Genomic DNA, 56,976 nt, shown 5'->3' on the forward strand with positions numbered 1-56,976 from the left:
CAGCGCTTCATCCCGGCCGACGTCGCCCAAGTCTTTCCTGTCGCCCGTGGTGTGTTCCGTCTGTTCAACGCGCCGGCCAACTACAACGAAACCGTCAACACCCTGGGCCAGGCGTACTACAGCAAAGCCGAGCCCCGCAAGATGGGCAAAGGCTGGGACATAGAAGCCCAGGCCAACCCACTGGCCCTGTGCTTGTTCCCCGAAGCCCTCGTCGAACTGAAGGCGGGCTGAGCCATGCGCTACTGCACCCGCGCCGACCTCGGCAACGCCATCCCACTGATCACGCTCACCCAACTCTCCAACGACGACCCAGCCGCCACACAACCCGACGAAACCGTTCTCGACAACAGCGTCCGCCAGGCCGAAGAACTGGTCGATGGCTACCTACGCGGCCGCTACCAACTGCCGCTCGACCCGGTGCCCACCGTACTGCGTGACGCCGTGGTCTACCTCGCGCGGCACTGGCTCTACCAGCGCCGCCCTGAAGGCGCGTTGCCGGACGCCGTCATCAGCGGCCGCAAAGACACCCTCAAACTGCTCGAAAACATCCGCGACGGCGTCATCACCCTGGGCCTGCCCACCGGCCAAACGCTGCCAGAACCCGGCGAGATCCGCGTCCGCGCACGTCCTCAACAATTCAGCGCACAAACGTGGCAGGGCTATCAATGAACCCGCCAGCCAACACCCAAACCGAACACCTGATGGACGCCATGCTCGCGCGCCTGCAAGCCGACTTCGGCGACCAACTCATGGTCGAGCGCTTTCCAGAGAACCCACAGCAATACCGCCTCAACCACCCACGTGGCGCTGTTCTGCTGGCCTACGGCAAATCAACCTTCGGCCACACCCAAAGCACCGACGCCACCGTGCAAGCCCGTCACCTGGTCCTGCGCCTCACACTCATCTTTCGCCAGCTCAACGGCCAAGACGGCGTCATCAGCCACCTGGACCGTCTGCGCGCTTGCCTCATCGGCTGGTACCCACCCAACACAGACCAGGCCTGTCACCCCGTTTCAGAACAATTCATCGGCCACGCCAACGGCCTCTGGCAATACGCCCAGGACTACGCCACCCGCGCCACACAACTACAAACCATGCCCGACCAGCACGGCCCCGTGCTCAAACGCGCCGACTTCAAGGAACACCCATGAACCTCACGCCATACCGCTACGACGGCCCGCTCAGCGCCGTCACCTTATACGTAGGGGCAGACCGCCAATCGCTGGGCGTACTGCTTCACCCCGGCGCGACCGTTCAGATGCCCGCCGATCACGAATACACCCTTGTGTTACTTGCCCTCAAACACCTGCACCCGGTGCCCACCCACACCAAACCCTCCGGCAAAAAGCCCGAGCCCAAAAACGCCATCAAGGAATAATCGCCCATGCCCGCCAACTACCTGCACGGCATCGAAACCACCGAAATCGAACGCGGCCCACGGCCCATCCGCGTCGTCAAATCCGCCGTCATCGCCCTGATCGGCACCGCGCCCACCGGGCCCATCAACGAACTGACCTTGTGCCTCAACGACACCCACGCCGCCCAGTTCGGCCCACACACCGCCGGCTACAGCATCCCCGAAGCCCTGGAAGGCATCTACGACTTCGGCGCCGGCACCGTCCTCGTCGTCAACGTCCTCGACCCGGCCATCCACAAAACCACCATCACCGGTCAGCTTCACCAGTTCGCCGGCGAAACCCCACTGCAACTCAAACACAGCGGGCTACAACACCTGCAACTCATGACCCTGGAAGGCACAGACGTCTACCTTGAAGGCACCGATTACACCGTCAACAGGCTCACCGGCCAAGTCACCCGACTGCCCGCCGGCAGTATTCCCGCCAACGCCCAAATCAAGGCCGACTACACCTACACCGACCCAAAAACAGTCACCGCCGCGGACATCATCGGCAGCGTCAGCGCCACCGGCCGGCGCACCGGTTTAAAAGCCTTTCAAGACAGCTACAACCTGCTGGGCTTCTTCCCCAAAATCTTCATCGCCCCGGGCTTCAGCTCCCTGAACGAAGTCACCGCCGGCCTCACCATCGCCGCAGGCAAAGTCGCAGGCGTCACCTACGTCGATGCCCCCATCGGCACCACCGTGCAACAAGTGCTCACCGGTCGCGGGCCCGCCGGCGACATCAACTTCAACACCAGCAGCGATCGGGTGCGCCTGTGCTATCCACACGTGCGTGTCTACGACGCCGTCAACGGCCAGCGCCTGCAACCACTGTCCATCCGCGCCGCCGGCCTGCGTGCCAAAGTCGACAGCGACCACGGCTACTGGTGGAGCAGCTCCAACCAGCCACTGCTGGGCGTCATTGGCCTGGAACGCCCACTCACAGCCCGCATCGACGACACCAGCAGCGAAGTCAACCTGCTCAACGAAAACGGCATCACCACCGTCTTCAACTCCTTCGGCACCGGCCTGCGTTTATGGGGCAACCGCACCGCGGCCTGGCCCAGCGTCACCCACATGCGCAACTTCGAAAACGTGCGCCGCACCAAAGACGTCATCGACGAATCCATCCGCTACAGCGCACTGCAATTCGTCGACCAACCCATCACCACCGCACTCATCACCAGCATCACCGAAAGCGTCAACGGCTTCCTGCGCAAACTCATTGGCGACGGCGCCTTACTCGGCGGCGAATGCTGGTACGACCCGGCCCGTAATCCGCAGACAGAACTGGAACAAGGCCACGCACTGTTCAACTACAAACTCACCGTGCCGCTACCACTGGAGCGCGGCACCTTCGAAACCGAAATCACCGGCGACTACCTCGCCAACCTGGGGACCGTATAAATGGCAGGCTTTAGCGCACACCGCATCACCAACGCCAACCTCTACCTGGACGGCGCCAGCTTCTTCGGCAAATGCGAAGAAATCGACCTGGGCACCCTCAAAACCGTGATGAGCGACTTCCAGGGCCTGGGCATGGTCGGCCTCATCGAACTGCCAGATGGCATCGACAAACTGGAAGGCAAAATCACCTGGAACAGCCTCTACGTAGAGGCCGCCCGCAAACTCGTGACCCCGTTCAAGACCGTACAACTGCAGTGCCGGTCCAACGTGCAAGTGTTCAATAACGGCGGGCTGGTCAACGAGATTCCGCTGGTCACGACCATGACCATCACCGGGAAGGAATACCAGTTGGGCACGCATAAACCGCGGGACCCGACCAAGTACGAGACGCCGTTCTCGGCGACCTATGTGCGGCAGATGATTAATGGCGAAGAGGTGGTGTTGCTGGATTATTTGGCGAATATTTTTCGGGTGGGTGGGGAGGATCAGTTGTCTAGGTACAACAGAAACCTCGGAATATCGTGATAGCCAACAAGAAAATCCCTTGCGACGGTTGCCTGCCGTTTTAAGAGACTTTCGTCTTAAAAGAAGCTCAATTCTCCACTTTCAGATTGCACTCATCACACGTCAGCAAAAATCACTTCCCATGCCAGCACTCAGCGAGCTAGCCTAGCTGAGTGCTGGCAATCGGCCAGCGATTTTCCAAGTGAAGGTATCTCTACAATGGACCTGAGAGTTTCCGAAGTACGAGCGCAGGGTGATGAAAAAAAAGAAGTTGTCGTCATTAGGGCTCTGAAAGACTGCAACCTAAAAGGCAATATAATTTTTGATGAAACATTCAAAAGTGACGGTAGCACCAGCAATGTACATCGCCATGTTTTCGTCTTCCCAAATTGGAAGGTAGAAAAGGGCGACCATATTTTTCTCCGTACCAGATCAGGAGAAAACCGGAAGGGGGAGACAGACAAAGGAAACGTGGCGCACTACTTCCACTGGGGCTTGAACAGTCCAGTTTGGAACGAACAGGGTGACAAAGTACATTTAATCAAGGTCGAAAGCGCTACAGTATTTGAAGTTCCTAGCGTGGTATAGAGACTCGTATCAACCTTGGGAAACCTCGAACCTCTCGGGGCTTCCTCTGAGCATGCGGTTAAACTCACACTGACACTGCGATTAACAGGCTAAACATCAGTCGCCGTGTGCTAGCTTTCACAAACTACGTTGGTAAACCATGCTAAAGCGCGAACAATTAATAAAAGATATAACCATTCACCTCACCCACTTAAGCTCGTGCGTGGAAGTATTAGGGTCGGTGCATTTTCTTGATTTAAATATTGCAGCTGAGCATTTCTTTGAAAAGCTTCTCAACCAGGTATACAGCTATAATCTTATAAACCTGAATCACAGTAAGCTGAATGCCGCCGCGATCGATCTCGCCGACCACTCAATTGGCTTAGCCGTTCAAGTAACTTCAGATCGCCGAGCAGATAAAATCCAAAAGACCTTGGACAACTTTTCCAAGCATGGACTTGGCACAAAGTATAAAACCTTAAAGGTTTTGATAATTGGAAGACGTACAGGCCATTACAGTACCGTAAAGGTTCCAAACGGAGTGATTTTCAGTGGCCGCGATGACGTCATTGATAATAAATCGTTGATTCAAGCCATCTCAAAAAAAACGACACCGGAGCTTCAAACTATTCTTGAGCTCATTGAGCGTGAGTTTAGCTACGGCCACCCTGGTGTATCCGTGCTACATAAAAGCGACTCAGATGCGCTTAACGATATGCGAGCCTACATGGATCGACCTGCCTTGCAGGATCGTTGGTCCACCGAAAACAATTATCAAGATTTCGGAAAATCCATTACTGGCCTTATTGAATTATTCAAGGCCGGACGATGGCAGGGGCAGCTAGTTACAAAGCCCCAATCAAAGTACCAAGACACTACACTTGTCGAGCAATTGGATACCATTTACAACCAATTACGCATACTCCGACAACTTTTTCAAACTCACGTCAAAAGCGGTGAAATTAACCTGAAAGACAATACTTGCATTTTTCAATTGCCGCAAACCGAAGCTGTGTTCGACAAGCTTCGCAACGCAATAAATGCAGGCTTTAATAAAATCACACAACCTTACAACCTTGCACCGCTCAGAAATATCAGCTAATCAGTAAGATTGCTCCTGCATTCTGATGCTGCTAATTTTTTATAAACCAAGCCAAATCCAATCATGATCGAAATCAACTCAAAAAAAGTATTGAATGAATGGTATGAGCGGACCTCCGTTGTAGCAGTCGGGCACTACCGAGCAGCCCTTAGGTATTCCAGACTACATTTTTGGATAGCCATGCCGACCGTCGCACTCTCCGCGGTAGTAGGCACCGCAGTTTTTGCCACGCTTCAGCAGCAATCATGTTTCTGGTTGCAGCTCGGGGTCGGTGCGATGAGCGTACTAGCAGCGATCCTCACCGCCTTGCAGTCGACACTGCGCTATCAGGAGCTTGCTGAAAAGCACCGGAGCGCGGGAGCAAAATACAATGCGCTTGGAAGAGAACTTGAACTCATGCGCACGTACCCAGAAATCAGCGCCGAAAAGATCGAGGATCTCAGGATCCGCATCGACTCGCTGGCATTTGAGTCTCCGCATATCCCTCAATCTGTCCATGAGCATATGCAGTCTGAAAAAGTTAACCAGTGGGGCTAGCCTGGATGGTGTTCAAAGGTTTGAAATCGCCTTTTTACGCGTCACCACCGCGCCTAATGAAAAATATGGTCAAGCTGAGAAAAAATGGCGCTACTGTTGGCGTTATGTAAATGTTCGAGTATCCTAAGCCCATTCAACGATTTACCAGCTCTACTGCTTGCAGGTGGGCAACTCGTAGACCTCTCAGGTGGTCTGCTTGTTTTCATCCTGATCTTCTCTGTTTTGGAGATCGAACTCTCGATTCAAGGTTCTTCCAAGAAAAGGAGCAAAAAATGAAGACAAAAGTAAGCCTGAAATGCAAGTGCAATGGCGTCAAGTCTCTGGGGGTTAATGACAACAGACCACTGAGAGAGGATCGAGTGTTTCACTGAATAGCAGATCGGTAAAAGCAGACTTCCCCCGCCAATTCCAAAAAAAGCACCCTGATCGGGTGCTTTTTTTTGGCTTGAATTCACGCATAGAGCCCATTTAGGTCATGCTCCTCCAGACGGTAAGTCGCTAGGGCGTTCGCCAAAAAAATGATCTGAAGCTACAACCCGCGACACCATTGCCTACAGTAACAACTGAATTTCCCGGCATCGAATCCCGTAGCCCACGGGTATCTTGTCTCCCGTCACCGCTTGCAGTGACCGGGCGGAACAGCCCGCAGCACCGCCCAAGTGCCTCTTTGACAAGACAGGTCGCTCCAACCTGAGTTTCGATGGTGACTGTACCCCGAGCCCCTAGGGCACTCCGGCATTGCAAATCACCCGGTCTCTCTCCGGTGTGCAGTCGCCATTTTTTAGAAAATAGGCCCCGTTATGGTGGCTGTGCGAGGGCCGTAAGATTCGACTCTTGAGGGATGAACCTCGCACAGCCGCCTCCCTTTTGATATGAAAGGGAGTCGTGTCTTTCTAACGCAGTAAATCACGTCCTGCGCAGCCGCCCGCGAGGATGAAAGCCCAATTCGCGCCCCAAAAGTTCGATTCAAAAACCTACTCTGGCGCATCAAAAATCACCATTGATGATCGTCATACAGACGCTCGCCCGACATGATTTCTATGCGTAGAGAGACGTCTCACCCCGACATACGCCTACCCACATACATGCGGTAATTTCATCAAAAACAGGATGATGGATTTACGGCTTTCGCTGTGCGTAAACACAACGCCGCATGCGCGTTTAAATTACACCAACTGTTACGCCATAAAGGCTACAACACCTTGCGTCGTTACCTACGCGTACGCCAGAATCCGCCGGCTTACAAGGCTATGGAATGGGCTATATCGTTTCCCTGTCACTGAAAAACAGTGATCGGGTTTGGTAGCCCGTCTCTAAGCTTTAAGGCGACGCCATATTGAGTCTCTTTTTTCGTGGCTCAGTTTTTTATGGCGGTCATGCGTGGGGCTCCTTAGGGAGCGCCGGGTTTCCTGCTTAGACCGGTCTACCAACCCGCGTATGGCCGCCACCCTCGTTTGGTAGCGAGAGTGATGGCTCCTATTTTTGCTAAGCAGGAGTTATCTATGTTCAAAGTTACACCTAATCCTCCGGACGCAGATCCGATCCCCTACGACGCTTCGCTTGAAGCTCAAAACATAAAAACGGCGAAAGACCGTGCCATCGACTTCTACCTCAACCCAGGGTTGAAGACCTCCACGCCATCGCGCAAGCCCGGCCGCATCTTTCTCATCGACCCCACGGTGGATGATGAAACGTTGCTCGTCGAGGCGTGCGAATCCCTGTCGTCGGCCAGCGACATGGCCCGCGATATCGCCAGCTCAGTGGATGAAACTCAGCGCAAAGCAATGGTGATCCTTCAACAGGTGATCATGCTCAGTGAGCTAGTGATCAATCGTGTGCTCGATAACCACCGCATAGCGCGGTAGTGGCCAGGCACCCGTGAGGGGCTTGCCCCCTCACGGGTCAGTAGACGTCATTGGTCACGCTCATGACGTTTCTAGCCGTCTATAAAAATTCCTCAAGCGACTCTTATCCGGAGTTCCAGCTGATGTCCAAGACAGTCATTCCACCGGTCGAAGATCCGGTATCGCCCTACGAATTTCCCGATTCAAGAAAACTCCACGACGCGGCCGAACGCGCCCTCGACTACTACCTCACACCCGCAGCCCAAATCATGGCCACGCCCTATACCCCCAACACCATGTTCATGGTCAACCCAAAAACCAACACTGAATCCTTACTGGCCAACGCCTGCGAATCCCTGGCATCTGCCACGGTCATGCTCGGTGATTTTGCCGGGGTGCTGGAAGGCCCCAACCGCAAGACCCTGTTGGGCATTGCGCAAGTCGTGATGTTGGGGGAATTGGCGGTGAATCAGGCGTTGGACCGGGTCGCCCCGAAGGAATAACAGAAAGTTCTGAAGTACAGTGACCACGGAAGGTAAGGCAGTCAGCCATTATGACTGACTGCCTCTTTTTCATTCAGAAAGCGCTTTGGGGACCGCGTTCCAGAGCTTCAGAGCCTCAATGGTAGCGACATAGCCGTAAGCGTTGTCGAGGCGCACGAATCCCTCCTCACGGAGCCACTTTAGTGTATTGCTAAGAAGCTGTTCTTCTTGTGACTGACGATAATGGGTCTGTGCATAGATCCCTTCGCCCTCACTCACATCTTCGCCTTCGGGTAGGTTGTACGTCTTTGCCGTGATAGCCACGGGTGAAGGACATGCAGCTACCAGATCAGTGAGAATCCTAAGAACCATCAAATTAAACTGATCTCTGTTATCGGTACTCATCCAGCCTTCTCCTTTAGGGCTTCAGACCCGTGCTTGGGTCGGATCGATCATAAGGCAATTTCGCCACTCAATGCCGCCTCCTTAAATCCGATTAAAAGCCAGTCACTCAGCGTTGCCCCAACATCAGGGCTTCACTGATTGAGCAACGGATTAACCTGGAGCAATGATGATGGCCGACGCACTGACCTTCACCCTCAAATTCCCCTTCACCAGCGCCAACGGCGAGCAGCTTTCAACGCTGCCCATCAAGCGCCTCAAGCGCAAAGACATCAGCGCCGCGCAAGCGGTGACCAAAGACGAAGGCGCCATGGAAGACCTGCTGGTCGCCAAGCTGCTGGGCATCACCCTCGAAGACCTCGGCGAATTCGACATTGCCGACTCAACCCTCGCCACCGAGGTGTTGCGGGAAATGGCAGCCGGCCGAGTCCTTGCTCCAGTCCTGGGACGAAGCATTGCTGCTGGTGCTGAGGTTGCAGCCGTCTGAAATCGAACGGCTCGACATGGTCGATTACTGGCGCTGGGTAGACGTCTGCCAGCGGGAGATTAACCGCCGGCTCGAACTCGCCGAGCAATCAAGCCACTGACCACCGTCACCAAGCCGACCACCAGCCCGGCCAACAGTGCGCCACCCGCAGCGATGGGGGTGACCACCAAGGCCAGCAACGGCAGCCCCAAACAGAACACCACGATCACCGCCCACCCAGACAGATGCATCAGGCACAGCCAGGCAAGCCAGATCACACCGGCGCCAATGGCCAGTGCATAGAGGGTTTGGGCGGTGCGCAACGTGGTTTTTTCAAACATTCCCAAAGCGTAGCAATGATGGCGAACGAAGTCCTCGTCGGTTTAAAAATTGGTGCTGTGGTCTCCGGCAGCCTCAACGCAGCGTTTAGCTCCGCCAAAACCACCGTGCGGCAATTGAGCCATGCCGTTGATGGGCTCGTGGTCAAACAACAGCAGATCGGTCACGAACTGTCGGCATCCCTGGCCCGGGGCGGCACGGGCATCGCAGGGCTGCGCCGCCAATACGATGCCGTTGGCCAAACCATCGACCAGCTCCACGCCAAGCAAGAACGCCTCACCGCCAGCATGGCCCGCGGTGAAGCCCTCAGAACCCGGCGCGGTGAATTGCGCGGCCAGGCCATGGAGGTCGTCGGCACCGGTGCAGCGTTAGGTGCACCGGTCATTCAATCGATGAAAGCCGCCATCAACTTTCAAGACCAGACCCGTGACATCGCCATCACTGGCGGCTTCGACCTCGCGCAAGAACAACGCTTGAGCATCGCCATGCGCGGTGCAGCACTCAGATGGAACCAGACCCAGACCGAAGTCGCCAAGGGCACCGCCGTGTTGATCGCAGGCGGTATCAGCCACCTGAAAGAGCTGGCCGCCTATGCGCCCGTCATGGCCAAAACCGCAACGGCCACCCGCGCCAGCATGGACCACCTCGGCGCGGTGGCCATCGCCCTGAATGACAACCTCAACATCGGCGCCAGCGGCTTTGAACGCTCGATGAACATGCTGGCCTTCGCCGGCAAAAGCGGCCAGTTCGAACTCGCCGACATGGCCAAATGGCTGCCGCAACTCACGCCACAGTTTGCCGCCTTGGGCATCACTGGCGAACGCGCCGTGGCAGAAATCGGCGCTTCACTGCAGATCGCCCGTCGGGGTGCCGGCAGCAATGACGAGGCCGCCAACAACTTCAAAAACTTCCTGTCCAAGCTCACCGCACCGGACACGCTCAAGGCGTTCGAAAAGGCCGGCATCGACCTCAAGGGCAGTCTGCAAAATCTGGTTGGCGAAGGGCTGTCGCCGGCCCAGGCCATGATCAACATCCTCACCCAACACCTGGGCCAAAAAGCCCCGGCCGCCGCAGCGCAGTACGGCAAAGCGCTGCACATCAAGGATCAGCACGAACGGCAAATCGCACTGGCCCGCCTGGATCAGGCCTACAAACTCGGCGAGTTGTTTGCCGACCAGCAAGTGTTGTCATTCATCCGGCCGGCGCTGGCCAACCAAAAAGACTTGGGCGGCATCCAGCAAGGCAGCAAAGGCGCCGCCGACCAGGGCGTGCTCGATGAGGATTGGACCAAGCGCATGGGCAGCGCCAACGAGCAGCTTAAGGAACTGCGCATCAACCTCACCGACATCGGTATTTCTGTCGGCAATGCCTTATTGCCCGCGATCCTGGAAGTCAGCCGTGCCGTGGTGCCACTCATGCGCTCGTTCTCCACGTGGGCCGGTGAAAACCCGGCGCTCATCAAAGGCGTGGTCGGGTTGGTCGGTGGCTTGCTGCTCGGCAAACTGGCCTTCATCGGTGTGGCCTATGGCGTGAACCTGGTCATGGCACCGATAGCGGCGCTGACCACCACCATCACCACGTTGTCTGCCAAATTCACCTTGCTGCGTGGCGCCTGGCAGATGGGCAAGTTCACGCCCTTGATCACGGCGTTAAAACGAGTAGGCATGGGCCTGTTCACGGTCGCGAAATACAGCGGGTTGTTCTTGCGTGGGATGCTGATCGCGCTGGCCAGCCCGCTCAAATTGGTCGCCCAGGGCGGGTGGTTGCTAGGCAAGGTTTTGGGTGGCACGTTGCTGTTCGGGCTCAAGCTCGCCGGCCAAGCCATCCTCTGGCTGGGCCGCGCTTTACTGATGAATCCGATCGGCTTGCTCATCACCGGCATCGCGCTCGCGGCCTATCTGATCTATCGCCACTGGCAGCCGATCAAAACGTTCTTCAGCGGTTTGTGGTCGGAGGTCACCGCTGGCTTCAACGGTGGCTTGTCCGGCATTCTCGCGGTATTCGTCAACTTCTCTCCGCTGGGCTGGATCTATCGCGCCTTCGCCGGCGTCATGAGCTATTTCGGTGTCGAGCTGCCCGGCAAGTTCACCGAGTTCGGCAGCCTGCTGATCACGGGTCTGGTCAATGGCATCAGCAACAAAGCCAGCGCGCTGAAAGAAAGCGTGGTCGGCATCGGTTCCGCCGTCAAAGGCTGGTTCACCGAAACCCTCGGCATCGAATCGCCCAGCCGTGTGTTCATCGGCTACGGCGCCAACATCAGCCAGGGCGCGGCCTTGGGCATCAGCGCCCAGGCGGGTTTAGTACGCCAGGCAGCTCTCGGCATGGCTGCGCAAAGCCGTGTCGACATGGCGCCACCCAATCCCATGCAGGTATCTAAAGCCAGCAGCATGGCTACCGGGGCAATGTCCGCCGGCGCAGCCCAAATGACCTTCCATTTCTCGCCACACATCAACGTGCCCGCAGGCGCCGGTACCGATGCAATCCAGCAAGGCCTGCAAGCCAGTTTCACCGAGTGGATGCGCATGATGGAACGCTACCTTCACGACACGCGTCGTCGTAGCTACGGGCCCCAAGAACAAGGGGGCTTCTGATGTTTGCCATCCTGGGGGACATCGAGTTCACCGTCGCCGGCGGTATCAGCACTATGGAGCAAAGCGGGTCCGCGGACTGGGCCGAGCACCGGCGCATTCAGGGCAAACCCTTGCTCGAATGGATCGGCGAAGGGCTCGACGAATGCAGCCTCACCCTGGAACTGCACCCGGCTCTGGGTGACCCCGAGCAACGCTTACGGGCACTGCGTCAGGTCAAAAGTCAGCACCAACCGCTGGCGTTCGTAATGGGCAGCGGCGAGTACCTAGGCCCCTACGTCATCACACACCTGAGCAACGCCGTTCGCCGTGCCACAGCCGTCGGCCAGTTGCTGGCCGCCACGGTAAACATCAGCTTGCGTGAATACACCGGGCCATTCATTCGCAAGATCCATCACCCCGGGTTGCTCGATCCAACAGCCACCGACAACGCCACCGGTTTCGGTTCACCGGGGGTGATGTCCCGTCAGTCGCCGTCACCTAGCACCGCACAACGTGTCATCAGCCAAGCTCGGTCCGCCGGCAACGTCTTGCGTGCCGGGCAAAACCTTTACCAGGCCGCCAAAAGCGGCAACCCCTCAATCATCCTTGGCCACGTCCCGCAGTTGTTGGGCGTCACGGCGCGCGCCATCGAGCCCCTGCAAGGCTTCGTCAACGCGGCAGGCCTGTTGCGCAGCGGTGCCGACCTGTCCCGGCTAGGTGAAGACGTGCTGGGCAGCGTAATGGGCGCACGTGCCAGCCTCAACCCGGTAGACCTGGCCAACATCGTCGATCGCCTCGGCGCCTCACACCACGCGCTCGACAAGGCCGTCACCGTACTCGACAGCGCCAACACCCGCCTGGCCGGGCTGGCGGCCGATATCCTGACCCGGAGCATCTGATGTTCATTCCACACCTCACCACCGAAGGCGAGCGCTGGGACCAATTGGCCTGGCGTTACTACGGCGATGCCCATCGCTACTGGCCCATCGCCGAAGCCAACCCCAACGTGCCGCTGACCGCCACGCTACCCGCTGGGGTGACCTTGGCCATTCCGCTGCTCGAAGCCTTGCCCAACGCACAGGATCTACCACCATGGATGCGCTAAGCCCGCAACAAATCCCGCAAGCCCGTTTTGTGCTGACCTACCAACAGCACAACATCACACGCGACGTCAGCGAGCACTTACTGTCTTTGACCTACACCGATCACCTGACCGGCCAGGCCGACAGTCTGGAAGTCGAACTCGAAGACACCCAAGGCAAATGGCGCGACGCCTGGTACCCAGGCCACGGCGACACCCTGACCTTGGCCATCGGCTGGGAAGGCACCCCCGTGCGCACCCTCGGCCGGCTGGAAATCGACGAAGTCGAACTCAACGGCCCACCCTCGACCATCACCATCCACGCCCTGGCCACCGGCATCACCGGCCCACTGCGCACCCTCGAACACCGTGCTTATGAAAACCTCACGCTAGCCGCCATCGCCCAACAAATCGCCAAACGCCAAGGCCTGACCCTGGTCGGCCACATCGAACCCATCCCGCTCGACCGCCTGACCCAACAAGACACCGACCTGACCTTCCTGCGCAACCTCGCAGCCACCTACGACTACGCCTTCAAAATCACCGGCCACCAACTGGTCTTCCACGCCATCAGCCAACTGGCCAACGCCGCCCCAGTCGCCACCCATCACCTGCCAGACCTGGCCAACATCCACCTGCGCGACCAGATCAAAACCCTCCCCAAAATCATCGAGCTCAAACACAAAGACCCCGCCAAAAAACAACTCATCACCTACACCCTCATCAACAACCAAACCGTCGCCGCCCCCAGCAGCGCCACCCAAACCACCACCAGCGCCGACACCCACAAAAGCCGCCAACGCAGCACCACCACCGCACAATCCCAAGCCCAAGCCACCGCCCAACTCGCCAAAGCCAACCGCCAACGCACCACCGGCCAATGGACCACCAAAGGCCAACCCAACCTCATCAGCGGCAACGTCATCACACTCCACACCACCGGTAAACTCAACGGCCGCTACCTCATCACCTCATCCCAACACCGCATGACCCGCGACGGCGGCTACACCACCGAACAAAAAGTCAGCCGAATCCCCACCCCATAACCCCAACACCACAAAACCCTGTGGGAGCGGGCTTGCCCGCGAAGAGGCCCGCCAATCCACCCTCAATCCACCAGACCCAACCGAGCCCCCATGACCCTCCACCTCGAATACGGCGAAGTCACAGCCCTGGACCACAAAACCTGCCGCCTACGCGTGCGCCTAGACGACCGCGACGGCCTCCAGACCTACTGGCTCAACATCCCCCAACGCAACACCCAAGGCACCCAACGCCGCCCCCTCATGCCCGAACTCGGCGAACAAGTCGCAGTGCTACTCGACGCAGACGGCGTGGGCGGCGTTTACCTGGGCGGGATCTATTCAACAGCCGAGCCACCACCGGTGGTGGATGAGGACACGAACTATGTGCGGTATAGCGACGGGACAGTCACGACCTATGACAGGGCGGCTGGGGTGATGACGGTGCAGTGTGTGGGGTCGTTGGTTCTAAAGTGTGGACGGGATATCACGATTGAAACGAGTGAGCCGGTGGTAGTAAAAGCGCTTTCGGCAACGTTGGATATCCCGCAAGTCACGCTCAATGGTGACCTGCAGGTGGAGGGCGATATTCACGTTGCCGGCAGGATCATGGACGTAGGAGGAAATTCGAACCACCACAGCCATTGACTATTTTTTCGATGCGTCTCTGCGTTCAATAGCAGCTATCGCACCTGCCGGTAACGATGAATACATATGCTCGATTGCTGCTGGCTGAGCGATTTGATTCTCGACGATGAGGTTAATCAAACCGAAAAGCGGTGCAACCATCTCGGGCTTATCATCAATATTCAGCTCGCCGGGATGCACGGCGTTGTTAGCAATTATGCGGATAGCGTCAAGTGCCTGCTGAATCTGAGCAGGCATCCCTTTACTGACAAGAAGTCCAATCAGTTCGTTGATATTGCCCTTTTTTCCGACTAGTTCTTCACAAAGCTTTTGAAGGCTCAGTCGCAGGAGGGCGGCCGCAGACCTATGTGATAGTGAGAAGACTTGGCGTGCCTCCTCATAATCACCTTTGACTTCATCGGGCATCATTTCATGAGCCGCGGGAGCTTCGAGTATTTGGGCCGGGTAGACAATCTTCCCTTTGGTCGCTTTGGCAAGTACAGCGAATACATCTCCTTCCAGCTTACCCGGAGAGACCCAAAGGCTTACGTCGTTGCAGGAATGACAGACGGCCATTGAAATCATTGTGTAAGCGTAGTTTGGAGACCGAAGAGATTGCCACTCCATCCCAGCAAACGCCCCACAATGCGGGCAGTTAAAACTTGCGGCGTTGTAGGTTGGTGGCACTGTCTGACTCATGGATCATCCTGATTTTGGTTGCTGACAAAGTAGGGCCCAATTATTCCAAGGCACATTCGACGCATAATGTATGGAAACCTGGAGGCCTGTCATCACCATCTGCAATCAAAGGTCGCGGCGTTTGTTTTCTGGGGTGAGCGCTCGGATGGTTTCTAGCTCCGTCTCTTCGGTGATGCAATGACGAACAGCCATGTTCAACAGGGTAAAAAGCGCTAAAGCCACCTCTGGAGTATCATTGAGATTTAGTGTTCCAGGGTGTACAGACTCATTGCCGAAGATTCGAATCGTATCAAATGCCTTCAACACGCGTGGGGGCAGTCCTATTTCTACAAGCTCACCAATCTGTTTGTGGATATCGCCTTTTTTACCTAGCAGCTGCTGACAGAGCTTTTGTACGCAGAGCCGCAACAGTGCAGCGGATGCTCGCGGAGAGTGGTTGAAAACCTGTCTTGCTTCTTCAAAATCTATTTTGACATCATCAGGCATATCCTCTTCTGCCTGAGGTGCAATGCATTTATGAGGAAAAATGAGCGTCTGACTACCGCCCAAAAGCCCCACCATGGGCAATCCCGGGGTTGGCATACCGTCATCGCCATCGTCGTCAATCCACACGCTGGGTTTTCGACAGGCCGCGCACGTTGAAAAAGTTATTGAAGCGTATTCATCGCTGTTTAGTAGCAGGTCATTCCATTTCATAGCAGCGAAAGCACCACATCTTGGGCAATTGAAACTCTCTGCGCGAAAGCTTGGCACAACATTAGCTTTGGTCATTTTCCAAACTCGACTCCCAACGTTTCCAACAATCTAACCCGCCTTACCCTCTAAACTCGATTAAAAGCTTCAAAAGAAAATCGACCTCACCATGGGCCCATGACAACGCCCATTCCCCACACCAGCATCACCGCCACCCACTGGCAACCCAAACTCGGAACCACCGCAGAGGTGGTAGAAGACCTGCGCGACATCGACCAATCCCTGCGCATCATCCTCACCACCCCCAAAGGCAGCGACCCACACCGGCCAGAGTTCGGCTGCGACCTGCACCTGTACATCGACTGGCCCACCAACCGCGTCACCCCACACCTGGTGCGCGAGGCCATCGAAGCCATTCGCCGCTGGGAACCTCGCGTCTCCGTAGCCCAGGTCAGCACCCAGATCAACGCACAACAAATCATCGTGCGCGTGCAATGGCGCGTAGCCGGCCAACATCCCCAGCTCACCGAGGTCCCCTATGCGCGAGCTGCCTAAACCTGAATTCATCAAAATTGATCCCGCCAGACTAGAAGCCGAACTGATCACCCGCTACGAACAGCAATCCGGCAAGACCCTGTACCCGGCCCAAATCGAACGGCTCTACATCGACCAGATCGCCTATGCCGTGTCCCGACTGCAGATGAGCATCCAGCACGCCGGCGAACAGCTGCTGGTGCGCTTCGCCCGCGGCCCCATCCTCGACTACCTAGGCGAACTGGTCGCCACACCGCGACTATTGGCCAAAGCCGCCCGTTGCACCTTGCGCTTCATCCTGCCGACAAAACCAACCCAACCGATCCTGATCCCGATCGGCACACGGGTCAGCACCCAGGACGCCAAGCTCACCTTCATCAGCGACCGTGACGTGACCATGGCCGCCGACCAATCGCAAGTGACCGTCACCGCAACCTGTACGACCGTCGGCGAACAAGGCAACGGCTGGACCCCCGGCCAGATCAACGTACTCAGCCACCCCCTAGCAGCCCTGACCGTCAGCAACACCACGACCACAGCCGACGGCGCCGAGGACGAAAACGACGACCGCTACCGCGAACGAATCATCCTGGCCCCGGAAGCCTTCAGCAACGCCGGCAGCCGCGCCGCCTACCGTTACCACGCATTGGCCGTACACCAATCCATCATCGACGTCGCCGTACACGGCCCCGACGAAGGCCAACCAGACGGCCATGTCGCGCTATACCCGCTGACTATCGACGGCTTACCGACACCGCAACTACTGCGAGACATAGAGCACCAACTCAGCGGCGAAAAACTGCGCCCACTCTGCGACACCGTCAAAGCCATAGCCCCGGTCGAAGTCAGCTATCAAATCGATGCAAACCTCACCTTTTACGCAACCGCCGACCGCAGCGCCGCCATGACAGCAGCCCAAGCCGCTGCCCACACCCACGTGCAAGCGTGCAGCGCCGAACTCGGCCGCGACCTGGTGCCCGAACAACTCACAGCCACACTGCAAGTCCCCGGCGTTTACCGTGCCGACCTGAAAATGCCGCAGAACATCCGCGAGCTCAAAAGCAACGAGTGGGCCCACTGCACCTCAATCAAACTGACCGATGCCGGGGTCGCCCATGGCTGACCAACCACTAGCCCCAGCACTGGCGGGCGACGAACGTTTCACACTGCTGTGTGAACTGCTGGACCAATCATTGGCCGAGCTCGACCGCAACGTCATGCTGGTCTACCTGATCGATCTGGTGAAACCGCATGTGCTCCCACACCTGGCCGACCAGTTTTCACTGCTCGATGAAGCCGCCTGGCAATTGGCCGAGTCCGAACAAGCCAAACGCAACCTCATAAAAAACGCCATCGAACTCCACCGTTTCAAAGGCACCCCATGGGCGATTCGGGAGGTCTTTCGCTTGCTGGGCTTCGGTGAAATCACCCTCCAGGAGGGCCCACAAACCCAACCCGACATCGACCCCGGCACTAAGCCCATCTGGCCGCTGTACCGCGTCATCCTCAAACGCCTCATCACCAACGACCAAGCGGTGCTCCTGCGCCGCGTCCTACTCTCCGTCGCCCCGGCACGCTGCCGACTGGTCTCACTCGACTACCAGTCAGTCGCCATCCGCTACAACGCAGTCGCCCGCTACGACGGCCAATACAACCATGGAAGCAGCTAATGGCCGACTTACCCGAAGCAAACCAATGGACGCCCGGCGTCTACCAAATCGAAACGTCAGACCCCGTCGTAGGCGGCCCTGAAGGCGTCACCAACTTACCGATCAAACAACTCACCAACCGCACGCTATGGCTCAAAAAGAAGATCGAAGCACTTCGACTCATCGCAGACAAAGTCGTAGATGCCACTGAAAAACTACCCGGCATAACCCGCATCGCAACCCAACTCGCCGTCAAAACAGGCACCGAAAACAACACCATCGTCACCCCTCAAACCCTCGCCAGCCTTTACCCATTCCGCGGCCGTAACGTCTATTCCAAACCCGGCGTTTACACCTGGGACGTACCGACAGGGGTAACCAAAGCGTGGGTCGTCGTCACAGGAGGCGGCGGCGGTGGCGCACGAGCCACAACCTTACCCGGCCCCTCAGGCGGATCCGGCGGCGGCATAGCAAGAAAACTCGTCGACTTGAGCGGCATCACCTCAGTGATCATTACCGTAGGTGCAGGGGGCAAAGGCGCAGTCCTGAATGACTCCGTTGGTGAAGACGGTGGTACGTCCTCTTTTGGAACCAACCTGCGTGCAGATGGTGGCGAGGGCGGCCTGATCAATGGCAATGCACCTCAAGGTGGCGTAGGCGTTGGGGGAGACGAAAACGAAAGCATAGGCGGCGGCGAGCACCCGCTTGGCAACAGCAGTCAAGACGGCTTTTGGGGTGGTGCAGGCGGGGGTGGTGAGTCGGGTTCATCCTGGAACGACGATCTCAAACCCCATACACCAGGACATGGCGGCGGAGGCCGTGGAGGCAGCAAGGCCCCCGATGGCGCGGACGGCCGGGTAACCGTCCAATGGTGATGCGCCTACATAAACGAGACACACTCGAACTAAACGAATCTCCAGCCCCAAAGGGCCTAAACATGCAAAACATCCGCTGTGGCCAATGCCACCGCAAACTCGCAACTGCACGAGCCTTCACCGAACTTCAAATCAAGTGCCCGCGCTGCGGGACACTCAACCACCTGAAGGCCCCGAGCCTCCTATCCGAATGCCCAGAGCATCTGCCCCCAAGAGCGCAGACGTGCCCCAGCCCACCATTGGAAGCCTGTTCGCAGGCATAGGAGGTTTTGATGTCGGATTCGAAAACGCAGGCTACCGCACCGCCTGGCAAGTGGAACTCAATCCCACAAACCGGGCTGTCCTTACCGACCGATTTCCACACGCCACCCAACACGAAGACGTACGCCACTGCGGCGCCCACAACCTCAGCCCCGTCGACGTCATCACCGCCGGCTTTCCCTGCCAAGACATCAGCAACGCCGGCAGCAGACCCGGCAACCAACACACCCGAGGCCTACGCGGCGAACGCAGCGGCCTGTTTTGGGAAGTCATACGCATCCTCCAAGAGACACAACCTCGCTGGGTGGTGCTTGAGAATGTCGTTAACCTGCTCGCAATCAACGATAGCCACGACTTTGAAACAGTCATCCGGGCCCTTGCGGACAGCGGGTATGTGGGATTCTGGCGAGTGCTTAATGCTCAATATTTCGGAGTCCCCCAGCAACGTCGCCGAATATTCCTGGTCGCAGGTCATCGACGAATGCCCCCCATGGAGCTGCTGGCTGACGCTGCGCCAGTGGAAGCAATACCTCCAGCGTCTAGCAAGATCCAATGGCCACGCCCAGCGGATGCATGGGCTGCCAATACTCTATTGGCAAACAAAGCCGGCTCCCAAATCGCTATGGGCTGTACCACTTTCATCGCTCAACCGAACGGATGGCATCAGATGGCTGGGCGGCAGCGAGCGTCTGAAAATGATGGGCTTTGCCTCGGACTGGATGCGGCCAACCTTGCAGAAGCTTTCGCTGCCGGAAACGCCGTCGTACCGCAAATCGCACAATGGATCGCCGAAAAACTTATAAAGGCGACCTAAAACCACCAGCGGGAACCCAGTTCCCGCTACCATCCCTGCAATTCCTTTGCACCCCACGCAAAAGCTTCACACCCCCTTTACCTCACACTAACGCCCAAGTTTTAAGCGCGCGGCAACAGTCGGCAACTAACTACATAAACTACCGTCCCCCCTGATCTCCCTGCTGGATCCCCCTGCCTGAAACGGCTACCGTTCCCCCATCCAGAACAGGGAACCCTCGCGCCATGTCCATCGCCGACAACCTCCTCGCTTTCACCTTCGCTGCCACGCTGTTGACCCTGACACCCGGCCTCGACACCGCGCTGATCCTGCGCACCGCCACCGTCGAAGGCAAACAGCAGGCCTTGCGTGCTGCGCTGGGCATCAACGCCGGTTGCCTGTTATGGGGTGCAGCGGTGGCATTCGGGCTCGGGGCGTTGATTGCGGTGTCGGAGCTGGCCTACAACCTGCTGAAGTACTGCGGTGCGTCGTATCTGGCGTGGCTCGGGTTGAACATGCTGCTGCGCCCTCGCCGCTCGCTGGCGCCCGCCGAAACAAATGGCAAGCCGGGGGGCAACTGGTTCTTGAAGGGCATGCTGGGCAACGTGCTCAATCCCAAGGTGGGGATTTTCTACGTGTCGTTCCTGCCCCAGTTCATTCCGCAAGGGCAGCCACTGGTACCGTGGACGTTCGGGCTGGTGAGCATTCATGTGGTGCTGGGATTGATCTGGTCGCTGGTGCTGATCGGCGCGACGCAGCCGCTGTCGGGATTTCTGCGCCGGGAGAAGGTGATTCGCTGGATGGATCGAACCACCGGGGTGATTTTCGTGCTGTTTGCCGCGCGGCTGGCCTTCAGCAAGCGTTGAGCCGCGCAACGCCTTCTATCGACACGTGAAGTTTCATCGATTCAAGCGCTTGCCCTATACATATGGATATCCGTATATTCAGAACCCCATATGTATCAAGGGCACGTTCATGCTCACCCCCGCCACCGTTTTCAAATGCCTCGCCGACGAAACCCGCACCCGGGCCACGCTGCTGATCACCCGAGAAGGCGAGTTGTGCGTCTGCGAGCTGGTCTGCGCACTCGACGACAGCCAGCCGAAGATCTCCCGTCATCTGGCACAACTGCGCACCTGCGGCCTGCTGCTGGATCGTCGTCAGGGCCAGTGGGTGTATTACCGACTGAATCCGCAGTTGCCGGAATGGGTGCGCGAGATGTTACAGACCACTCTCGCCGCCAACACCGGGTGGCTGGAAGAAAACAGCGCGCGGCTCGCCGCCATGGGCGATCGCCCGCTCAATACATCCGCCTGTTGCTGAGGACCGATCATGCGCGTTCTATTCATGTGCACCGCCAACAGCTGCCGCAGCATCCTGTCCGAAGCGATGTTCAATCACCTGGCGCCGCAAGGTTTCGAGGCGGTCAGCGCCGGCAGTTTCCCCAAGGGCCAGGTGCTGCCGCGCAGCCTGACCACGTTGCAGGAGGCCGGCATTTCCATCGCCGGGTTGAGCAGCAAGGGCAACGACGCCTTCGAAGACAATCCGCCGGACATTGTCATCACCGTGTGCGACAAGGCCGCCGGTGAAGCCTGCCCTGTGTACTTCGGCCCGGCCCTGAAAGCCCATTGGGGGCTGGAGGATCCGTCGGAAGTGCATGGCGATGAGACCGCTATCAATGCAGCCTTCAACGCCACCCTCGCCCGGATCGAAACCCGTTGTCGGGCCTTCCTCGCCCTGCCCTTCGCCGAACTCGACCGCGCGGCCCTCAAGCGCGAGCTCGACCGCATCAGCCTGCTATGACCGGAGCCGTCATGACCGACCTGCCCAATCTCGACCCATCACTGATTCAGAAAACCGCCCGTGACGACGGCCTCCACAAGCCACGTATCCTGCTGCTCTACGGCTCGACCCGTCCACGCTCTTTCAGCCGTTTGCTGGTGGAAGAAGCCGCCCGCCTGCTGGAGCACTTCGGCGCCGAGACGCGAATCTTCAACCCTTCGGGTCTGCCGCTGCCAGACGATGCTCCCGGCGATCACCCGAAAGTCCAGGAACTGCTCGAGCTGATGCAATGGTCCGAAGGCCAGGTCTGGTGTTCGCCCGAGCGTCACGGCGCGATGTCGGCGGTGTTCAAGGCGCAGATCGACTGGGTGCCGCTGGCCCTCGGCGCCGTGCGCCCGACCCAGGGCAAGACCCTGGCGGTGATGCAGGTCTGCGGCGGTTCGCAATCGTTCAACGTGGTCAATCAACTGCGGGTGCTGGGACGCTGGATGCGCATGTTCACCATCCCCAATCAGTCTTCTGTGCCCAAGGCCTATCTCGAATTCGATGAAGGCAACCGCATGAAACCTTCGGCGCTGTACGACCGGGTGGTGGATGTGATGGAAGAGTTGGTGAAGTTCACGCTGCTGTTGCGCGATCGTCCGGACCTGGTGGATCGCTACTCGGAACGCAAGGAGTCGGCGGAAGAACTGATGCAGCGGGTCAATCAGCGCTCGATCTGAAAACCCGAATAAAAACCGGCGCGATGGTTCGCGCCGGTTTTTTTTACGTCACACGCTTACTTGTTGATCGACACGATGGTCGCCTTGCTGCCCTCCATCCGGAACGAAAACTTCACCCGGTCGCCCACCGCCAACCCGGACAACTGCTCCTGAGTCGCCGCAAAGCCCATGGTCATCGGCGGCCACTGCAACGCCGCAACGGCGCCATGTGCAATGGTCACGGTGTACTTCGTGGCATCGATGGCCTTGATCGTGCCCTCGGCATTAGCGGCAGGTGCCTGTTGCGTGGCGGACTGCATCTGCATGCCCTGCATGTCGTCCATCTTCATGCCGGGCATGTCTTCTGCCTGCACAGTAAAAGCGAACGCAACCAGCGTGCCTGCAAAGGTGATCGGGATCAGTTTCATGAGGTTTTTCCTTCAGGTGGGAGGGTTTCAACGGACAAGTGACGGCGGCGCATCAATCGATACGCCGCCGGGATGACGAACAGGGACAACAGGGGCGCGGTAACCATGCCGCCGACCATGGGCGCGGCGATGCGACTCATGACTTCGCTGCCGGTGCCGCTGCCCAGCAGGATCGGCAACAGACCGGCGATGATCACGGCCACGGTCATGGCTTTGGGGCGTACACGCTGCACGGCGCCTTCGCGAATCGCCGCGACCAGCCCGCGCTCGGTGCGGTCGCCGCCGTCTTCGCGCTCGGCCCAGGCGTTTTTCAGGTAGAGCAGCATGATCACGCCGAACTCGGCAGAAACCCCGGCCAGTGCAATGAACCCGACCCCGGTGGCCACCGACAGGTTGTAGTCCAGCAGATAGAGAAACCACGCACCGCCACTCAGGGCGAACGGCAACGTGGCCATGATCAGCAGCGCTTCGTCGAAACGGGCGAAGGTCAGGTAGAGCAACACGAAGATGATCAGCAACGTGGCCGGCACCACCAGTTTCAGGCGAGCGTTTGCCCGTTCGAGAAACTCGAACTGCCCCGAGTAACTCAGGCTCATGCCGGGCTGCAATTTCACCTGCTCGCTGACCGCTCGACGCAAGTCACCCACCACCGAAGCGATGTCCCGCCCGCGCACATCGATGTACACCCAGCCGGACGGTCGGGCGTTTTCGCTCTTGAGCATCGGCGGGCCGTCCGTGACCCGGATTTTCGCCAGCATGCCGAGGGTGACCTGACTGCCCGAAGGCGTGTAGATCGGCAGTTGCTCCAGGGCACCGGGTGAATCGCGCCACTCTCGCGGGTAACGGATGTTGATCGGGAAACGTGCCAGTCCCTCAATGGTTTCCCCGACGGTTTCGCCGCCGACGGCCCCCGCGACGATGGACTGCACATCACTGATGTTCAGCCCGTAACGGCCGGCGGCGTTGCGGTCGATATCGACGTCGATGTAACGACCACCGGTAAGTCGCTCGGCCAGCACCGAACTGACGCCTGGCACGTCTTTGGCCACACGCTCGACGGCCTGGGTCACCACATCGATCTGGGCCAGATCGTTGCCGGCGACCTTCACGCCGATGGGACTTTTGATCCCCGTGGCGAGCATGTCGATGCGGTTGCGGATCGGCGGAATCCAGATGTTGGTCAGGCCCGGCACGCGAACTACGCGATCCAGTTCTTCCACGAGTTTTTCCGGGGTCATGCCCGGGCGCCATTGCTCGTGGGGCTTGAACTGGATCGTGGTTTCGAACATCTCCAACGGCGCCGGGTCGGTGGCGGTTTCGGCGCGGCCGGCCTTGCCGAACACATGTTCGACCTCGGGTACGGTCTTGATCAGGCGATCGGTCTGCTGCAGCAATTGCGCGGCTTTTTGCGCTGACAATCCCGGCAAGGCCGACGGCATGTACAGCAAATCGCCTTCGTCCAGCGGCGGCAGAAACTCGCCACCCAGGCGCGAAACAGGCCACGCCGCACTGATGAACACCAGCAGCGCCATCACCAGCGTGAACTTCGGTCGGCGCAACACTGCATCCAGCGCGGGCTGGTAGATCCGGATCAGCCAACGGTTCAGCGGATTGTGGCGTTCATCCGGAATCCGCCCGCGAATCCAGTAGCCCATCAGCACCGGCACCAGCGTCACCGACAACCCCGCGGCCGCCGCCATGGCGTAGGTCTTGGTGAACGCCAGCGGGCCGAACAGCCGTCCCTCCTGAGCCTGCAAGGTAAACACCGGGATGAACGACAGCGTGATGATCAGCAGGCAGAAAAACAGCGCCGGCCCGACCTCTGCCGCCGCATCGGTCATCACCTGCCAGTGACGTTCGCCCTTGAGTTCCTGCCCCGGATTGGCGGCGTGCCACGCTTCGATCTTCTTGTGCGCGTTCTCGATCATCACCACGGCGGCATCGACCATCGCACCAATGGCGATGGCAATCCCGCCCAGTGACATGATGTTGGCGTTCAGCCCCTGATGGCGCATGACGATGAACGCAATCAGCACACCCACCGGCAACGAAATGATCGCCACCAGCGACGAGCGCAGGTGCCAGAGAAAGATCCCGCAAACCAGCGCTACAACAATGAACTCTTCGAGCAGTTTGTGGCTGAGGTTGTCCACGGCGCGGTCGATGAGTTTGCTGCGGTCGTAGGTGGTGACGATTTCAACACCGGGCGGCAGGCTGCTTTTCATGTCTTCGAGCTTGGCCTTGACCGCCGTGATGGTCTCCCGGGCGTTCTTGCCGCTGCGCAAGACCACCACGCCACCGACGGTCTCGCCCTGGCCGTCCAGTTCGGTGATGCCCCGGCGCATGTCCGGTCCGGTCTGGACCGTCGCGACATCGCCCAGGGTTACCGGCACCCCGCCGGCACCGAGTTTGAGCGGGATCGCCCGGAAATCATCGAGGGTTTTCAGGTAGCCGGATGCGCGCACGATGAACTCGGTCTCGGCCATTTCCAGCACCGCACCGCCGGTTTCCTGATTGGCCTTGCCGATGGCTTCACGCACCTGCGCCAGGGTGATGCCGAGGCTGGCCAGTTTTACCGGATCGGGCTGCACCTGATACTGCTTGACCATGCCGCCGAGGGTGGCGACTTCGGCGACGTTGGGCAGGGTCTTGAGCTCGAACTTGAGGAACCAGTCCTGCAACGCGCGCAACTGCGCCAGATCGTGCTGGCCGCTGCGATCCACCAGCGCGTACTGATAGATCCAGCCGACCCCGGTGGCATCCGGCCCCAGCGCCGGTTTGGCACTGGCCGGCAGGCGACTCTGGATCTGGCTCAGGTACTCCAGCACCCGCGAGCGCGCCCAGTACTGATCGGTACCATCCTCGAACAGCACGTACACAAAGCTGTCACCGAAGAACGAATAGCCGCGCACGGTTTTCGCCCCCGGCACCGAGAGCATGGTGGTGGTCAGCGGATAGGTCACCTGGTTCTCGACGATCTGCGGCGCCTGCCCGGGGTACGGCGTGCGGATGATCACCTGCACATCGGACAAGTCCGGCAGTGCATCGATCGGCGTGCTCTGCACCGACCACACACCCCAACCGGTGACGAACAGCGTCGCCAGCAGCACCAGGAAGCGGTTGGCCACGGACCAGCGAATCAGCGCGGCGATCATGGCTGGCTCCCCGAGGTTTCACCCTCCGTTTCAAGTGGCGCAGCGACGATGCCCTTCAGGCTGGCCTCGGAATCGAGCAGGAACTGACCGGAAGTCACGACCTTCTGCCCTTCTTCCAGACCTTGGTGGATCACCGTTTTGCCGTCGCTTTCCTGACCAAGCCGCACCTCCACCGGGCGATAGTGACCCGCGTCCTCGGCCAGCATGACCAAGGCCCGCTTGCCCGTGCGGATCACCGCTTCGCTCGGCACCCACAGACTGTCCTGCCCGGTCGAGCGGTTCAACCGTACTTGAGCGGTCATCCCCGGACGCAAACGACCCTCGGCGTTGGCCAGTTCGACCCGCACGCGCAGGGTGCGGCTGTCGGGGTTGATGTCCGGAAGAATGGCGCTGACCTTGCCGTTGAACACGGTGCCGGGAAATGCCGGCAGACGCGCTTCGATGGATTGCCCTTCGGTGATTGAGCCGGTCTGCGACTCTGGCACCGCTACGGCGAGCCAGACACTGCCCAGCCCGTTGATCCGCGCCAGCGTCTCGCCGCTGGCCACGGTCATGCCGGTGCGCACGTTGAGCTCCTGCACCACGCCGCCCACCGGGCTGGTGACGGTGAGGTTCGGCTGAACCTTGCCGCTGCGTTCCACCTGAGCAATCAGGCTCGACGGCATGCCGGTCAGTTGCAAACGCTGACGCGCCGCTGCGATCAGGTCCCGGTCGCCGCTGCGCTTGAGGGCGAGAAACTCAGTCTGCGCCGCCGCCCAGTCCGGTACGAGAATGTCCGCCAACGGCGCCCCCGCCGCCAGCACATCCCCCGGTGCCCGGGCGTAGACCCGTTCGACAAAACCGCTGGTGCGGGTCTGGATCACCGCCACATCACGCTCGTTGAAGGCCAGCACACCGGTCACATCGAGACTGGAGGAAAAGGCCCCGCGCGCAACCGTTGCCGTGCGCAGCCCCAGATTCTGGGTCAGGCCCGGATCGATGCTCACCGTCGCATTGCCTGCGCCTTCGCTGGCGTATCGCGGCACCAGTTGCATGTCCATGAAGGGCGACTTGCCCGGCTTGTCGAACTTCTGTTGCGGGTACATCGGGTCGTACCAGTACAGGGCCTTGGGTTCGGCGCCCTGCTCCGCTGCCGCACCGGATTCGCCAGGCATGCGCTGATAAGCCACGCCGTAACCCGCAGCGACACCCACCGCAAGGGCGAGGCCGGCCAGCCAGAAGCTGTTGCGTTTTGGTAGGTTCACAGGCTGCTCTCCCCGTAAGCGAAATGCAGACGCGCAGCGGTCAGTGCGCGCTGTTCTTCCACATCGATCTGTTTGAGGCGCGCCTCGATAAGGTCACGGCGGGCGCTGACCACGGCGTTCAGATCGCCCTTGCCGGCGCGGTAGCTGGCAAGGCTCAGCTCGACCTTCTCTTTGGCCAGCGGCACCAGGCTTTGCTGGTTGCGCAGCACCGCCCGGTCGAGACGCGCATAGTCGGCCAGCTCGTTTTCCAGTTGTTCGGTGTGCTCCCGGGACAGGGCTTCGCGTTCCGCTTCGATCTGGCTGAGTTCAGCCTGGCGGGCGGCGATCTTCGGGTTCTGCCGCGACTCGGGAAACAGCGGCAGATCCCAGGAAAACTGCACGCTGACCATGTCGCCGAATTCGCGGCCACGGTGCTGGTAATCCACTTCCCAGCTCCAGTCGGACTTTTTCTCGGACACGGCTTCCTGCACTTTCGCCTGTGCTTCGCGGGCCATGGGCGCAAACGCGGCCAGTTCGGGATGGTGTTGCAGTTGATGATTGAAGGTGGAGGGCTCGACCGACCATTGCGGCAGGTTGCCTTCGGGCTTGTCGTTGGCGGCGGTGCCGATCCAGCGCTTGAGCGCCGCCCGGGCCTGGGTGCGCTCCAGCGTCAGGTTGTCCTCTTGCTCGGCCAGTCGGGCGGCTTCCTGCTTCGGCGTCACCGCATCGGCAGGTTGCGCCCGACCACCGGCAATCTGCGCCCGCACGGTATCGTTCAGCAGGCGGTTTTCCTTGTAGAAGTCCTGAAGCAGCGCCTGTTTGCGCTCCACCGAATAGCTGCCGATCCACGCCAGCGCCGTGGCCTGCCGAACTTTGAGGCGTTCGACGCGACGTTCCGCCGCCGCGCGCTCGATGCCCGCCTCGGCGACTTCGATGCGCGCCTTGCGCTTGTCGCCGTTGGGCATGTCCTGGCGCCAGCCGAGCATTTGCATGGTCATGAAGTCTTTGTCGAGGCTGTAGCGGTCCGGGCCACCCACGGGATAGTTCTGCACGCCCAGCACCAGTTTCGGATCGGGCAACTCCCCCGCCGGGATGGCGGCGCTGCTGGCGGCCTGGATTTTTGCATCTTGAGCGTTCAGCGATGGCGCATTGGTTTCCGCCAGCCGCAACGCTTCATCGAGTGTCAGCGCGGCGGCGAAACCCGGCCACGCAAGCACGCTTGCCGCAAGGCCGGCCGCGAAGGGCCAACCTGTGCACTTGAATTTCATGTTTACGATTCCTGTGATCGTCCGCTGTGCGCGGCGTAAAACACGCGCACAGCCAATCCACTCCGCCGGGGCGGAATGAGCTTCTAGGGGAGACAGGAATCAGACGCGGGGCGGTCGCCAGACCCCGGACGGGGTCGCTACGGGCAGGGAGTCACTGAAGAAAGAATGCGTCACGGGGCTGAACACGGTGACGGGCGGCTTGAGGATCGCGACTTGCAGCAGGCCGCCGGTCTTGCACTCCTGGCCCGGCTTGCAAGGCGCGCCGTGATCGCTGGGGCTTTTCATGTCCTTGCAGCAATCCATGCCCATGCCGTCCATCATCGCCATGCCCATGGCTTGCATCGGGCAGGGTTCTGTCGGCGCCTGCACACCCGCCATCCCGCTGAGGGGAAGCGCCAGGCTGATCAGGAAGACGAGACAAAACCGCAGGTAGCGTTTCATGGCCGGAAGTCTAGTTGCGAGAAACGGGATTCACAATCGGATGCCGACGATATCAGCGGATGAGCATTAAGCCAGGATTAGCAACGGAAAATCATGCAGCGCTCGAACGATCACCTAACCTCATTGATTGTGTGTTCAACCGGAATCGCCAGTCCCATGCGCAACGCATTGAAGTCATTGATGTTCGTCGCCCTGATCCTGCTCGGCCCCGGGGTGGCCATGGTGTCGGCGGCCGATCTACCGGGGGTGGCCGAAACCGGCGCGCCCCTCCCCGGCGTCACCCAGAATGATCTGCAAGCTCTACAACAACGTCTCGACGGCCTCAAGCAGCAGATCTCCTCCGCCAACAATTACAACCAGCTCGAAGGCCCCCAGGATCGGGTGCAGGCGTTCATTCTCGACATTGATCGACTGTCGGCTTCGCTGCTGCCACAACAGGCACAGCTGACCGTACAACTGGGCGTGCTGGGGGCGGCACCGACGGAAACGGTTGCCGCCGAACAGGCCGATATCGCCGCACAACGGGCGGCGCTGATCGAGCAGAAGAACAAGGTCGATACCGCGCTGAAGAATCTGGCCACGCTCAAACAGAACGCCACGGAATTGATCACCCAGATCGCCGGCATTCGCCGTACGTTGCTGGAAAGCGAACTCACCCTGCGCACCGACAGCGTGCTCAGCCCTGATTTCTGGTCGCCGATGATTGATCCCGATCCTGCCGATCGCCAACGCCTGCAGATGTTCGTCGACCAGATCAAGGAAACCGGCACCGAGGCCTGGCAACCGGGGCAACGGTTCTACACCAGCGTGCTGGTAGTGTTGTCGTTCATGGTCTGGACCCTGGGCCGAAGGCTCGCCGACCGCTGGCTGGCGTGGGTGTGCATCCATCGCATGCCCGAAGGCCGCTTGCGCCGAAGTTCACTGGCCTTCGCCTCGGCGCTGGCGACACTGGCGACCACCGCGATAGCCCTGGAACTGCTGTATTACGCCTGCACCCGGCATGTGCCGCTGCCGCCGATGCTGGCGACGTTCTCCGACGAATTCCAGAAAGTCGTGTACGCCTGCGTGATGATCACCAGTCTGAGCCGCGCGTTGCTGTCCACCGAGCACCCGTCGTGGCGGTTGCCGGCGATTGCCGAACCGGTAGCCCTCACGCTCAAGCCTTTCGCGAGGGTCCTGGCCGCGACGCTGCTGGTGCTGGTAACGGCGGTGCAGGTCGGCAATTCGTCCGGCATGAGCAGCCAGATCGTGATCACCGGCCGCGGCGTGATCGCGCTGGTGGTATTGGCCATCGTCACCGTGCTGCTGATGCGCGTCGGCAAGGTGCGCAAGGCGCTGGCGGCGGCCGGAGATGCGCAGGTGACGGGCAACACCCTGGCCGGGGTGATTTACACCGTGACCACACTGGCGATGGTCATTTCACTCGGCGCGTTGCTGACAGGCTACGTATCGCTGGCGCGGTTCATCACTTATGAACTGGTGTGGGCGTTTATCGTGCTGTCCGGTTTCTACCTGCTGATGCAATTGCTCAAGGACAGCTGCGAATACGTCTTCTCGCCCCGCCACTCCAGCGGCAAGGCCTTGAAGCAACTGCTGGGCGTCGGCGACCGGCGCCTCGAACAGGCCTCGACCCTGCTGGCCGGCGTGGGCCGGGCGGCGTTGCTGCTGCTGGCGGTGATCACCCTGTTCGTGGGCGGCATCGGCACCACGCTGGGTCAATTGGCCAACAGCATCGGCACCATTCTCGGCGGTGCCGGCCTGCGCAAGCTGAACATTGTCCCTGGTCATTTGCTCAACGCGGTGCTCGCGCTTTTGATCGGTATCTACCTGATCCGCGCCCTGCGCCGCTGGCTCGACAACGAGTTCCTGCCCAAGACCGACATGGATCCCGGCATGTGTGCGTCGCTCAGCACGCTGTTTTCCAACATCGGCTACGCGGTAGTGATTCTGCTGACGCTGTCGTCGCTGGGCGTGCAGTGGACCAACCTGGCGTGGATCGTCAGCGCGCTGTCGGTAGGCATCGGTTTCGGTCTGCAGGAGATCGTGAAGAACTTCGTTTCCGGGCTGATTCTGCTCACCGAACGCCCGGTCAAGGTCGGCGACCTGATCAGCATCAGCGGCGTCGAGGGCGACATCCGCCGGATCAACGTGCGCGCCACGGAAATCCAGCTTAGCGACCGCTCCATCGTGATCGTGCCCAACTCGCAACTGATCTCGCAGAACCTGCGCAATGTCACCCTCGGCGGCAGCGCCCAGGGCGTGGCGACGCTGGAACTGATGTTCCCGCTGGACATCGATCCCGAACAGGTCAAAGGCCTGCTGCTCGACACCTACAAAGAGCACGAAACCATCCTCGGCAAACCGGCGCCGTTCGTGCGTTTCAGCAAGCTTTCGCCCGATGGCATCACGTTGACCGTGACCGGTTATGTCGACAGCCCGAGGATTGTCGGCAAGACCAAAAGTGATCTGTTGTTCGAGATACTCAAGCGGCTGGGGGCGGCGGGGATTGAGTTGGCGAAGCCGCCGAGTACCTGATGGAAAGACGGCTCGTCGTCCCGATGGTTTTAGAAGTCAGTCACGGTTGTTCCAGCGATGCTACGGGCAAACTCGATGCCGAATACCCGAGCCGGTGTTTCAAAACCTGGCCGTCGTACCCCCGCCAACACTCGACGAGCAGCCTCCACGGCTACCAACGGTGTGTAGGTATAGCCGTTGACCGTTTCAATGACCGACCGCGCGGCACTGCCGTTGACGCCAGAGACCTCGGCCACCGCACGGGCGCGATGAGCCTCACGCTGTTCGGCGCTGGGACCGTCCGGCAACAGCGACAGATCGCCCTCGGGAAACGCGTCGCCACTGATGTGCACATACATGGCGATGTCGGGAATGCCGGTGGAGTGCCAACCGGTGACCAGGTCGCCGAACGATAGCGGTACGCAAACCACCGGTCCGTCGCCGAAATCGAATTGGCGGGGCTCTGCATCGGGCGTGGCGACCAGTTGTCCGTCGACCCTGGCCAGCAGGCCCGCGCCAATGATTTCACCGACGCTCAGAGCCGACCCGCGAGACATGGAGCCGGCCACTTGCAGGGCGATCTTCAGTGAACGCGGTTCCTGTACGCGTCGAGCGACATGCATCGCCAGGCAATCGGTCGGCACCACATCCCAGCCGACGCCAGGCAGCAACATGACACCGGCCTTCGCGGCCTCGGCGCCTAGCTGCTCGGCCCGCCGATAGACATTGATCTCTGCGGTGATATCCAGATAGTCCACCCCGGCCTTGATACACGCCTGCATGAAAATGTCCGCCGTCTGCGCGAACGGCCCTGCAAAGTTCAACAGTACTGCAATGCCCTCCAGTGACTCTGCTGCGACGGCATCCGCAGCGAACACTCGATAAGGCACGTCCAGTTGCGCGGCGAGGGATTGGAGTTTTTCCGCTGTCCGCCCGGCGATGAGGACATCGAGGCCCAACGACCGAGCGTGCTCGGCCGCCATGCGCCCGGTGTAACCCGTCGCGCCGTAGATCATTAATGTACTCATTGGGCGTGCTGCCATTTTTTGTAGACGAACTCCAGGCTGTAACCGTCCGGATCGAGGACGTTGGCCGCGTAATAATCGGGGTCGTAATGCAAGCGTGCGCCCGGCGGGCCGTTGTCGACAGCCCCCCGTTCAATGGCCACCGCGTAAGCCGCGTCTACCTCGGCCTTGCTGCTGGCGACAAAACCTACATGCACTGCCCGGCCCTCTACCACACCTGCGCGCAACCAGAAAAACATCCGGCCATGGGCACCGAAACCTTTCAGGTCGGGATGCCCCGGCGGGCCGTCCTTGCCGTCGTAATCGAGCCTCGCGGTGATGCCCAGCGGGGTCAATACGGCCGTATAGAAATCAATGGAGCGCTGGATATCGCTGACTGACAGAAAAATATGATCAAGCATGGTGCTGCCTCGCGTTCAACGATCGGTTCAGATGAAATAGCCGCCCGCGACTTCAATGGATTGGGCGTTGATCCAGCCGCTCTCTTCGCACAGCAACAAGGAAATGACACGAGCGACGTCCTGCGGCTCGCCCACCCGCCCGAGCGCCGTTTGCGAGGCAAGCAAGGCCTCGAACTCATCATTCAAACCGCCGCCCAATTCAGTGCGTATCGCGCCCGGCGAAACCGCGTTGGCCCGAATCCGACGATCCGCGAATTCCTTGGCCATGTAACGCGTCAGGACCTCAAGCCCGCCCTTGGCGGCGGCATATGGCGCCACGCCTGCGGTTGCGACACGGGTGGTCGCACTGGTCAGATTGACGATACTGGCACCCTCTTCCATTAGCGGCAGCAGGGTCTGTGTGAGAAAAAAAGGGCCCTTGAGATGGGCGTTCAATAAACCGTCGAACTGCGCCTCGGTCACCGTTTCCAGCGAATTGAACAAGCCGTGGCCGGCGTTGTTGACCAGCCCGGATAGCCTTTTCACACCCCAGGTGGCCTGTAGTGCATGCGCTACCTTCTGGCGGAAATCGTCGAACTGGCTGACGTCGGCCACGTCCAGTTGAAGCGCCACGGCGGTGCCGCCCGAAGCCTGGATACCCTGGACAACAGAGGCTGCCGCGTCGGCATTGCGTTGATATGTCAGGATGACGCCCATACCGCGCCGGGCACATTGCTCGGCCGCACTGGCGCCGATGCCACGGCTGCCGCCGGTAATAACGATAACGCTCATGCGCTACTCCAATGTCGTTTGAGGTGAGTCACCACAGTAGCTATCGGGCGGCCGGCGAGCGCAGCCGTTCCTCTTCGAATCCTGCCTGTTTCTGCTTTTTGCTTGCGTGGACGTATTCGCGTGGGGTCAGATGCTCGGCATGAACAGCCAACTGACAGAACTTCGTACCCTGGCCCGACACGCCGAAAACCGCCGCACGGAAACGGGTATTCCGCGCGTCGCCATGGTTCAGGGCGAAATCCCCGAGCATTTGCTGGCGGCGGTTTACCAACCGATGATCAACCTGATTCTGCAAGGCAGCAAAACCATGACCATCGCCGACCGTACGCTGCATTACGATCCGGCGACCTACTTTGTCATGTCCATTGACCTGCCGGCAGTCGGCCAGGTCCACCCCTCTCCTGCCGGCGAGCCTTACCTGGCGGTCAGTCTGACGCTTGATCCGGTTGTCTTGACGACGCTGCTGGCCGATCTGCCCAAACCCTTCGGCCAACATGAACAGGACACCGGTTTTTCGGTGGCGGCTGTCACCCCGTCCTTGATGGATGCCTGGGTGCGCATGCTACGCCTGATGGGAAAACCTGAAGAAATCGCGGCACTGGCACCGGTCTACGAGCGGGAGATTCTGTACCGTGTCCTGCAAGGCCCCCATGGCTGGATGCTGCGTGACATTGCCGCCCCCGACAGCGCCATGGCGCGCGTCAATCTTGCCATTGCGCACATACGACAGGACTTTGCCGAACCGATCCGGGTGGACGATCTGGCTCGGCTTGCGTCAATGAGCGTGTCAGCCTTCCACCGACACTTCAAAGCCGTTACGGCGCTGAGCCCATTGCAATATCAAAAGCGGGTTCGCCTGCTGCAAGCCCGAACGCTGATGGTGGCGAGTACCAGGAATGTCACCCAGGCAGCGTTCGAAGTCGGGTATGAAAGCGCTACACAGTTCAGTCGTGACTACACACGGGTATTCGGCTTGCCCCCCTCGCGGGACGCGGCCCGGATACTCGGGGAAACCCGAAGCGGTTGAATCTGTTCAGTGCATCGCGATGTAGTCCCTTTTGCGATCCCCTTTTGTGGGGCAGTTGAGGCCCTTCAGCCCAATGGCCCGATACCATCTATAGTCACATCGTTCACCTCATGGGGATTCGTCAGAAGTTTGCTGTTGGCCGTGTTCGATCAGAACTCCAGTTCCCCTGACAACCCAAGTGAAAATGGAGAAAGTCATGGCCTTGGTCGATCCGCGGAATAACGAATACGACGTGAACAAACTTGGCACTGCCAGCATCGTCGGGCACGTGAGCACTGACAGCGCCCGAATCTGGATTCGCGTCTATATGGCGGGAGAATGGACGCTGGTCTGGTCCGAAAAGGCGTTGGTCGGGGACCTGTTCACGCTAGATGGCAAAACCATTGAGCTGTTTCTAAAAGGTCAGGGATGCGACCCCAAAAACATACTGTCGTACAAGTTCAGTGAAGACTCGGACCTGACCAATACTTTCGACATTGCCAATCTGAAGCCGAACACCACCTACTACTATTACTTGATGAGTCAGAAGCCAACGTCCAAAAGTATGTGGCGCAGAACAGAAATCGGATATCAAAAGGTCTACTCCTTTACCACCATGGCGCAATCCATGCCCGACTTCAGCTTCGGATTCTATAGCTGCCATGACCCGTTCAACGCCAATAACAGCAATGGTGCGTGGCCCTTGTTTCTCAGCAGAGCCAACAACGCGAAAGTCAGATTCGTCATTGGCGGTGGCGATCAGGTCTATGTGGACTGCCAGGAAAACAAATACTTTCCAGACATCTGGGAATGGCTGCAGAACAACAAGGACGATCTGATCGCAGCGTTCACAAAAGATGGAAAACTGCTCACCGCGGGTCTTGATGCTTACCTTCTGAGCCTCTACCGCTGGTATTACCGTGTGTACTGGAATTTCCCTCAAATGCAGGAGATCTTTTCGAAAACGCCTCAATACATGATTTGGGATGACCATGAAATCATGGATGGCTGGGGATCGCGAACCAACAAGGAGCGTCTGGAAATTCTTTCAAGGTACTTCAAGAAAGACGACCCTGCCATTGACCAGCAACTTATAGACTCGATGTGGAATGCAGCAAGAACAGCCTATTTTGAATATGGCCACAGTCACAACCCTCCCACCAACATTGTCAGGTCGTTATTGAAAACGCCCGAAAAATGTATCTGGGACTATAACTTCATAAAGGGGACAACCCCATTCTACGTGCTCGACCTGCGCGGGCATCATGATGTTGAAAGAGCCCAGAACAGGCTGCTGGGAGATGATCAGGTTGCACGCTTTCTAGGCTGGCTGGATACGCCCCCCGTCAAAAAATCAAAAATCGTGTTTGTGGTGAGTTCCGTTCCAGTCGTTCACTGGCGATCCATCGTACTAACGGCAGGGTCCTTGATTAACAGCCTCAAGGACGACTTCATGGATGAATGGGATCATCCCTCCAACCATGTTGAAAGAAACCTTCTGCTGGAAAAAATATTCGCAGCCTTCGACGCCGAGGGCCGGACCCTGGTGTTTTTAAGCGGCGATGTGCATTGTGCTGCCGCCTTCAGGCTGCAACACAAAATCCATCGCCAGGCCAACGTTTACCAGATTACCTCGAGTGCCATTTCGCGAATGCCCGCCGGGCAGGCTGTTTCTGCCGGAATAGCCAAATCCGGTACGCTCAGTGGTAATGACAACGTTCAGTTCGAGCACCTGTTCAGCCATTCGGAAGACAAGAACTTCGCCATTTTCCATGTGAAAAACAGTGATTCGATCACCGTCGATCTTTGCTGGCCGGGCGGCACCGAGGGCGAAGCCGTGATCAAGACCCTCGAGTTGGAATAGACCACAAAAGGGACCGAGCACAAAAGGGTCCCCTTTTGTGCACGGTCCCTTGAAGCGCCGTCTCTGAGGCTATAGGATCTTTTCCAGGAGATGGCATTCCTCCTCAAACCGCCTCGTGCTGATGATGCCTACGTGAACCCTGGACAGGGTGCGTAGGTGTGTCTGCTCCCCTGTCCCACTACACCAGGACAGGATCATGATTCGACTTATTCAACCCGCCATTTTTCGCTTTTCCCCTCTGCTCCCTGTTTGGCCGCAACGGCCTGAAGAGGTGGGCCCGACATGCTGAAATCACTGCTGGTCATTGCCGTTGGTGCATCACTGGGCGCCTGGTTGCGCTGGATCCTGGGCATGAAGCTCAACGCGCTGTTCCCCGCAATTCCTCCGGGCACCGTGGTCGCCAATATGGTCGGCGGCTACATCATCGGCCTGGCCATCGCATTCCTTGCCGCCTCCCCTTCGCTGAGCCCCGAGTGGCGGCTGCTGATCATTACGGGCTTCTGCGGCGGGCTGACGACCTTTTCTACATTTTCGGCCGAAACGGTTGCCCTGATTCAGGAAGGCAGGTTGCTCTGGGCACTCGGCTCGATTTCGGTACACGTCGTCGGCTCGCTCGCAATGACTGCGGCGGGGCTGTTGTCTTATCAACTGATTGGAACGCGTTAAAGGAGACCGAAATGAAAGGTTTTCTGGTGATTTTCTTCACTCAACAAAACCGCCGCCATCAAGGAAAGATGCTTGGCGACTGGATTGTCGATCTGGCAAAGGAACTGGGCCTGCGCGGCGCGACCCTTTCCACCGGCATCGAGGGTTTTGGCCATACGGGCCGGCTGCATTCCTCACATTTTTTTGAGCTGGCGGATCAGCCGACCGAGATTCGCATGGCGATTACCGAGGAAGAGACCGAACGACTGTTCAAACGGCTGGAGGCGGAAGACATCTCGGTGTTTTACATAAAGACGCCGATTGAAATGGGCTTTGTCGGTAAAAAGGCCGGCAGCCCTCCGCCATAGTGACGGCTTGCAGACAAAACCAAAACGATGCGGGTTATGGAACCTGCATCACTCTTCAGTGGAAAGGCTCGGCTCCTGGCTGGCTTCAGCTTCCATCTTCAAGCGGTCAGCCTTGCTGATGTACTTGGGCTTGTTGCTTTTCGGCGCCAGTTTGGCGTTGGCCTTTCTGGACTTTTCCTTGAAGAGTTGTTGCAGTTTCTTTTGGCGATTCATGGTGTCTTGCCTGGCTTGAAAGTGGGTGGATGATATCAGCTTCGACCCGGCGGGTTGCGCCGCATCCGTTACACACAATCGAGCCTCTCGCGCAGAAACTCGATGAAGCGTTGGGTCTTGGCCGGCAGCAGCCGGGTCTCGGTCAGCGCATAGACCGGGACCGGAGGGGCTTGCCATTGCGGCAAGACGCGCCGCAACGAACCGCTCGCCACGTCCTGCGCTGCGATGCCATCCGGTAATAGCGCGATGCCCAGGTCCAGAGAAGCCAGACGCCGAAGCATGCCCACGCTATTGACCTCGAATCGCCCACCGACAGCCACTTGCTCGATTCCTTTCTCGCTGGTCAGCGTCCAGCGGTCAGCATCAGGACCGCGCATTCTCAGGCATTCATGATTCACCAGTTGAGCGGGATGCTCCGGTTCCCCGGCGACATCCAGATATCCGGGTGATGCGTAGAAGCCGCGTATCAGACTTGCGAGTTTGCGGGCGATCAGGTTTGAGTCTGGCGGCTCCCCCATGCGAATGACCACGTCTACAGGATCGCTGATCAGGTCTGCCTGATGCGGTGTGAGGTCGAAATCGAAGTGGATGCCGGGGTATTTACGAGAGAACTCCGCAATGAGCGGTGCCAGATAAATGTTGGCAAAATCCACCGGCAGCGAGGCCCGCAGCAGGCCGCTCGGCCGGGCAAGCATCTCGCCCAGCTGTTCGTGAGCCAGCCGCGCCTCTTCCACAATCCGCTTGCAGCGTTCGTAGTAAAGCTGCCCCGCTTCCGTCAGTTCGATGCGGCGTGTAGTGCGATGCAACAGGCGCAGGCCAATGGATTTCTCCAGGCCACTGATCCGTCGGGAAAGCGTTGAATTGGGCATGCCCAGAGACTCCGCGGCCCCACGAAAACCACGCCTCTTCACGACTTCCACAAACAACGCCATGTCATTCAGGTATTCCAACACCCATTGCTCCATATGTGGATCAGTCATTTCAATTTAACCGGATTTATCCCGTTTTTGAATTGACTGAAGATGCGCCCGACACTGTTGAGGAGCACCGCAATGAACGTACCCTTTTCCGAAGGTTTCAACGCTGACAATGCAGCCTTTCTGCTGATCGACCACCAGGTCGGCACCATGGGCTGGGCCAAATCGATGCCCTTTGAAGAACTCAAGCGCAACGCCCTGATGCTCGCCAAGGCCGCGCGCATTCTGAAAATGCCCGTCGTGTTGACGTCGAGCATGGAAGAACACGCACAAGGCCCGCTTCTGAGCGAGCTTGAGCAGATCCTGCCGACCGCATTCGCAAGCCGCATCAAGCGCCTCGGCATCGTCAATGCGATGGACGACGAACACTTCGCCGCCGCCGTGAAAGCCACCGGGCGCCGGAAACTCATCATCGCCGGCGTGACCAACGACGTTTGCACCGTTTACCCGGCGCTCTCGCTGGTGCGTGATGGCTATGAAGTCCAGGTGGTCGCCGATGCCGGTGCCTCACCGACCAAAATGGCCGATGACATCGCATTGCGTCGCATGGACAAGGCCGGGGTCACACTGACCAGCACCAACCAATTGATTGCCGAACTGGCGGGAAGCTGGGCGACGCCAGAGGGTGGCGAGCTGGTTCAGGTGTTGATGGAGTCTTTTGGCAGCTGAGCCGGTCAGCGGGCGAGTCCGGGATAGCGCCTTCCCGGACTCGCTCGAATGGAGGCGCCGTTTCAGGCCAGCACGGCGGTAATCCACCGCACCTGCTGTGTGAGTTCTTGCACCTTGTGCCCGCAAACCCCGTGTCGCGCCCGCCCGAAGTGGTTGAGGGTCTGTTGCTTGTGCCGCAACCGGTGCCGCCATTTGCTGACAAACGCCGGGCTGCGTTCCTGCAATTGCAACGGCCCGAAGTACAGTTCTTCGGCGGAGTAAATCACCGGCTCGCCACGCTCGGCGACGATGATTTCGTAGTCGAAGCGGTTTTCCCGCAGGACTTCTTCGCAGAGGATCCGGTAGTCGTTGTCCATCAGCCATTGGCGCAGCGGTTGCTCGCCGCCGTTGGGTTGCAGGATCAGGCGTTCGCGGCCGCTCAGGCGTGCCTTGCCGGCTTCGAGGATGTCGCGGATGGTCTCGCCGCCCATGCCGCAGAGGCTGATCGCGGTGATCGCGTCTTGTGGCTCGATGGCCATCAGGCCATTGGCCAGACGCACGGTGATCTGCTCACCCAGGTCGTTCTCACGCACAGTGCGCTGGGCCGAGCGAAACGGTGTCAACGCCATCTCCCCCGCCACCGCCGCCTCGATAGCACCACGGCGCATCAACGCCACCGGCAGGTAGCCGTGATCCGAGCCGATATCGGCCAGGCGCGCACCGGCGGGTACGTGCGCAGCGACACGCTCCAGGCGCATGGACAATGTCTGTTCGTTCAACCGCAACCTCTTTCAACTTGGGCAACCGGGATCGGGGCGCAATTCTGGAGGGCTGCGCCGAGGAATTCAAATTTCCATGACCTGAAGCTGCGGCGGGCAAAGCTGTCTTGCATCTCGTCAGGGGCATAAACGGCTACCACAGCCGCCGGGTTCATACTTCATCCCAAAACTTTCCGGGAGGTGCATATTCTCCATCCTTTAAAACAGCACACCAGCCAACGCATCTATTGAACATTTCAAGATCCACGATCCTGTAGATGCCCTTGGCAACCTTCTCCAGCGTGATCAATCCGTTCGAGTAGTGCGTGTATTGCCCACCCGCCCCGGCAGGGGCCCGCAGATCCAGTTCGCTACGATCCCAGCCGGATACAACCCCTGATGATTCAGGGACCGTATCCGAAAACGAGATCTCGAATGCGCTCGAAACCTTGCATAAACACGGGATTCGCGCATGTTCGAGCAACGCATCCGTGATCATGTTTTCAGGAAAATCAATATTCAGTTTCATGCAAGACTCCCGGCTACAAGCTCACTGGCTTGAAAATGGGTAAAGTGGCAGCCCGCAAGAATACACAAGGATCAATGTGTGACCTCTACAAGGGAATGGCTGGACCGGCTGAAGAAGCAACCCGTGCCCGAGTCCACCTGGGTGCAATACCGGCGCGACGAAGCGCTGGAACTGCTCGCGAACGCCAGCGGCAGCGGCACATGGATAGATCTCAGCACCCACTACAACGGCTTCGTCCGGGAAGTTGCCGTGAGAGAGCTCTGTCGCGAATGTTCCCCGCAGACGCTCGTAGCCCTGATAGAACGGCTCAACGATTGGGTGCCACAGATTCGCGATTTGGCGCTGTCTGGCCTGAACGACTATCTGAAACCCTCTCAGGCCTGCGCATTGCTGTTTGCACTGGAGTCGCTCATGGCGCTGGCAGCGCGACAGCGAGTCGACCATGCTCCCACGTACACCGCAGCCCGTACCGTTCTTCAGTCATTGGAAGTCCGCGAAGAGGTCTACGCGAACTTTCTCACACGACAAGGAAAAGCCGCGCGTTATCTGTTCTCGTTATTGCTGGAAACGGATATCTGCCCGGAAAGGCTCTTGCGCAACGCCCTCGCCCACCGTGAATTGACCGTAAGGCTTGCAGCCGTTTCAGCCTGTCAGGATCTGCCGTCAGCGCAGGCCGCGCCATTATTGCTGGAGGCGCTGTCGCGACCGGGTGCCAAAGTACGTGTCTGCATACTGCGCGCACTGCTTCCCTTGAGTGAAGACCCACACCCACTGCTGCGATTGGCGTTGCTCGATGCCTCTCCGTCGATTCGAAGTCTGGCGCGTTGGGCAGCACCGCGTTACGGGATCAATGCACCGGAGGTCCTGGAACAGCGACTCGGTCAGGACCTTCCCACCCGAAAACGCGACTGGCTTGGCGTACTGGGGTTGGCTGCAGAGCTTGAAACCGGTCTTCAGATGCATTGGCTCACAGAGGCGCTGAGCTCCTGCTATCCCTCCGTGCGACAAGCGGCGGTTCGCCTGCTGGGCGATGAACATCTGCCGCCAATGCTTGGTGCATTGAGTGATCCATCGGAAAAAGTGTTTCTCACCGCCTACGCATTATTGAGCAAACAGCCCTGGACCGCACTGAATGCCGGCGTCGCTACCAAACTGGATGGCGACTGGCATGAGCTCCCCGCGCAACGCCGCCGGGCGGTCCTGCAATTGATGTCGTGTTGGCAACAGATCGCCTACCTGCTGAAACGCTTGGATACAGAGCCCGTGGCCGAGGCATTCTGGCTTCGTCAGGTGGCGTTCTGGTGCGAGCATCAGTATCAGTTTATCGACCCGGTCACCTCAAAAGCCGAGCGTAGTGCGCTGGTGCAAAAGCTCAGGGAGCTGGCCGCAAGTGGCCTCATCCAAAGTGCCAGGGTTACTGTCTTTACTGGCTGATGCCTGAGCCACCTAGACCAACACCGTCAGCCAGGCCGACAGCAACAGCAAAAACGCCAATCCGGCATTCATGCGCCTGAATGCCCGTGGCGAACCAAAGAACCGCGCACTACCCACGCCCAGCGCCGCCCACGCCGTCATACAAGGCAGGCAGACCAGCAGAAACACAAAGGCCAACAGCGCCATCCGCGTACTCTCGTCACCGCTCCCGCCAAACACGCTCACCACCGCCACCGCCATCATCCACACTTTGGGATTGATCAGTTGCAGGCCGGCGGCGCCATAAACGCCGATCCCTTCTTCACCCGCCGTTGCCGGGTCAAGGGACGGCGGCGTGCTGCGGAAGATCTGCCATGCCAGCCAGCTCAGCCACAGCACCCCGACCCAGGCCATCGCCTGCTGCACCCGGGGGTAACGCAGCAGCGTTTCACCCACGCCGAGCCCGACCACCAGCACCACCAGTGCCGCCGACACACAGGCGCCGAAGATGATAGGCAGTGTAGCGACCATCCCGCGCCGCGAACTGTGGCTCATCACCAGAATATTGGTCGGCCCAGGGGTGATCGAGGCGACGAAGGAAAACAACAGAAAAGGCAACAACGATTCCATGGCATGGACTCCGGATCAGTTCAGGGAGCCATGGTCGCGGTTGCGCGACGATTAGTCTGGAAGGTTTGAGCAGCGCTTGAGGAGCCACGCCGGGATCTGGCCAATTCCTGCCTGCCAACGTCTAAATATCCTCACCAGCCCCGGTGACGAAAAGCACATGTACTCGTGGTTCGCCACCGGTTACGACTACTTGATAGCCTGGAGGGACAAACCCACCGGCGTACAGAACATCAAATAATATCCAAAAGTTCCAGGTCCGACCGAACCACTCTGGAATCCTCTTCAGACAATTGTGCCAAGAGAGACTCCAGTCCGTGCCGAGCAATTATTTCCTTTATTTTGATGCACGCAATATCAAAAGCGATTGCAGGGCTTCTTCCGGCCGAGAGCACAAGCCCTGCAATTTGCAACATCATCTCTTCCACTGGATGAGAGAAACTGTCTTCCATTTCATTCAGGGCATATCCAACTTCCGTCTCGCCCTCAACCCAGGAAAAACCTCTTTTCTTGCCACTTCTGATTTTAAGCCGGCAGTAAATCGGATAATAATCAAAAATCCACAGCTGTATTTCTTTATAACTTTTCACCACTGACACATTCAGCCCCTCCATTCTCTACAACCGTGGATGCGCAAGCTTAGCAAAATAGCGCCGCTCAAAAGAAGACAGATTAACTAAATGACACCAGCCCTTTTACCTCCTCCATCGACAATCGCCCCCCGCTAACACATTGGAACTTTCACCACATTGAAACCAAACACTTCCTATATTGTCCGCATCTTCACCTCCGGACCATCCCTTCCAGATACTTAAAGGGCGCCGTGTTCATATCAAGTCCCATATCAACTATCAACAACCTTACCTCATCAAACTCTTCACCACTGAGAAACACGTCATACTCGCAGATATGATCACAAAGAATCTCCAATGCCAGATTCTCTTCATGGTGCTTGACGTAATCCAGTGCTCCCTCAAGAAATAGCGTGTCCAACCGCCCCTTTAGCTTGACGCCAAAAACCAATATACGTTCCGGATACACAGCCAACCTCTGCACTTAAAAAAGTGGAATAGACTTATTAAATCAAATAAATCTTCCTCTTTTCAGTCCACATTTTTTTGAAAATTACCGCATACCACTATATGGATCAGCCACAGAAACTCCGAACTCAGCAATTGCCCCTCTAATTTCCTCTGCGACTTCAAACAACAGCCCTTCAACAGCCTGAGCACATAGAAAATCAAAAAAACCTACAAGGCCGAGTCTTGCAGTGACCGCAATAGCCCCCTCAACAAATTCCAAATTACCACCATCCCAACAGGATATTAAAATATCCTCCAACTCCTTCTTCAAAGAGTTACTCAAGATCGTATACGTATGCCACTGACGATCACTAAGCTCAAAAAGAATATCTACAACGCTTACCTTATCCAACCTAACGCTCTTGAAACTTTTAATAAACTCAAAAAACTCAACATACAATTCACCTTCTGACATGGAGTCCGGCAAAGAGCAATAATACGAGATATTTTTCATTTTTTAAAAAAACAGTGAAATATGGTCAAACGAAGGGTTTCTATAAAACTTTTCATCTAGACCGCACAGAAAGGTACAGAAAGGCACACCCATCAACCTTGACTTGAGACCGGCTAAGGGGCGTCCCCTTTTCAGGAGTTTCAAATGCCTGTGGTCGGCCGCAGCGATTACCGAGCGGTGCCAGGAACTCGAAGGACTCGACGCTAATCAAGCAGTTCATGCCTAAGGAGGTGAAACTCCACCGCCAGCTTCCCTTTCACCTCTTCTGCGCGATCGGTCATATCCACATATAACAAAATTGGATATTCGGGAAATTCGTGTTCCACAGCTTCCCCGTCAAAAGGATCTACATTATTTTTCAGCGTAAAGTGCTCTGACTCTTTATTGCCAGAAAAATAATATTCCCCACCATGATACGAACTTTCTCGCCGCTCAAAGGAGAGTTTCAAACTTTCCTCGACGCTCAAACTGGCTGCAGAAACGCTCAAATCTTTGACACCATATAAATCGTAAGCAGCCATTCTCACTTCCCCGGCAAAGCAAAAGGACAGCAAAAATTTACAGCTTTATTAAATCAAATAAACCCACCCTTTTTTCTCTCAAGATTATACGCCGAAATCATCAGCCCTCCTGCACCTCCTTATTCTGTATCCCAAAAATCTCCAGGAGGTGCGTACTCTCCATTCAGCAATACGGCGCACCAACCGAAAGAGGTATCGAACATCTCAAGGTCAATGATTTTATAAACACCCTTGCCAACTTCCTCCAGTGTAATCAAACCATTGGAAAAGTGAGTATATCGACCTCCCCCCCCAGCAACGGCTCTACGTTCCAGCCCCTCACGATCCCAGCCGGATACCAGCCCTGATGACTCAGGAACAGTGACCGAAAATGAAATTTCAAAATCTGTTGAGACTTTACAAAAACAGGGAATGCGTTTATGCACCGGCAATTCATCTGCAATCAGGCTTTCAGGAAAATCAATGTTCAAATTCACTTAAACACCCTCCTGGGAACTACAACCTCACCTGAAAATTTTCTTTCAAAGGTACTGGCAGGGCTGGGATCCATTCGGATCGCGAATCGCTACCACGAGATATCATTTTTAGTTGTTACCCCGTTTCAAGTCAGAAAATGAGAAAGATCAGTATCTCTCGTATTATCAACTATCCGAACGATCACCGGAGTACCTCCGTTGATATATCTCAATAAAAACGCCCCTTTTTTTCACCGGCAATGCATATGTGCATTCGCTCCAGGATTCAGTTCGAGCATTCGGGTCTCGACTACCAAATTAACCACACCATTTCGAACTATCAGGCCGTCATTTAATTCGAGGGAGCGGTTTATTAAATCAAATAAATCCGCCCCCCCCTTTTCACTCAACCCAGTATCTACTCGCTTATATCTGATCCCAAAAATCCCCAGGAGGTGCATATTCACCACCCTGCAATACAGCGCACCAACCGAAGAGTCTATTAAACATCTCGAGATCAATTATCTTGTAAACACCATCGTCAACTTTTTCCAACGTAATCAGACTCTGGGCATAATGCGTGTATTGTCCACCTGCCCCGGCAACAGCCCTTAGATCCAGCTCCGTACGATCCCATCCCGATACAAGCCCTGTTGACTCCGGGACGGTGACCGAAAATGAAATTTCAAACTTATTGGAGACCATACAAATGCAGGGAATACGCTCATGCTTAAGTAGCTCATCCGTGATCATGTTCTCCGGAAAATCAATAATCAAATTCATTGAAACAAACTCCTGGGTGCTACGACCTCACCCGTAAAATTTTTCTGAAAGGTAGTTTCAGGACTAAAGTATTGGGAGCCATGTGGATCGCGAATCGCGACAACCGAGATACCATTTCGAGTTGTCACTCCATCCACTACCACGAAATGGGAGAAGCTGGTTCCTCCCGTCTTGTCAACGATTCGAACGATCACCGGTGTTCCATTGCCGGTAAATTTAGCCAATTCACCCACGTTCCTGTTGGTAAGAACACCTGCGGGGACACCTTCAGAAGTCATCAACCTCGCCACTTCAGCAGACCCTATTCCATCCTTGCTCGGTGGAATTCTCTTGATAAGTGATGCTATGTCCACTTCCTTGCCCAAAGTATCCAATACCATACCGCAAGAGTTATGTCCGCAGGTAGGGAAAGGCCCTTGGTTTACGACCAGACGATCACCATCTCTCTTGATCAAATCATCAAGCAATGGATGTTTCGGCCCCCCGCCAGCGGCCTCTCCTGCGGTGGCCGTTCCTTTTGTGCCGGCGGTCGCGGCAAGATCTTTGGCCGCTTGCCTCTTCGTGACCAACTCCAGAACCGCATCGACAACAAATTTACCGCTTCGCAATCCGGTCAGCGAGAGAATGGCATCGTCAATCGCACTGACCGACAATATCCCTTTGCCCGCAATTGCAGACAACCGTTCAGCAGCGTCCGTCACGCCCGACGCGTAAGTCGAAATGTTCGAAAGCTCATTGCCATACTGAGCAGTCTGCTCCTGACCGAACTGCCTCCAATGTTCGTAGACTGCTCCAGGGCCATAAGTCCCGGCGGCATTGAACAATGTCGAGTCGTTGAATTGCTCCTTTGTAGCGTTGAACGCGTATACCGGTGCGCCGTTGGCAATGATCGGTCGTCCATCCGGCCAGGTCAGCGGGATTTTCTGAGCCGACAGCTGGGCGATCATGTCATACGCGACCCCCATGTCCCGAGCGAAGTTCTCGGATTCAGGATCACTGCCGACAGCCTTCTGCATCACACTTTTCAGACTCGCCAGATGCGCTTCATCGACTTCGGCACCGGCGGCAAGCATCAGCAGATCTTCCCAGCTGGAACTTGAGCGTGGTTTCCCGAGCGTCTTTTCCAGCTCGTCCGCTTTCTTCTTCAGCAGAGGAACTTCCTGCTGCTTGTGCAACTGGCGGTTGAACATTTCTACGCCAGACGCACTGTTCACCGCGGTTGCCGTGCCCGACGCACCACCGGCAGATCCTGCTGCCGCACCCAGTCCGGACGCAATCAATGTACCCAGGGCGCTCTGTTGTGCATCTGTCAGACCGCTGTCGTGCAAGGCCTTGCCGATCATTGGCATCAGCGCCGCAGAGACTCCGGCCCCCAAGGCGCCGCTGGCAACACTGCTGCTCGACAGCCCCATCACTGCACCCACCAGGGCGTGCAGCATGACGCGTGCGGCGCCGCCTTCGGACCAGGCCGCTCGAGTCACGCTGTCGGTGGCATCGTGGGCCTGCTTGTCGGCGTAATCGCCGATTTTCTTGAAGGCATCATTGGCCGTGGTGTTCGCGACGACACCGACTGCAGTCGCACCGCCTACCCCGCCCAGTCCCACAGCAATCAAGCCAGTGGCAACATCCGCCATGATGCGTTTGTCACCACCGGGTGCCCAACTGGTGTATTCCTGGATCGCAGCCTGGCGCTCTTCTTCGGTCGTTGCCGACTGATATTTTTCGCCAGCAGCCTGCTGCTTCGCGTCGGCCACTTTGCCGATGATGTTTTTCGAAAGCGAAACCGTACTCTGGATCAGATCGATCCGTTCCTGGATCGCCTTTTGATCGGGTTTGTCCAGCGTCTGATTGGCGTTTGCCGTATCGCGATTGAGCCCCACCAGATCATTCGCGCCCGCTACGGTGTTTCGAATGATGATGGTGCCTTCGCTGACAGCGCTGCGAGTACTGCTGTGGTCCGAGTCTTCAAGCGACAGCGGAATGCTGCCACCCACCGCCGAGCCGGATTTGCTGCCATAAGACAGTGAAATACCTGCGGACTGAGCGCTGATCTCACTGGTGTTCTTGATATCGCTGACCAACAGGCGATCGGTACTCAGCAGGTTTTTGTCTGCTGTCGCGTCACTGGCAATGACTGCACCTTGCAGGGTGGTGTTCTTGCCAACCGTGATGTTGTAACCACCCTCGCCGGCAAACAGCCCACTCTGATCTTTCACAGCCTTGTAGTCGCTGTTCATGTTGCCAGCGGACAGGCTTGCCGAGCCTGTTACGGTTGCGCCATAGCAGAACGGCGGTACACAGATACTGGCGCCGAAACCGGCACTGCCTTGCTTGTTCTTCTGGGTCTCCGTGTCTTGGCGTGAGGAGATGTTGAGATTGCCGTCAATCAAGGCCTTGATATTGTCGGCACGAACCTGTGCACCCGCGAGGGTCGTGTCATTGCCGCTCTGCAGGGAGAGTGAGCCGGTATCCAGGGTGGTATTGACCTGGGTGACCGAGCTGCCGGTCCCCATGCTCTTGGCAACAGAGGCTCCAAGATCAAGGGTGAACCCGTTCTGCTCGCCGAGATTGAAGCTGGCGCCGATCGCGGTTTTGTTGTTACTGCTGTGGTTTGCCCAGTCGGCAGTGTTCTGCGCGCTTTCCAGGGTGATGTTGTTTTTGGCGACCAGCGCAGTGTCGGCAGCTTTCAGGCTGCTGCCGATGACGTGAATGTCACCCGCCACTCCCGGTGCACCGCCATCGGCGATGATCACCAGGTTCTGGCCTGCATTGATCGTGCTTTGCTTGGCCGTCTGGCTGCTGTATTCGCTGGTGCTCTTGCTATGCGTGTTCGCCAGCTCTGTGCCAATCTTGATCAGGGAGCCATTGCTGGCAGAACCCTGTTTTTTACCGTAGTCGGAACCGGCGCCCTCCGCGCCTCCGGCCATGCCACCCATATCATTGAGTGCCATGGCTGCTTGAGCCATCTTGACGGCCTTGAGGCGTGGGTCGTCGGCGTTTTTGGCCGCTTCGACCGAGTTGTGAATGGTGTTGATCGTGTCAACGATCATGCCGCCAATGACTCGACCAACCCCGAGGCTGCTGGACTTGTCGGTACTGCTCTGGCTCGCGCTTTCCATTCCGGCGGCGATGGTGACTTTTGAGCCGATGAGGCTCATGTTCCTGGTGCTGACCAGATCGCTCGCGATCACGTTCAGCTCACGCCCGCTGGAGAGGCTGACGTTTCCGGCGCTGGAGCCGATGGTGCTGCCGGTCAACGTGGTCTGGGACGATTGCCCCGTATGATTGCCACTGCTGATCGACAGATGCTGGTTGCCGGTGATGTCGTCGATGCCAAGGTTGTTGGCGGTCAACACGCCGGTCAAATCGCGATTTTTTTCCTTGTGAAGTTCGTTGCGCGTGAAGGTGTTTTCCGCCGCGTTGATCGTCAGATCACGGCCCGCCTGCACGGCAAGGTCCTGAGTGCTGACCAGGGATGACCCGGTAATGGTCGCGTCGCGGCTGGCCACCACATTCACGGTGTTACCGGAAATCATGCTGCCGACCGCAGTGGTTTGCGTCTCGGAAACCTGATCTTTGACCTTGCTCGACTTCAAGCCGCCCCAGCTGCTTTTGCTGGAACTGCTTTCGTGACGGGCACTTTTCGAATCAGTCACCGCAACGATCTGCACATCGTTGCCAGCCACCAGTTTCACGCCACCTTTGTCGGATGCAACGTCGCTGCCCTTGACCAACAGATCGTTATTGGCCAGTAGCGAAATGTCGCCACCGGAAGTGACAGCACTGGCGATATTGGTCGTGCTGGAGACTTCATCGAGGCGGCTTTTCTTGCCCGAAGAGGTTTTCTTGGTCTTGCTATAGAAACTGTAGTCACTGTCCTCCGCCGATTGCAGTGCCAGGTTGGCACCCGCCGTCAGATACGCTTCGTTCCCGGCGCTGACGCGGCTGGCAATCAGACTCAAATCCTTACCGGCACTGAGCGAAACGGTATTGCCGGCAGCCAGCGTCGTAGACACCTGACTGACATGATCCTCCTGACTCGTCACCTTCTTCGTCTTGCTGTACGAGTGCTCTTCATCCGCCGCCGAGGCCAGGGTCAAGTCACCAGTGGCGCTCATGCTCACATCGCGCTTGGCGTCGATCTGGCTGGCGATCGCAGTTATGTCACGCCCCGCATTGACGGTCAGGCTTAGCCCCGCGTCCAGGGTCGAACCGTATTGGGTAACGGTCTTGTCGGTATGCAACCCGCGCTGGCCACTGGCGACTTGCTCAGCCGAAACGAGGTTGACGTCGCGCCCGGCATTGATCGTGGTGTCCAAACCGCTTTTCAGCACACCACCGGTGTTGTTGAAGTCCTGCGCGGCCTTGATGGTCAGGTTGTTCGCCGCTTCGATCCGCGCCGCACTGTCCACGAAATCGGTGCGCTCGCTACGATAGCCACTATCGCTTTCGTGGGTGGTGACGGTGCGTTCGTTGATCACGTCGCCACGGGAGGTCGTCAACGAGACCTCTTTACCGGCGATGACGCCGCCGGATTTGTTGGTCAGGTTGTTGCCTGCCAACAGGTCGAGACGATTGCCCGCCTCGATCAGGCCGCTGTTGACCAGGTCATTGCCGGCGGTGGCCGACAGGTTGTTGGTGGCTTTCAAGGTACCGGCGTTTTTCAAGTCCTCGCCGGCGATCAGGGTCACGTCTTTACCCTGGATCAACGCGCCATTGGCGGCCAGACGATTGTTGGCGTTGGCCAGGTACAGCACAGGCACCAGCACCTGCTCGCCGTTCACTTCGGCGTTTTCCATCCAGACGATGTCGTGGGTCAGCGCCGCGACCTGTTCGGAGGTCAGGCTCACACCCACGGAGAGGTTCAGCTCGTTCTTGCTGGTGAGGGCGTTGTCCATCAGGTATTTGAACAGGCCGTCGTTGGACGTCTGGCCATCAATGAAACGCTGGCCGGTACGGGCAACTACCGCCTGCTGGATCAAGGTCTGCTCGTAGAAGCCGTCACCGAGGCGCTTGGCGCTTTGATCAGGGTTGTAACCGAGGTTGGACAGCAGGTAGTCCGAACTCATGAACTGCTTGAGGTCGGTCAGGACCGGGTTGGTTTCAATCAGGTATTTCTGCGGTCTGGACTGGCCGCTGCTGGCCGGCACGCCCTGCACACGGTTAACCGTGAACGCGGAGGAACGACCGGGCAGCGCCGAGCCGCCGGCGTCTGCTGCCGGCGCGCTGACGTCGATGGCACTGGCGCCGATTGCCTGATGCTGGGCCTGACGATCCACCGGGGTCAGGTCAACGCTGCTGACCGAGGCCGATGCATTATTGGTCAGCAGAATGTTGCGTGGCTGGGTACCCGGCAATGTCTGATCACGTTGGCTCGGGTTGACGCTGGCACCGCTCATGGTCCAGCTCTGCGGGCCTGTCGCTGTCGGCGCGGTGTTTTCCTGACCGCTCAACCGGAACAGACCGTTCTGCCCGGTTGGCAGTGCGAAGCCAGGCAAGGCCACCGGATTGACCTGCTGCTGAGCAAGGTTCGGCGGCAGTTGCTGATTGACGGTGACACGCGTGGAGAACGGACTGCCGGCGGCACCGGTGCCAGTGCGCGAACCGCTGCCGACATAGGTGTAGCCCGGGCGCACGACACTGTTATCAATGTTGTTCTGAGCGATGACATTGACCGCACCCGCCGCCTGGATCACGGCGGCGTAGGACTGATCGCTGGAGGCGATTTTCCGGCTGCTGCCAAGGCCCGGGAGCTCAGTCTCGGTCATGCCGATGAAGCTGGCCATGGCGCCCTGAAGACCGCTCAGGTTACTGGGGTTGTAGCCTGCGCTTTCGTACCAGTATTGGTTGGTAAAGTTGCTGGCCGCGCTGTACCAGCTGCCCGCGTTGCGGGTGCGCTCGGACATGTAGATGCGGGTGGTTTCGGTTTCACCGGTTTCAACGCCGCTGTTGGTCAGGTTACCCAGCGTGGCACTCAGGTTACCGGCGGTGGCGATGGAGCTGCTCTGGTTGAGCAGGTCACCGCCATTGAGGGTCAGGTCGCCTCCGGCCGTGATACTGGAGGCGGCGCTGGCAGCCGTCACTTCGAGTTTCTCCCGCTGCACGATCTCCCAGGCATGGTTCTGCTTGCCGCTGCAGTCACCGGCGTTCACCCCTTCGATACAGGTGACTTCGCCGATCCGGGCGGTGTAAATGCCGGCGTCGTTGACGGTCAGCACGTCCCGCACGTTCTGAATCGAGCTGGCGGCCAGGGTCATGCTGCCGTCGCTTTGCAGCGTCGACGAGCGGTTCATGATTGTGTTGGCCAACCCGCCTTGACCGTCGCGGTCGATCGTCAGGTTACCCAGGCTATAGACGCTGGCGTTGCTGTTGTTGAAGTCGGTAACCCGCAGCGACATATTTTTGCCGCTGAAAATCAGCCCGCTGGCGTTTACCAGGTTACCGGTCGTAAGGGTCAGGTCGCCGCCGGCGGCGGTGGTGCCGTAGTTCCGCACGCCATTGGCGTTGACGATCATGTTGGCGCCGGATGTCAGACGACCGGCGTTGTCCAGCTGGCCACCGACATTGAGCGTGGTGTCGCCGCCGCTGGCGAAGCTCGAACCGGCGGTGGTCAGACTCACTTGCGCGGCGTTCATCACCAGATTGCCCTGGCTGCTCACCCGCCCGCCGCCCCAATAGGCGCCGCTGATACCGACATTCAGGTTGCCATCGGTGGCAATCAAACCTTCGTTGAACCAGTTCACGCCGCTGCCGGTGAAGCTGTTGGAGGCCAGCAACTGGCCGCTCGCAGTCTGGGTGAAACTGTTGACGTTGACGTTCAGGCGCCCGGCCTGGATCACGCTGCTGTTGGTCCAGGTATCGGTGCTGATGGTCAGGCCGCCGCGGGTGACGATGTTGCCGCCGGCGTTGATGACGTTGTTGGTGGCGATATCAAAAGTGCCGGTGCCGACATGCAACAGGCTGCCGCCGGCGTTGAGGAAGCTGCCGGCGCCGAGGGTCAGGTCAGTGTTGGCGGTTTCCAGGGTGCCGTTGCGGTTATCGAACAGGCCGCCGATCTGGAAGCTGGTTTTGCCGGTGCCACCCAAGGCACGCAGTTGACCGGTCTGGTTGTCGAGGCTGGCAGCCTTGATCGCCAGGGTACTGTCGCTTTCGATGATGCCCAGGCGGTTGTTCAACGCGCCGCTCAGATTGAGGTCGATCTGCTGGCCTGCAATCTGGCCGTCGTTGTCACCGCTGTTGTCGAAGTTGTTGCCGGTAACGTTGATTTTGCCTTTGGCGTAGAGGCCGCCGTTGCGGTTGTCGAAGTTGCCGGTAACGATGATCGCGTCACCGCTTTGCGCCGAAATGCGCCCACCGTAGTTATCGATCCCCATCAGCGCGTTCAGGTTCAGGCGCTGGGCCTGGATGACACCGCCCTGACGATTGTTGTTCAGGTCGTAGCCACTTTTCAGCACCCCGGTCAGACGCGCAGCGAACGCACCTTGCAGGCTGGCGAGAACACCGCCACGGCTGTCGAGATTGCCCGCGTCGATGGAAAGGTCATCGTGGGTGGCGATGATCCGGCCACTCTGGTTATCGATGTCACCATGACTGACAAGGGTCAGTGCGCCCTGGGCCTGCACGGTGCCTTTGGCGTTGGCAAGGCTGGCGGCCTCGAGTTTCAGGTCGCCATTCTGGCTATAGATCAAACCGTCGGCGCTGTTCTGGATGGCGCCTGGCGTGGTGATCGTCAACAGGTCATTCGCCGCGACAGTGCCGCGATTGCGGTTGTCCAGGCCACCGCTCAACAAGGTCATCAGACCCTGACTGACCAATTGGCCGCCCTGGTTGTTGATCTGTGTGGAGCGTTGCAGCAGTAACGCGCCGCCACTGGCGAGTTTGCCATTGGTGTTGGTCAGTGCGCCGAGCAGATCAAGGTTCACGGCGGCATTGCCAACGAGGCTGCCGCCGCTGTTGTCCAGCGTCGTGCCAGTGAAGCTCAGAGCCTGTTTGGCGTTGACGCTCCCGCCGGCATTGCCCAGGGTCATGGCTTGCATCGCCAGGGTCGTCCCGCTGGCGATCAAACCACCCGTGGCGTTGTTCAGCAGGCCGCTGACGGTCAGCGTCTGCGCGCCAGCGCTGGAGAGCACGCCACTGTTGCTGTTATCCAGATTCGCAGCACTGATGCTGAGGTCCTTCTGGGTGACCAGCGCCCCCGCGCCACTGTTGAGCAAATCCCCGCTCAAGACGACGCCGAGGTTGCCGTCACTGCTGGAAAGCGTGCCGTTGTTACGGTTGTCGAGACTGTCGGCGTTGACCGTCAGGCCTTGCAGCCCGGAAACCAGACCGTTCTGGTTGACCAGTGCAGCCGTGTCGAGGCTCAGCAGATTGTTGCTGATCAGCTTGCCGCCACTGTTGTCCAGCGTGCGGGTCTTCAGGTCGATGCTCTGGCTGCTGGCAATCTTGCCGCCACGGTTAGTCAGGTCACGCAGATGCTGGATGCTCAGCGGACCTTGCGTGGTGATCAGACCGCCATCGTTATTCAGATCGGCAGTGGCTGCGCCCAGGTCGATCGCGATTGCACTGCCCGACAGCGAACCGTTCTGGTTGTTCAGGCCGCGGCTGTTGATGGTCAGCCCTGTCGTGGCATTGATCAGCCCCAGGTTCTGGTTGGTGAGCAATCCATCGAGGTTCAGATCCAGATCAGCGCGGCTGGTCAGTGTGCCGCCGCTGTTGTCCAGGCTGGCCGCTTTGACGTCCAGCGCCGCAGCGGCAATCAGACCTTTGACGTTGGCAAGGGCCTGGTCGATGCGCAGTGTCACGGCCTGATTGCTGAGCAATTTGCCGTTGCTGTTATCGAGGCTGCGCGCCGTCACGCTGAAAGCCTGGGCGCTGGAAATTTCACCGCCGTCGTTATTGACGTCCTGCAGATTCTTGAGCACCAGCAACGGTGCGCCGATCAGGCCGTTCTGGTTGTTCAGTTGGCCGTGATTGAGGTCCAGCTCCAGCGACGTATTACTGAACAGTTGGCCACCCTGTTGATCCAGACCGGTGACGCTTGCCGTCAGGGCTGCGGTGCTGGCAATGCGGCCGCCGTCCTGATTGGTCAGTTGGGTCGCTTTCAGGTCCAGTGTGTTGCCGCTGTTCAATTTGCCGTTGTGGCTGTTATCGAGTGCACCGGTCTGCACCAGCACCGGGCCCTTGGCGCTGATGCTGCCGCCATTGCTGTTGTCGAGGCTGGCACTGGTGAGGCTCAGGTCGCCGTCGGTGACGATCTGGCCTCCCCGGTTCAACACCACACCCGTGGTGGTCAACGTCAACGGACCGGCGGCGGACAGACTGCCAAGGTTGTTGGTCAGACTCGCCGCAGTGACACCCAGAGAACCTTCAGCACTGATCAGGCCCTGACTGTTGTTCACGTCGCCCGTAAGGTCGAGTCTGAGATTGCTCTGACTCACGAGCGAACCTGCGTTGCTGTCAAGGCTGCGTCCGGTCAGCGTCAGGCCGGTCTTGCCCGACAGCAGGCCTTTTGCACGGTTGAGCACTTCATCTACGGTCAGGCTCAATGCGCCTTGCGCCACCAGCTTGCCGCCGTCGCTATTGTCCAGATGGCTGCCGGACAGCGTCACGTCTGCCTGGCTGGACATCTCGCCGCCACGGTTGTCGACGGAATCGTCCTTCAGTTGCAGCGCACCATTCGCACCGACGAGGCCGCCGTTGCGGTTATCGAGGCTGGTACCGGTGAGTTTCAAGCCACCGGTTGCTACCAGCTCACCGCGCTGGTTATCGAGTGTTGCGACATTGGCGATGACATCGGCTTTACCGGCGATGTGGCCATCGCGGTTGTCCACGCTGTCGGCGCTGAGGTTCAACTCATCGTCGGCGATCAGCGTGCCGCCCTGGTTGGCCAGTTGACCGTCTACCGCTACCCGCAGGCCGCCACGACTGGTGATCAGGCCACCGCTGTTGTCCAGACGAGCGCTATGGATATCGATGGTCTGTCCGGAGATCAGGCCTTGGACGCTGGCCAGCAGCTGTTCGATGCGCAGGGTCAGTCCCTGATTGCTGATCAACTTGCCGTTCTGGCTGTTATCAAGGTTTCGGGCGGCCAGTGTGAACGCCTGGGCGCTGGAGATTTCACCGCCCTGATTGTCAACATCCTTGAGGTTTTTCAACACCAGCAATGGCGCATTGATCAGGCCGTTGCGGTTGTTCAGTTGGCCCTGATTCAAGTCCAGGGTCAGGGAGGTCTTGCTGAATAGTTGACCGCCCTGTTGATCGAACCCGGTGACGGTGGCCGTCAACGCTTTTTCGCTGGCGATCCGGCTGCCTGTACCGTTGCTCACCTGGGTGGCCTGGATGTCCAGCGTATCGCCGCTGATCAGCCGTCCACCCGAGGTATTGTCAAATGCCCCAGTGGTCACGGCAGTCGCGTTCTTGCTGCTGATCAGGCCGTGCTGACTGTTGTCCAGACTCAGGCTGGTGAGTGTCAGCCCACTGTCGGTGGTGATCGAACCGCCCAGGTTTTTCAGGATGCCTGTCGTGGTCAGCGTCAGTGCGCCAGCGCTCGACAGCTTGCCGCGGGTACTGTCCAGACTGGCCGAGTGAAGCGTCAGCGTGCCCTCACTGCTGATCAAGCCTTCGATGTTGCTCAGGGCATTATCGAGACGAATATCCAGACCTTGCTGGGTGACCAGGCTGCCACCGCTGTTGTCCAGGCTTTGACCGGCCAGCGTCGTGGCGCCCGTGCTGAACAACAGCCCTTTGGTCTGGTTGATGATGCGCGCCACAGTCAGGCCCAGCTCGGTCCCTGCCAGAATCTTGCCGCCATCGCTGTTGTTCAGGCTTTGACCTGAAAGGCTGACATCGGCTGTGGTGGAGATTTCACCGCCACGGTTGTCGATATCATCCACGGTCAGTTTCAGCGCTTTTGTTGCACCTACCAGACCGGCGCCACGGTTATCGAGGCCCTGGCCTGTGAGCGTCAACGCACCCTCGGCGACCAACTTACCGTGCTGGTTGGTGAACTGTGCGACGCTGGCCGTCAGATCACTCTCGCTGGAAATGCGCCCGGCGCTGTTGTCGACACTCG

At 58.4% G+C, this 56,976-nt stretch carries 58 protein-coding genes and 1 riboswitch (2 of these 59 cut by a window edge); of the genes, 34 read left to right on the plus strand and 24 right to left on the minus strand.

Annotated features, from left to right (window positions below):
• From OQ248_RS26715 to OQ248_RS26765, 11 genes are all read left to right on the plus strand, one after another.
• Positions 1–231, plus strand: the end of a protein-coding gene (locus OQ248_RS26715) for a major capsid protein (RefSeq protein WP_265814661.1). It extends 750 nt beyond the left edge of the window; 231 of the gene's 981 nt are visible here — the last part of the coding sequence; its start codon lies beyond the left edge, outside the window; its stop codon occupies positions 229–231.
• Positions 232–234: 3 nt separating this feature from the next.
• Entirely contained in the window at positions 235–669 is a 435-nt protein-coding gene (locus tag OQ248_RS26720; RefSeq protein ID WP_265814662.1) for a DUF1320 domain-containing protein, read from the plus strand.
• The gene (locus OQ248_RS26725; RefSeq protein WP_265814663.1) at positions 666–1,151 is read left to right on the plus strand and encodes a Gp37 family protein; all 486 of its coding nucleotides are present in this window, start codon (positions 666–668) and stop codon (positions 1,149–1,151) included. Before OQ248_RS26720 ends, OQ248_RS26725 begins: the two co-directional genes overlap by 4 nt.
• A complete protein-coding gene (locus OQ248_RS26730) occupies positions 1,148–1,378 on the plus strand; it encodes a hypothetical protein (RefSeq protein WP_265814664.1) in 231 nt (76 codons plus the stop codon). Before OQ248_RS26725 ends, OQ248_RS26730 begins: the two co-directional genes overlap by 4 nt.
• Positions 1,379–1,384: 6 nt before the next feature.
• Positions 1,385–2,806: a phage tail sheath subtilisin-like domain-containing protein gene (locus OQ248_RS26735; RefSeq protein ID WP_265814665.1), complete on the plus strand. Its 1,422-nt coding sequence runs from the start codon at positions 1,385–1,387 to the stop codon at positions 2,804–2,806.
• The gene (locus OQ248_RS26740) at positions 2,807–3,331 is read left to right on the plus strand and encodes a phage major tail tube protein (protein WP_265814666.1); all 525 of its coding nucleotides are present in this window, start codon (positions 2,807–2,809) and stop codon (positions 3,329–3,331) included.
• Between the two features lie 198 nt (positions 3,332–3,529).
• Entirely contained in the window at positions 3,530–3,898 is a 369-nt protein-coding gene (locus tag OQ248_RS26745; RefSeq protein ID WP_265814667.1) for a hypothetical protein, read from the plus strand.
• Positions 3,899–4,037: 139 nt separating this feature from the next.
• The gene (locus OQ248_RS26750) at positions 4,038–4,979 is read left to right on the plus strand and encodes an SMEK domain-containing protein (protein WP_265814668.1); all 942 of its coding nucleotides are present in this window, start codon (positions 4,038–4,040) and stop codon (positions 4,977–4,979) included.
• Between the two features lie 63 nt (positions 4,980–5,042).
• A complete protein-coding gene (locus tag OQ248_RS26755) occupies positions 5,043–5,516 on the plus strand; it encodes an SLATT domain-containing protein (RefSeq protein WP_265814669.1) in 474 nt (157 codons plus the stop codon).
• Between the two features lie 1,502 nt (positions 5,517–7,018).
• Positions 7,019–7,381, plus strand: a complete 363-nt coding sequence (locus OQ248_RS26760) for a hypothetical protein (RefSeq protein WP_265814670.1) — start codon at positions 7,019–7,021, stop codon at positions 7,379–7,381.
• Between the two features lie 122 nt (positions 7,382–7,503).
• Entirely contained in the window at positions 7,504–7,863 is a 360-nt protein-coding gene (locus OQ248_RS26765) for a DUF6124 family protein (protein ID WP_265814671.1), read from the plus strand.
• A 69-nt stretch (positions 7,864–7,932) separates the two neighbouring features.
• Here OQ248_RS26765 and OQ248_RS26770 read toward each other — a convergent pair whose 3' ends face one another.
• Complete coding sequence (locus OQ248_RS26770; RefSeq protein WP_265814672.1) at positions 7,933–8,247, minus strand: hypothetical protein; 315 nt, start codon at positions 8,245–8,247, stop codon at positions 7,933–7,935.
• Between the two features lie 169 nt (positions 8,248–8,416).
• Between OQ248_RS26770 and OQ248_RS26775 the strand changes: the two genes are divergently transcribed.
• Positions 8,417–8,731, plus strand: a complete 315-nt coding sequence (locus OQ248_RS26775; RefSeq protein ID WP_265814673.1) for a phage tail assembly protein — start codon at positions 8,417–8,419, stop codon at positions 8,729–8,731.
• 59 nt (positions 8,732–8,790) lie between these two features.
• Here the strand turns inward: OQ248_RS26775 and OQ248_RS26780 are convergent, their stop codons facing one another.
• On the minus strand, positions 8,791–9,051 hold the full coding sequence (locus OQ248_RS26780) for a hypothetical protein (protein WP_265814674.1): 261 nt from the start codon (positions 9,049–9,051) through the stop codon (positions 8,791–8,793).
• Positions 9,052–9,069: 18 nt separating this feature from the next.
• Here OQ248_RS26780 and OQ248_RS26785 point away from each other — a divergent pair, with 18 nt between their 5' ends.
• The 5 genes from OQ248_RS26785 to OQ248_RS26805 all read left to right on the plus strand — a co-directional run bounded on the left by OQ248_RS26785 (position 9,070) and on the right by OQ248_RS26805 (position 14,370).
• A complete protein-coding gene (locus OQ248_RS26785) occupies positions 9,070–11,640 on the plus strand; it encodes a phage tail tape measure protein (protein WP_265814675.1) in 2,571 nt (856 codons plus the stop codon).
• Positions 11,640–12,518, plus strand: a complete 879-nt coding sequence (locus tag OQ248_RS26790; protein WP_265814676.1) for a phage tail protein — start codon at positions 11,640–11,642, stop codon at positions 12,516–12,518. Before OQ248_RS26785 ends, OQ248_RS26790 begins: the two co-directional genes overlap by 1 nt.
• Positions 12,518–12,724: a tail protein X gene (locus OQ248_RS26795; RefSeq protein ID WP_265814677.1), complete on the plus strand. Its 207-nt coding sequence runs from the start codon at positions 12,518–12,520 to the stop codon at positions 12,722–12,724. The genes OQ248_RS26790 and OQ248_RS26795 overlap by 1 nt, the downstream gene beginning before the upstream one ends.
• Positions 12,712–13,746, plus strand: a complete 1,035-nt coding sequence (locus OQ248_RS26800) for a late control protein D (RefSeq protein ID WP_265814678.1) — start codon at positions 12,712–12,714, stop codon at positions 13,744–13,746. The genes OQ248_RS26795 and OQ248_RS26800 overlap by 13 nt, the downstream gene beginning before the upstream one ends.
• Positions 13,747–13,836: 90 nt before the next feature.
• Positions 13,837–14,370, plus strand: coding sequence for a phage baseplate assembly protein V (locus OQ248_RS26805; protein WP_265814679.1), 534 nt, complete (start codon positions 13,837–13,839; stop codon positions 14,368–14,370).
• On the opposite strand, the gene OQ248_RS26810 is transcribed toward OQ248_RS26805, so the two are convergent.
• A complete protein-coding gene (locus OQ248_RS26810; protein WP_265814680.1) occupies positions 14,371–15,048 on the minus strand; it encodes a DUF4145 domain-containing protein in 678 nt (225 codons plus the stop codon). It abuts the gene before it with no gap.
• Positions 15,049–15,153: 105 nt separating this feature from the next.
• Positions 15,154–15,819, minus strand: a complete 666-nt coding sequence (locus OQ248_RS26815; RefSeq protein WP_265814681.1) for a DUF4145 domain-containing protein — start codon at positions 15,817–15,819, stop codon at positions 15,154–15,156.
• Positions 15,820–15,918: 99 nt separating this feature from the next.
• Here OQ248_RS26815 and OQ248_RS26820 point away from each other — a divergent pair, with 99 nt between their 5' ends.
• The 10 genes from OQ248_RS26820 to arsH all read left to right on the plus strand — a co-directional run bounded on the left by OQ248_RS26820 (position 15,919) and on the right by arsH (position 22,357).
• Complete coding sequence (locus OQ248_RS26820) at positions 15,919–16,296, plus strand: GPW/gp25 family protein (protein WP_265814682.1); 378 nt, start codon at positions 15,919–15,921, stop codon at positions 16,294–16,296.
• On the plus strand, positions 16,280–17,398 hold the full coding sequence (locus OQ248_RS26825) for a baseplate J/gp47 family protein (RefSeq protein ID WP_265814683.1): 1,119 nt from the start codon (positions 16,280–16,282) through the stop codon (positions 17,396–17,398). The genes OQ248_RS26820 and OQ248_RS26825 overlap by 17 nt, the downstream gene beginning before the upstream one ends.
• Positions 17,391–17,945, plus strand: a complete 555-nt coding sequence (locus OQ248_RS26830) for a phage tail protein I (protein WP_265814684.1) — start codon at positions 17,391–17,393, stop codon at positions 17,943–17,945. Before OQ248_RS26825 ends, OQ248_RS26830 begins: the two co-directional genes overlap by 8 nt.
• Positions 17,945–18,799: a glycine-rich domain-containing protein gene (locus OQ248_RS26835; protein WP_265814685.1), complete on the plus strand. Its 855-nt coding sequence runs from the start codon at positions 17,945–17,947 to the stop codon at positions 18,797–18,799. The genes OQ248_RS26830 and OQ248_RS26835 overlap by 1 nt, the downstream gene beginning before the upstream one ends.
• Positions 18,800–18,861: 62 nt before the next feature.
• Positions 18,862–19,062 carry a Com family DNA-binding transcriptional regulator gene (locus OQ248_RS26840; protein ID WP_265814686.1) on the plus strand — a complete coding sequence of 67 codons (201 nt, stop codon included), beginning with the start codon at positions 18,862–18,864 and terminating at the stop codon, positions 19,060–19,062.
• Positions 19,023–19,874, plus strand: coding sequence for a DNA (cytosine-5-)-methyltransferase (dcm, locus tag OQ248_RS26845; protein ID WP_265814687.1), 852 nt, complete (start codon positions 19,023–19,025; stop codon positions 19,872–19,874). The genes OQ248_RS26840 and dcm overlap by 40 nt, the downstream gene beginning before the upstream one ends.
• A gap of 224 nt (positions 19,875–20,098) precedes the next feature.
• The gene (locus OQ248_RS26850) at positions 20,099–20,719 is read left to right on the plus strand and encodes a LysE family translocator (RefSeq protein ID WP_265814688.1); all 621 of its coding nucleotides are present in this window, start codon (positions 20,099–20,101) and stop codon (positions 20,717–20,719) included.
• Positions 20,720–20,828: 109 nt separating this feature from the next.
• Complete coding sequence (locus tag OQ248_RS26855; protein ID WP_265814689.1) at positions 20,829–21,176, plus strand: metalloregulator ArsR/SmtB family transcription factor; 348 nt, start codon at positions 20,829–20,831, stop codon at positions 21,174–21,176.
• 9 nt (positions 21,177–21,185) lie between these two features.
• Positions 21,186–21,656 carry an arsenate reductase ArsC gene (locus tag OQ248_RS26860; protein ID WP_265814690.1) on the plus strand — a complete coding sequence of 157 codons (471 nt, stop codon included), beginning with the start codon at positions 21,186–21,188 and terminating at the stop codon, positions 21,654–21,656.
• Positions 21,653–22,357: an arsenical resistance protein ArsH gene (arsH, locus tag OQ248_RS26865; protein ID WP_265814691.1), complete on the plus strand. Its 705-nt coding sequence runs from the start codon at positions 21,653–21,655 to the stop codon at positions 22,355–22,357. Before OQ248_RS26860 ends, arsH begins: the two co-directional genes overlap by 4 nt.
• Before the next feature lie 56 nt (positions 22,358–22,413).
• Here arsH and OQ248_RS26870 read toward each other — a convergent pair whose 3' ends face one another.
• From OQ248_RS26870 to OQ248_RS26890, 5 genes are all read right to left on the minus strand, one after another.
• Positions 22,414–22,764 (minus strand): copper-binding protein, encoded by a 351-nt coding sequence (locus tag OQ248_RS26870; RefSeq protein WP_265814692.1) that lies wholly within the window; start codon positions 22,762–22,764, stop codon positions 22,414–22,416.
• Positions 22,761–25,919: an efflux RND transporter permease subunit gene (locus tag OQ248_RS26875; protein WP_265814693.1), complete on the minus strand. Its 3,159-nt coding sequence runs from the start codon at positions 25,917–25,919 to the stop codon at positions 22,761–22,763. Before OQ248_RS26875 ends, OQ248_RS26870 begins: the two co-directional genes overlap by 4 nt.
• The gene (locus OQ248_RS26880; protein ID WP_265814694.1) at positions 25,916–27,163 is read right to left on the minus strand and encodes an efflux RND transporter periplasmic adaptor subunit; all 1,248 of its coding nucleotides are present in this window, start codon (positions 27,161–27,163) and stop codon (positions 25,916–25,918) included. The genes OQ248_RS26875 and OQ248_RS26880 overlap by 4 nt, the downstream gene beginning before the upstream one ends.
• The gene (locus OQ248_RS26885; RefSeq protein ID WP_265814695.1) at positions 27,160–28,410 is read right to left on the minus strand and encodes a TolC family protein; all 1,251 of its coding nucleotides are present in this window, start codon (positions 28,408–28,410) and stop codon (positions 27,160–27,162) included. The genes OQ248_RS26880 and OQ248_RS26885 overlap by 4 nt, the downstream gene beginning before the upstream one ends.
• A 99-nt stretch (positions 28,411–28,509) precedes the next feature.
• Entirely contained in the window at positions 28,510–28,851 is a 342-nt protein-coding gene (locus tag OQ248_RS26890; RefSeq protein ID WP_248741395.1) for a hypothetical protein, read from the minus strand.
• Positions 28,852–29,007: 156 nt separating this feature from the next.
• Here OQ248_RS26890 and OQ248_RS26895 point away from each other — a divergent pair, with 156 nt between their 5' ends.
• Positions 29,008–31,386, plus strand: a complete 2,379-nt coding sequence (locus OQ248_RS26895) for a DUF3772 domain-containing protein (RefSeq protein ID WP_265814696.1) — start codon at positions 29,008–29,010, stop codon at positions 31,384–31,386.
• Between the two features lie 29 nt (positions 31,387–31,415).
• On the opposite strand, the gene OQ248_RS26900 is transcribed toward OQ248_RS26895, so the two are convergent.
• From OQ248_RS26900 to OQ248_RS26910, 3 genes are read right to left on the minus strand one after another with little or no spacing between them, the layout of a single operon-like run.
• Positions 31,416–32,393: a saccharopine dehydrogenase NADP-binding domain-containing protein gene (locus OQ248_RS26900; protein WP_265814697.1), complete on the minus strand. Its 978-nt coding sequence runs from the start codon at positions 32,391–32,393 to the stop codon at positions 31,416–31,418.
• Entirely contained in the window at positions 32,390–32,791 is a 402-nt protein-coding gene (locus OQ248_RS26905) for a VOC family protein (RefSeq protein ID WP_114882545.1), read from the minus strand. Before OQ248_RS26905 ends, OQ248_RS26900 begins: the two co-directional genes overlap by 4 nt.
• A gap of 27 nt (positions 32,792–32,818) precedes the next feature.
• Positions 32,819–33,562, minus strand: a complete 744-nt coding sequence (locus OQ248_RS26910; protein ID WP_265814698.1) for an SDR family oxidoreductase — start codon at positions 33,560–33,562, stop codon at positions 32,819–32,821.
• A 139-nt stretch (positions 33,563–33,701) separates the two neighbouring features.
• Here OQ248_RS26910 and OQ248_RS26915 point away from each other — a divergent pair, with 139 nt between their 5' ends.
• From OQ248_RS26915 to OQ248_RS26930, 4 genes are all read left to right on the plus strand, one after another.
• Positions 33,702–34,589, plus strand: a complete 888-nt coding sequence (locus OQ248_RS26915; RefSeq protein ID WP_265814699.1) for an AraC family transcriptional regulator — start codon at positions 33,702–33,704, stop codon at positions 34,587–34,589.
• A 196-nt stretch (positions 34,590–34,785) separates the two neighbouring features.
• Positions 34,786–36,432 carry an alkaline phosphatase D family protein gene (locus OQ248_RS26920; protein ID WP_265814700.1) on the plus strand — a complete coding sequence of 549 codons (1,647 nt, stop codon included), beginning with the start codon at positions 34,786–34,788 and terminating at the stop codon, positions 36,430–36,432.
• A gap of 77 nt (positions 36,433–36,509) precedes the next feature.
• A riboswitch (Fluoride riboswitch) is annotated at positions 36,510–36,570 on the plus strand.
• Positions 36,571–36,714: 144 nt separating this feature from the next.
• Positions 36,715–37,098, plus strand: coding sequence for a fluoride efflux transporter CrcB (crcB, locus tag OQ248_RS26925; RefSeq protein WP_265814701.1), 384 nt, complete (start codon positions 36,715–36,717; stop codon positions 37,096–37,098).
• An 11-nt stretch (positions 37,099–37,109) separates the two neighbouring features.
• Positions 37,110–37,445 carry a DUF190 domain-containing protein gene (locus OQ248_RS26930; protein WP_265814702.1) on the plus strand — a complete coding sequence of 112 codons (336 nt, stop codon included), beginning with the start codon at positions 37,110–37,112 and terminating at the stop codon, positions 37,443–37,445.
• Between the two features lie 48 nt (positions 37,446–37,493).
• On the opposite strand, the gene OQ248_RS26935 is transcribed toward OQ248_RS26930, so the two are convergent.
• Both OQ248_RS26935 and OQ248_RS26940 read right to left on the minus strand, forming a co-directional pair.
• Entirely contained in the window at positions 37,494–37,658 is a 165-nt protein-coding gene (locus tag OQ248_RS26935) for a DUF2986 domain-containing protein (protein WP_085731841.1), read from the minus strand.
• Between the two features lie 68 nt (positions 37,659–37,726).
• On the minus strand, positions 37,727–38,608 hold the full coding sequence (locus OQ248_RS26940) for a LysR family transcriptional regulator (protein WP_265815152.1): 882 nt from the start codon (positions 38,606–38,608) through the stop codon (positions 37,727–37,729).
• Positions 38,609–38,710: 102 nt separating this feature from the next.
• Here OQ248_RS26940 and OQ248_RS26945 point away from each other — a divergent pair, with 102 nt between their 5' ends.
• Entirely contained in the window at positions 38,711–39,304 is a 594-nt protein-coding gene (locus tag OQ248_RS26945) for an isochorismatase family protein (protein ID WP_265814703.1), read from the plus strand.
• A 62-nt stretch (positions 39,305–39,366) separates the two neighbouring features.
• On the opposite strand, the gene OQ248_RS26950 is transcribed toward OQ248_RS26945, so the two are convergent.
• Both OQ248_RS26950 and OQ248_RS26955 read right to left on the minus strand, forming a co-directional pair.
• Entirely contained in the window at positions 39,367–40,062 is a 696-nt protein-coding gene (locus OQ248_RS26950) for a tRNA (adenine(22)-N(1))-methyltransferase TrmK (RefSeq protein ID WP_265814704.1), read from the minus strand.
• Positions 40,063–40,213: 151 nt separating this feature from the next.
• Positions 40,214–40,570, minus strand: a complete 357-nt coding sequence (locus OQ248_RS26955) for a hypothetical protein (RefSeq protein ID WP_265814705.1) — start codon at positions 40,568–40,570, stop codon at positions 40,214–40,216.
• Positions 40,571–40,648: 78 nt separating this feature from the next.
• Between OQ248_RS26955 and OQ248_RS26960 the strand changes: the two genes are divergently transcribed.
• The gene (locus tag OQ248_RS26960) at positions 40,649–42,004 is read left to right on the plus strand and encodes a PBS lyase (RefSeq protein ID WP_265814706.1); all 1,356 of its coding nucleotides are present in this window, start codon (positions 40,649–40,651) and stop codon (positions 42,002–42,004) included.
• Between the two features lie 12 nt (positions 42,005–42,016).
• On the opposite strand, the gene OQ248_RS26965 is transcribed toward OQ248_RS26960, so the two are convergent.
• The 8 genes from OQ248_RS26965 to OQ248_RS27000 all read right to left on the minus strand — a co-directional run.
• Positions 42,017–42,613 (minus strand): LysE family translocator, encoded by a 597-nt coding sequence (locus OQ248_RS26965; RefSeq protein ID WP_265814707.1) that lies wholly within the window; start codon positions 42,611–42,613, stop codon positions 42,017–42,019.
• Between the two features lie 230 nt (positions 42,614–42,843).
• Positions 42,844–43,209 carry a hypothetical protein gene (locus OQ248_RS26970; RefSeq protein ID WP_265814708.1) on the minus strand — a complete coding sequence of 122 codons (366 nt, stop codon included), beginning with the start codon at positions 43,207–43,209 and terminating at the stop codon, positions 42,844–42,846.
• 184 nt (positions 43,210–43,393) lie between these two features.
• Positions 43,394–43,666: a MafI family immunity protein gene (locus OQ248_RS26975; RefSeq protein WP_347710548.1), complete on the minus strand. Its 273-nt coding sequence runs from the start codon at positions 43,664–43,666 to the stop codon at positions 43,394–43,396.
• A gap of 69 nt (positions 43,667–43,735) precedes the next feature.
• Complete coding sequence (locus tag OQ248_RS26980; protein ID WP_265814710.1) at positions 43,736–44,107, minus strand: hypothetical protein; 372 nt, start codon at positions 44,105–44,107, stop codon at positions 43,736–43,738.
• A gap of 242 nt (positions 44,108–44,349) precedes the next feature.
• Complete coding sequence (locus tag OQ248_RS26985; protein WP_265814711.1) at positions 44,350–44,667, minus strand: hypothetical protein; 318 nt, start codon at positions 44,665–44,667, stop codon at positions 44,350–44,352.
• Between the two features lie 119 nt (positions 44,668–44,786).
• Positions 44,787–45,143, minus strand: coding sequence for a hypothetical protein (locus OQ248_RS26990; protein WP_265814712.1), 357 nt, complete (start codon positions 45,141–45,143; stop codon positions 44,787–44,789).
• A 405-nt stretch (positions 45,144–45,548) separates the two neighbouring features.
• The gene (locus OQ248_RS26995; RefSeq protein ID WP_265814713.1) at positions 45,549–45,905 is read right to left on the minus strand and encodes a hypothetical protein; all 357 of its coding nucleotides are present in this window, start codon (positions 45,903–45,905) and stop codon (positions 45,549–45,551) included.
• Positions 45,902–56,976 carry the 3' portion of a hemagglutinin repeat-containing protein gene (locus OQ248_RS27000; protein ID WP_265814714.1) on the minus strand. The gene runs 1,972 nt beyond the window's last position, so only the last 11,075 of its 13,047 coding nucleotides appear in the window; its start codon lies off the right edge, out of view; its stop codon occupies positions 45,902–45,904. Before OQ248_RS27000 ends, OQ248_RS26995 begins: the two co-directional genes overlap by 4 nt.

It is taken from the genome of Pseudomonas sp. COW5 (assembly GCF_026240005.1).
Lineage (GTDB): Bacteria > Pseudomonadota > Gammaproteobacteria > Pseudomonadales > Pseudomonadaceae > Aquipseudomonas > Aquipseudomonas kribbensis.

Excerpts from the sequence above, each read along its gene's own strand:
- OQ248_RS26720 (WP_265814662.1), top strand. The coding sequence starts at position 235 with ATGCGCTACTGCACCCGCGCCGACCTCGGCAACGCCATCCCACTGATC.
- OQ248_RS26725 (WP_265814663.1), top strand. The coding sequence starts at position 666 with ATGAACCCGCCAGCCAACACCCAAACCGAACACCTGATGGACGCCATG.
- OQ248_RS26730 (WP_265814664.1), top strand. The coding sequence starts at position 1,148 with ATGAACCTCACGCCATACCGCTACGACGGCCCGCTCAGCGCCGTCACC.
- OQ248_RS26735 (WP_265814665.1), top strand. The coding sequence starts at position 1,385 with ATGCCCGCCAACTACCTGCACGGCATCGAAACCACCGAAATCGAACGC.
- OQ248_RS26740 (WP_265814666.1), top strand. The coding sequence starts at position 2,807 with ATGGCAGGCTTTAGCGCACACCGCATCACCAACGCCAACCTCTACCTG.
- OQ248_RS26745 (WP_265814667.1), top strand. The coding sequence starts at position 3,530 with ATGGACCTGAGAGTTTCCGAAGTACGAGCGCAGGGTGATGAAAAAAAA.
- OQ248_RS26750 (WP_265814668.1), top strand. The coding sequence starts at position 4,038 with ATGCTAAAGCGCGAACAATTAATAAAAGATATAACCATTCACCTCACC.
- OQ248_RS26755 (WP_265814669.1), top strand. The coding sequence starts at position 5,043 with ATGATCGAAATCAACTCAAAAAAAGTATTGAATGAATGGTATGAGCGG.
- OQ248_RS26760 (WP_265814670.1), top strand. The coding sequence starts at position 7,019 with ATGTTCAAAGTTACACCTAATCCTCCGGACGCAGATCCGATCCCCTAC.
- OQ248_RS26765 (WP_265814671.1), top strand. The coding sequence starts at position 7,504 with ATGTCCAAGACAGTCATTCCACCGGTCGAAGATCCGGTATCGCCCTAC.
- OQ248_RS26770 (WP_265814672.1), bottom strand. The coding sequence starts at position 8,247 with ATGAGTACCGATAACAGAGATCAGTTTAATTTGATGGTTCTTAGGATT.
- OQ248_RS26775 (WP_265814673.1), top strand. The coding sequence starts at position 8,417 with ATGGCCGACGCACTGACCTTCACCCTCAAATTCCCCTTCACCAGCGCC.
- OQ248_RS26780 (WP_265814674.1), bottom strand. The coding sequence starts at position 9,051 with ATGTTTGAAAAAACCACGTTGCGCACCGCCCAAACCCTCTATGCACTG.
- OQ248_RS26785 (WP_265814675.1), top strand. The coding sequence starts at position 9,070 with ATGGCGAACGAAGTCCTCGTCGGTTTAAAAATTGGTGCTGTGGTCTCC.
- OQ248_RS26790 (WP_265814676.1), top strand. The coding sequence starts at position 11,640 with ATGTTTGCCATCCTGGGGGACATCGAGTTCACCGTCGCCGGCGGTATC.
- OQ248_RS26795 (WP_265814677.1), top strand. The coding sequence starts at position 12,518 with ATGTTCATTCCACACCTCACCACCGAAGGCGAGCGCTGGGACCAATTG.
- OQ248_RS26800 (WP_265814678.1), top strand. The coding sequence starts at position 12,712 with ATGGATGCGCTAAGCCCGCAACAAATCCCGCAAGCCCGTTTTGTGCTG.
- OQ248_RS26805 (WP_265814679.1), top strand. The coding sequence starts at position 13,837 with ATGACCCTCCACCTCGAATACGGCGAAGTCACAGCCCTGGACCACAAA.
- OQ248_RS26810 (WP_265814680.1), bottom strand. The coding sequence starts at position 15,048 with ATGAGTCAGACAGTGCCACCAACCTACAACGCCGCAAGTTTTAACTGC.
- OQ248_RS26815 (WP_265814681.1), bottom strand. The coding sequence starts at position 15,819 with ATGACCAAAGCTAATGTTGTGCCAAGCTTTCGCGCAGAGAGTTTCAAT.
- OQ248_RS26820 (WP_265814682.1), top strand. The coding sequence starts at position 15,919 with ATGACAACGCCCATTCCCCACACCAGCATCACCGCCACCCACTGGCAA.
- OQ248_RS26825 (WP_265814683.1), top strand. The coding sequence starts at position 16,280 with ATGCGCGAGCTGCCTAAACCTGAATTCATCAAAATTGATCCCGCCAGA.
- OQ248_RS26830 (WP_265814684.1), top strand. The coding sequence starts at position 17,391 with ATGGCTGACCAACCACTAGCCCCAGCACTGGCGGGCGACGAACGTTTC.
- OQ248_RS26835 (WP_265814685.1), top strand. The coding sequence starts at position 17,945 with ATGGCCGACTTACCCGAAGCAAACCAATGGACGCCCGGCGTCTACCAA.
- OQ248_RS26840 (WP_265814686.1), top strand. The coding sequence starts at position 18,862 with ATGCAAAACATCCGCTGTGGCCAATGCCACCGCAAACTCGCAACTGCA.
- OQ248_RS26850 (WP_265814688.1), top strand. The coding sequence starts at position 20,099 with ATGTCCATCGCCGACAACCTCCTCGCTTTCACCTTCGCTGCCACGCTG.
- OQ248_RS26855 (WP_265814689.1), top strand. The coding sequence starts at position 20,829 with ATGCTCACCCCCGCCACCGTTTTCAAATGCCTCGCCGACGAAACCCGC.
- OQ248_RS26860 (WP_265814690.1), top strand. The coding sequence starts at position 21,186 with ATGCGCGTTCTATTCATGTGCACCGCCAACAGCTGCCGCAGCATCCTG.
- arsH (WP_265814691.1), top strand. The coding sequence starts at position 21,653 with ATGACCGGAGCCGTCATGACCGACCTGCCCAATCTCGACCCATCACTG.
- OQ248_RS26870 (WP_265814692.1), bottom strand. The coding sequence starts at position 22,764 with ATGAAACTGATCCCGATCACCTTTGCAGGCACGCTGGTTGCGTTCGCT.
- OQ248_RS26875 (WP_265814693.1), bottom strand. The coding sequence starts at position 25,919 with ATGATCGCCGCGCTGATTCGCTGGTCCGTGGCCAACCGCTTCCTGGTG.
- OQ248_RS26885 (WP_265814695.1), bottom strand. The coding sequence starts at position 28,410 with ATGAAATTCAAGTGCACAGGTTGGCCCTTCGCGGCCGGCCTTGCGGCA.
- OQ248_RS26890 (WP_248741395.1), bottom strand. The coding sequence starts at position 28,851 with ATGAAACGCTACCTGCGGTTTTGTCTCGTCTTCCTGATCAGCCTGGCG.
- OQ248_RS26895 (WP_265814696.1), top strand. The coding sequence starts at position 29,008 with ATGCGCAACGCATTGAAGTCATTGATGTTCGTCGCCCTGATCCTGCTC.
- OQ248_RS26900 (WP_265814697.1), bottom strand. The coding sequence starts at position 32,393 with ATGAGTACATTAATGATCTACGGCGCGACGGGTTACACCGGGCGCATG.
- OQ248_RS26905 (WP_114882545.1), bottom strand. The coding sequence starts at position 32,791 with ATGCTTGATCATATTTTTCTGTCAGTCAGCGATATCCAGCGCTCCATT.
- OQ248_RS26910 (WP_265814698.1), bottom strand. The coding sequence starts at position 33,562 with ATGAGCGTTATCGTTATTACCGGCGGCAGCCGTGGCATCGGCGCCAGT.
- OQ248_RS26915 (WP_265814699.1), top strand. The coding sequence starts at position 33,702 with ATGAACAGCCAACTGACAGAACTTCGTACCCTGGCCCGACACGCCGAA.
- OQ248_RS26920 (WP_265814700.1), top strand. The coding sequence starts at position 34,786 with ATGGCCTTGGTCGATCCGCGGAATAACGAATACGACGTGAACAAACTT.
- crcB (WP_265814701.1), top strand. The coding sequence starts at position 36,715 with ATGCTGAAATCACTGCTGGTCATTGCCGTTGGTGCATCACTGGGCGCC.
- OQ248_RS26930 (WP_265814702.1), top strand. The coding sequence starts at position 37,110 with ATGAAAGGTTTTCTGGTGATTTTCTTCACTCAACAAAACCGCCGCCAT.
- OQ248_RS26935 (WP_085731841.1), bottom strand. The coding sequence starts at position 37,658 with ATGAATCGCCAAAAGAAACTGCAACAACTCTTCAAGGAAAAGTCCAGA.
- OQ248_RS26945 (WP_265814703.1), top strand. The coding sequence starts at position 38,711 with ATGAACGTACCCTTTTCCGAAGGTTTCAACGCTGACAATGCAGCCTTT.
- OQ248_RS26955 (WP_265814705.1), bottom strand. The coding sequence starts at position 40,570 with ATGAAACTGAATATTGATTTTCCTGAAAACATGATCACGGATGCGTTG.
- OQ248_RS26965 (WP_265814707.1), bottom strand. The coding sequence starts at position 42,613 with ATGGAATCGTTGTTGCCTTTTCTGTTGTTTTCCTTCGTCGCCTCGATC.
- OQ248_RS26980 (WP_265814710.1), bottom strand. The coding sequence starts at position 44,107 with ATGTCAGAAGGTGAATTGTATGTTGAGTTTTTTGAGTTTATTAAAAGT.
- OQ248_RS26985 (WP_265814711.1), bottom strand. The coding sequence starts at position 44,667 with ATGGCTGCTTACGATTTATATGGTGTCAAAGATTTGAGCGTTTCTGCA.
- OQ248_RS26995 (WP_265814713.1), bottom strand. The coding sequence starts at position 45,905 with ATGAATTTGATTATTGATTTTCCGGAGAACATGATCACGGATGAGCTA.